Origin of the sequence: Streptomyces qinglanensis, assembly GCF_900111245.1 — a bacterium.
Lineage (GTDB): Bacteria > Actinomycetota > Actinomycetes > Streptomycetales > Streptomycetaceae > Streptomyces > Streptomyces qinglanensis.
Map to the genome: position 1 here is coordinate 170,725 of NZ_FOGO01000011.1, position 57,199 is coordinate 227,923.

Consider the following 57,199-nt stretch of genomic DNA (forward strand, 5'->3'; position numbering starts at 1 on the left):
GGGCGAGCGCCTGCGGGAACGTGATCTTCTCGCGCAGCGCCAGCGCCTCGATCATGGCCTCGGCGCGCTCACCGATACCGCGCTTGGGCACGTTGAGGATGCGGCGCAGCGGCACCGCGTCCTCCGGGTTGGCCAGCACCCGCAGATACGCCAGTATGTCGCGGACCTCGCGGCGCTCGTAGAACCGGACTCCGCCGACGACCTTGTAGGGCAGGCCCACCCGGATGAAGACTTCTTCGAAGACGCGGGACTGGGCGTTGGTGCGGTAGAAGACGGCGATGTCGCCGGGACGGACCCGGGGCGCGCCGTCGTCGCCACCGCCGTCGCCACCGTCGGTGCTGTCGGCACCGGGGCGTCCCGCCGTGCCGGGGCCGTCGGTCTCCCCGTCGCTGAGCCGGTCGATCTCCTCGGCGACGAACTGGGCCTCGTCGTGCTCGGTGTCGGCGACATAGCCGGTGATGCGCGGGCCGGAGCCCGCCCGGGTCCAGAGATTCTTGGGGCGGCGGTCCGCGTTGCGCTCGATGACCGCGTTGGCGGCGCTGAGGATCGTCTGCGTGGAGCGGTAGTTCTGCTCCAGCAGGATCGTGGTCGCGTCCGGGTAGTCCTCCTCGAACTGGAGGATGTTGCGGATGGTGGCCCCGCGGAAGGCGTAGATGGACTGGTCGGCGTCGCCCACGACGCACAGCTCGGCCTGCTCCTCGGCCGGGCCGACCAGCTCGCGCACCAGTTGGTACTGCGCGTGGTTGGTGTCCTGGTACTCGTCGACCAGGACGTGCCGGAAGCGGCGCCGGTAGTGCTCGGCCACGTCGGGGAACGCCTGGAGCAGATGGACCGTGGTCATGATCAGGTCGTCGAAGTCCAGCGCGTTGGCCTCGCGCAGCCGCGCCTGGTACATCGTGTACGCCTCGGCGAGGGTCTTCTCGAATCCGTCGGCGGCCCGGCCCGCGAAGTCCTCCTCGTCGACCAGTTCGTTCTTGAGGTTGGAGACCTTGGCGCTGAACGCCTTGGGCGGGAAGCGCTTGGGATCCAGGTCCAGATCGCGGCAGACCAGGGCCATCAGGCGCTTGGAGTCGGCCGCGTCGTAGATCGAGAACGAGGAGGTGAAGCCGAGCTTCTTGCTCTCGCGGCGCAGGATGCGCACACACGCGCTGTGGAAGGTGGAGACCCACATGGACTGCGCGCGCGGCCCCACCAGCTCGGCGACGCGCTCCTTCATCTCGCCGGCCGCCTTGTTGGTGAAGGTGATGGCGAGGATCTGCCCGGGGTGCACATTGCGGGCGCCCAGCAGGTGGGCGATGCGGTGGGTGAGCACCCGCGTCTTGCCCGATCCCGCTCCGGCGACGATGAGCAGCGGGGAGCCCGCGTGCAGCACGGCCTCGCGCTGCTGCTCGTTCATCCCCTCCAGCAGCGCGGCGGGGTCGATGACCGACCGGGGAGCGCCGTCGCGGTGGTAGGCGTCACGCGCGGCGGCTCCGCGGGCGCCGCCCGCGAAGGTGCCCGCGAAGAGATCGTCCGGGATCTCCTCGGCGGGGCCCGGGGCCCCGTTCTCCTCGGGGTCGGGCGGCGGCGCCGCGTCCGCCTCGGGTGCCGCGCCGTCGAGGTCCGCCAGGAAGCTGTCGTCGAAAAGGCTGCTCATCGTCGTCCGAGTCTAGGCCGCCGCGCCGACACTCCGGAGCCCTGTGGAAAACCAGGGCCCTCCGCACTCTCCGCTGGCCTTCTTGCCGCCGGGGGGTGCCCGCTCAGACCCAGAGCACGGCGATGAAGATGTTCGCCGTCGTCAGCAGGCCGACCGAGCCGAAGAGCGGGGCACTCAGCCGCTCCTCGTCGCGCTTGACGTAGGTGACTCCGAGGATCACCACGAGCAGCGCCAGCTTGAGTCCGATCTTGACGTTGTTCACCGCGCCGCCGTCCGCCTGATGGAGTCCGACCAGCGCCACGCCGGTGATCAGCATGGTCAGCGCCCCGTGCAGCATGCTGGGGCTGATCCGGGCCCCGCCGCTGCCGATCGCCTTCATCTGGGCGAGGAAGCCGCCCAGGAGCGCGGCTATGCCGATGATGTGCAGGCCGACGAAGATATTGATCAGTACGTCCATGGCCGCGAGCGTATCCGGGTGTTTTCGGGCCCTTTAGCACGCCCCCGGCTTCCTCGCGGGCACTCGCACCCGGACGGTCAGGACCGCGCATATGCCCCCGGCTTCGAGTCGACAGTCGACGCGATCAGGGCAGTATGTGGACGAAACGGCTCACTTGCGGTCATCCCCGTGCCTCTTCGATCCCCTTCCGCATAGCGTCCTCGTCACGTGGCCGCGCCCCGCCGGTCGGCGCGGCCACTCCAGAAGCAGGAGCAGGTGCGATGCGCCCGGCGCCGCCCGCGGGGAACGTGCCCGGCACCGCCGCACGCCCCGCGGACGTGCGCAGCCCGCGCCCGCAGGACACGTCAGCACCAGTGAGGAAGTGACGGCCGCCATGGCCTCGCACCGCAAGCCCGCCCGCCGCTCCTTCGCCGTGTTCGCCGCGCCCGCGGTCCGGACCGCCCTCACCCTCGTCCTCGCGGGCGCCGCGGGGGCCACCTCCTTCCAGGGCTCCGGCTCGGCGCAGCCGCGGACCCCGCAGCCGGACACGACCCGCGTGAAGGCGAGGGTCGACCGGCTGCACCGGGAGGCCGAGCGGGCGACCGAGGCGTACAACGGCGCCCGGGAGAAAGCGGGGAGCGCGCGGACCCGGCTGGAGACCCTGCGGGACGAGGCGGCCCGCCGGCAGCAGAAGCTGAACGCCTCCCGGCGGACACTCGGCTCCTACGCGGCGGCGCAGTACCGCGACGGCAGCGGCGTCGATCCCGCGCTGCGCCTCGTGCTCACCTCCGCCCCCGAGGACTATCTGGAGCGCGCGGCGGCCACCGAGCGCGCCGGGGACCGGCAGGCAGCGGCCGTGCAGCGCGCCGCGCACCGCAGTCAGCGGCTCGCGCAACTGCGGGAGGAGGCGGCAGGCGTCTCCGCGGAGCTGGCGGAGGCGGCCGAGCGGACCAGCCGCCACAAGCGCACGGTCCGCACCAAGCTCCAGCAGGCGCAGCGGCTGCTCGGAGAGCTCACCGCCGAGCAGCGCGCAGCCGTGCTCGACGAGCCGGCCCCCGCGGCCCGCACCCGGCCGCACCGGCCGTCCCGGAAGGCGGAAGCGGCCCGCGGCGGCGGCCCGGCAGCGCACCCGGTTCCGGAGGAGACGCCCGGACCGGCGCCGGTCGGCCGCGCCGCGCGAGCGGTCGGCTTCGCCCGCAGCGCGCTGGGCAAGCCGTACGTGTGGGGCGGCACGGGCCCGGCCGGATACGACTGCTCCGGTCTGACGCAGGCCGCCTGGCGGGCCGCAGGCGTCTCGCTGCCGCGCACCACCTACAGTCAGATCCACGCTGGCAGGCGGGTGCCACGCGGCGACCTCACCCCCGGTGACCTGGTGTTCTTCTACGACAGCGTCAGCCACGTCGGGCTGTATGTCGGCGGCGGCCGCATGATCCACGCGCCGCGGCCCGGCACCGCGGTGCGCGTCGCTCCGATCGATCAGATGCCCTACGCCGGAGCGGTGCGCCCCGCGTGACCGCTCCGGCAGCGCGCGCTCAGTCCCCCTCCGCTTCCCCGGACCCGACCCCGGACCCGACCCGGGACCCGACCCCGGCCCCGGACCCGACCCCGGACCCGGCTTCCGGCCCCCGCGGCGCCGGGCTGTTCCGGTGGGGTGCGGGAACGGGAGCGGCACGGGTCTGGCCAGTTCCGGCGCGGGGGGCTAGCTTCCGTGGCTGCCCGGGTGTGCACGCAGCCGCAACGCAGCCGAACGGAGGGACCCATGTCCGAGTCCGCCGTCCCAGCCCCTCACCCACCGCCTCCGGTACCGGTCGGACAACTGCACCTGGCCGTGCCGCCCGAGCACGCGTCGACCGCGGAAGCACGCTCCTACCGCAAGCAGCGGTTGGCGGCGGCGCTGCGGCTGTTCGGCAGGATGGGGTTCGAGGACGGGGTCTCCGGCCACATCACGGTGCGGGACCCGGAGTTCACCGACTGCTGCTGGGTGAACCCCTTCGGTGTCCCGTTCGGCCATGTGACGGCCGGCGATCTGCTCCTCGTCGACCAGGAGGGCCGGGTGCGGGAGGGCGGCCGCCACGTCAACCAGGCGGCATTCGCGGTTCACTCTCAGGTGCAAGACGCGCGACCGGATGTGGTGGCCGTCGTCCACAGCCATACGACGTACGGGCGGGCGTTCGCAGCGCTCGGGGAGCCGCTCGAACCACTCACCCAGGAGGCGTGCGCGTTCTACGAGGACCACGCGCTCCTGGACGGGTGGACCGGTGTAGGTGTGGACGCCGGGGACGGAGCGCGGATCGCCGCGGCTCTGGGCCCGCACAAGGCCGTCATCCTGCGCAGTCACGGCTTGTTGACGGTCGGGGACTCGGTGGACGCGGCGGCCTGGTGGTTCCTCCAACTGGAGCGCGCCTGCGAGATACAGCTCGCCGCGAAAGCGGCCGGGAAGCCCGTGCCCGTCGAGCACCGGAACGCCGTGGCGGCCCGCGAACAGCTCGGCAGCGACCTGGCCGCATGGCACAACTATCAACCTCTCTACGCGAGGATCACCCGGGACGAACCGGACCTGCTGAGCTGACATCGGCTCATGTAAGGCACAATCCCCTTCCAACCCACGGAAGTTGAGAGGCGGGGTTGCACAGTGGCCGTGGACACGGCGCAGGACGGTCCGGAGGGCCCGGGCGACGAGGACGGGCACGACGGCGGCGACGGCGGTGCACCGGGCACGAGTGCCGCCCGCGGCACAGGTCGGGCCTCCGACACGGGCTCCGCCCCGGGCGCCACCGGCTCCGCCGCGAGTACCGCTCCCGCGGCAGGCACCGGCCCGGCCACGGGCACCGGCCCGAGCACGAGGAAGAGCTCCGCGGCAGCACGGGACGCCGCAGCACGGGACCCCGCAGCACGGGACTCCGCCGCGGGCAGGGGCAGCACCGGCAGGGCCGGCGCCGCGGCACAGGGGACCGCGCCGGACCGGGGTACCTCGACCGGGCCGGGCGGCGCCACCGGCAGGGGCTCCCCCACCACGACCGGCCCCGCGGCAGCTTCAGGCGCCGCACCCGGAGCAGTCGGGACGACCGGTAGCACCGGGACGCCAGGCAGGGCCGGGGCGCCAGGCACGGCCAGAGCGCCAGGCAGCACGGCCAGGACAGCGGCGACAACAGGCACAGCAGGCACAGCAGGCACAACAGGAGCAGCCGGGACGACGGGGACGACCGGGACGACCGGAGGAGCCACGGGTACGGCCGGGGCCACGGGGAGGACCGGGACCACAGGTACGACCGGCGGGACCACAGGTACGACCGGCGGAGCCACAGGCACGACCCGAGCCACAGGCACGGCCGGGGCCACAGGCACGCCCCGAGCCACAGGCACGGCCGGGGCCACAGGCACGACCCGAGCCACAGGCACGGCCGGGGCCACAGGCACGACCCGAGCCACAGGCGCGGCCGGGTCCACGGGAAGGGCCGGGTCGACGGGGGCGGCCAGCGCGGCCTCCGCCCCCGGCGCGGGCCGCGTGCCCGGCGCACGCTCCGCCACGCCCTCTTCCCAGCGCGCCCCGCGCTCTCCGGAGGAAACGACCGCACGGATTCCACCGATGCCGACCCCGTCTCCGTCCTCGCCTCCATCGCCGCCCTCGCCTCCGCCGCTTCCCTCGACCCCACCGTTCACCCCCTCCCGTCCCGCCGACGGCGACAGCGGTAGCACCGGCGGCAGCGTCGGCAGCGGAAACGGCGGAAACGGCAGCGGCGGCGACAGCGGCGGCCGGGCGACCTGCCAGTGCGACAACTGCCCGCACAGCGCCCGCCAGAGTTACCGCAAGGCGCTGGCCGCCTTTCGGCAGCGCCGGGACGAGCTGGCGGCGGGCCTGGGCGTCCCGGTGGGGCTGGCGCACTCGGCGGGGGCCTCACGCCAGTGGGTGTCCGACGAGTTGACCGGAGCGGCGCGGGCGCTGGCCGACCGGAGCCGCGAGGAGGGCGAGGCGTGGGTGGCGCGGCTGTGGCGGCGCACCGTGGGCACCGTCTGGGCCGCCGCCGGGTTGCTGCTGCTGGTGCAGTTGCTGACCGCGCTGGCGGGCGGCTGGTCGACGGGCCGCACCGCGGGGCTGGTGGCGGCCGGTGTCTCGGCGGTGGGGCTGTCCGTCGCCGCCTGGCTGCACCGGTCGCGGGGCGGGGTGCTGGCGCCGGTCATCGGCGAGGACAACCGGCTGTCCACGTCCCGCACGGTGGCCGCCTGCTGGGTGCTGCTGTCCGTCTTCGCCGTGCTGGTGCTGGCCGTCGAGCTGGCTGCGGCGCCCACCCCGGAGGCCCGCCGCGCACTGCTCACCGGGCTGGATCTCTCCCGCGGCGCGGGGGTGGTCACCGTACTCGCGCTCACCTGTGCGGTCGCGGTCGTCGTGCGCCGCACGGTGGCGGTGCGGGTGCAGGGCAGGCGGCTGCAGAAGGTGCGCGCCGACCGTCCGCACGCCGCCGATCTGCTGACCGACGACGCGGGCCGGGGCGCCTTCTCGGACGTGCAGTACATGCTCATCAACGGGGTCGCGGTGGTCTTCGCCGCGGTCCGGCTGTCCCGCCAGCCCGAACGGCTGCCCGACCTGCCCTGGGGGCTGGCGCTGCTGGTCGTCGTCTCGGCTGCGACGTATCTGGCCGGGAAGTACGCGGAGGGCGGCCGCCCCGTGGTGCTCTCGGTGGTGCGGGCCCGGGAGATGGGCGACCTGCACTCGCCCATCCGCACCGGCGACGACATCGAGATCCGGGGTGCGGGCTTCGTCCCGCCGGGCGCCACCGCTGCCGACCGGCTGGCCCGGGTGGTGGTCCGGATCGGCGCCGTCCATGTGCACGCTCCGCTGATCCCGGTGCCCGGCGGTTTCGCGGGCCCTGCGGACACCGTGCTGAACGTCCCGGTACCGGCCGAGGTCGAACCGGGCCGGGTGGAGGTCCAAGTGGTCACGGCTGCGGGCGCGGAGACCAACCGCTACCCGATCGACGTCGTCGAGTGACCGGCCCGGCGGCGCCGCACGGCAGGTCTCCCGGAGGGGTCGCCGGGCACTTGCCAGCCGGGTAGGCCCTGGGTGAAGAATCGCCTCCGCACGCGAACACGGCTGCGAGAGGCGGGAGGGACGCATGTCTGTGACGGGGCCGACGGGTGGCCAGGGGCCAACGGGTGGCCGTGGGACGGCGGGTGGCAGTGGGGCGGCGAGTGGCCGCGGGGCAGCGGGTGGCCGCGGGGCAGCGGGTGGCCGGGCGGACGAGGGACCCAGGGCCGTCAGCGGCTACCCGGGGCCGGTCGCGGGAGGACCGGTGGGCGCGCGCGGTCTCGCCGCCCGCCACGCGCTGCTCCCGCTGCGGCTCTTCCTCGGCATCACGTTCCTCTACGCGGGCGTCGACAAGCTGACCGACCCCGACTTCCTCACCGGTTCCGGTCCCGGTTCGTTCGCCGCCACACTGACGGCCGTGCACGACTCCGCGGCGGCCACCTGGATGGTCGAGCTGGCGCAGCAGAGCCCGCAGGGGTTCGGTACGGCCATCGGCGCCGGGGAGGTGGCCATCGGGCTGGGCACCCTGTGCGGACTGTGGGCCCGTGTGGCGGCCGCGGGCGGGGCGCTGCTCTCCTTCTGCCTGTGGATGACGGTGAGCTGGTCCAGCGAGCCGTACTACTACGGCAACGACCTGCCGTATCTGATGGCATGGCTGCCGCTGCTGATGGCGGGGGCACCGATGTTCTCGCTCGACTCGCTGCTGGCGGTACGCAAGCGCCGCAAGGGGCAGCAGATCTTCGGCTGACAGTTCCGCGGCCGACAACGGCTGACAGTTCCTCGGCCGACAGCTCTTCCGCTGACGGCAGCGGGCCGCCTCGGCCCGCGGTGGCCGGGACGCAGCGGCCGGAAGTGGCCGGGACGCAGTGGCAGGAGCGGAGCCGGAAGAGGTGGCGTGACGGGTGCTGCCCCGTCGTCCCCCGCCGGTCCGTCCCGTCACGCCCCCCGTGCGCCGTATCCGCCGGGCTCACGTCCGCCGGGACCGAGCCCACCAGGACCGGGCCCACCGGGACCAGGCCCACCAGGACCAGGCCCACCGGGACCGGGCCCGCCGCGCTCGGGCCCGCCGTGTTCGCGGTGCTCCCTGCGGCGGGCGACCGAGCGGCGGGCCAGGAACGTCGCCAGCGCGGTCAGTCCCGCCAGCACCAGTGCGCCGGGCACGACCACCAGCAGCAGCCAGAACGGGATGTCCACCTCTCCCGCGGAGTCCAGCAGGTAGAGCACCGCGACAGCGATCATGGCCAACCCGAGCAGCAGCCGGGACGGTTCGAAGCGGTGCCTCATCGGATCCCTCCCGTCATGGACGTGTCCGCGCCGCGGAGCTGCCGTGCCCCGCCGGAATCCGGGCCGGGACCGTCCCCGGTGCGGGGCCCGGCGCCGAGTGCGGCGCTCTGCCGGGTACCGCCGCCCGACGACGGCCCGGTGTCGGACCGCTCGCCCGAGGGCAGCGCCCGGACGACCTCGACGCGCCCCGCGCCGGCGCTCAGCTTCACCACGATGGTGCCCCCCGGCTTCGCGCCGTCGAACGGGCGCAGGGTCAGCTTCCGGTTCGTCCCCAGACCGCCGGCCCGGTCGTGGACGACGTCTCCGTCGGCGTTCAGCGCGCGGGGGAAGCTCATCTCCCCCATACCGACGTCCGCGCGCACCTCGACCACCGCGTTCGCCGGTACGACGACCTTGATCTCGCCCGCGCCGACCCGCGCACCGGTGCGCAGCGTCTGGCCCGCCTTCAGGCCCGTGCCGCTCAGGTCCAGTTCGCCGGTGCCGGAGCCGAGTTCGTATCGCGGCCGGACTTCCGCAACGGAGGTGGGCATCCAGTGCGTCTCGCGGACGTGCGTCGCGATGTCGTCGGGCAGCGCCGAAGCGCCCGCCAGCAGCCCCGCCGTCAGCACGACGCAGACGAGGGTGCCCGGTCCGGTGCGGCCGACGAACGCGCTGAGCGCCAGGCCGAGGCCGAAGACCGCCAACGCGCAGCTCAGACCGACGACGAGGGTCGTGCCGAGCGGATGGGTCTCCCACGCCGCTGCGGTGCCGATCCCGCCCGCCAGCAGTGCGAGGAGCAGGGTGAACCCGCCCAGCGAACCCCGCGCGCCCCGGCGTGCGGGCGGCATCCCGCCGGTGCCGGCGCCCCGCGCCGGGACCCTGGGCGGTCCCCAGGGGTTTCCGTAGGAGGCGGACGATGTCGCGGCGGGGAGGGCGCCCTCCGGCCCCCACAGATAGCCGGTCGCCCCGCCCGGCTGCCACGGTGCGGGACCGGCGCCCTTGGTGGCTCCGGCCTCCTTGGTGAGCGGCTCCCGCCACCAGGAGGCGGGCCCCGCGACCGGCGGTGCCTGCGCCTCCGGCGGCGCGTCGGCGACAGCGTGCGCCGTCGCCGGATCGATCTGCGCCCCCTCGGCTCCGGCGGCCTCGGCCTGCCTGCGGTGCTGCGACCAGTACGCCGCACCGGCCACGGCCCCCACCAGCAGCAGTGAGAAGGGCACACTGCGGTTGCCGATCGAGGCGAGAAAGAGGCCGCAGCCGACGAGCGCGACCAGGACCGCCGAGAGCGAACTGCCCTCCACCCGGCCGGACAGCAGCCGCCGCCCCTCGTTCTGGGTCTCCCCCTCGGCGGGGATCAGCAGCCAGGCGAACCCGTAGAAGACGAATCCCAGTCCCCCGACGACGGACAGCACCACCAGCGGCACCCGGAAGATCACCGGATCGAGGTCGAAGTACCGGCCGAGCCCGCCGCACACGCCGCCCGCGACCTTGTGCGTACGGCTGCGCCGCGGCCTGCCGGAGCGCGGCTCGGGCACCGGATTGTGCGCCCCCCAGGAGGCGCCGCCCGCCTTCGCGGTCCCGGGGGCCGCACCCTTCCCCGCGGTCCCGTGGCCCGCACCCGCGCCCGAGCCTCCGCCCGCACCCGAGCCTTCGCCCGCACCAGCACCAGCGCCCGCACCCGAGCCTCCGCCCGCCGCGCGCCCCTGCTGCCCGGCGTCTGTCCGGTCCGCACCTTCCCGCCCGGCACCCCCGCCGGAAGCGGACGCAGGCCCCTCCCGGTCCGCGCCGGAAGCGGAGGCACGGCCCTCCCGGTCGGCACCGGCGGCGGGCTCCGCCGGGTGCTGCTCCTCCTCGCTCATGGCCCTATGGTCGCGCCCCGCGCACCGGCGGGCATCGGGGGCCTACCCGGACACCTCCCTGAGATCCGGAACCGGAACCCGGGACGGTGTCCGGGACGGCTCAGGGCGAAACCCTGATGTCCGGCCGCGCGGCCCGTGTGACGATCGGTGCATGACAGCGCCCGCCTCGCCCGCCTCCGAGGCGGCCCCGCAGGGACCCCGACCCGCGTCCTCGGAGCCGCCGACCGAAGATCCGCCGCTGCGCAAGCTCTACCGCAGCGCGGAGGGCCGGATGCTGGGCGGGGTGGCCCGCGGCCTCGCGGGGCACCTGGGGCTGCCCGTCTCCTGGGTGCGCATCGTCTTCGTGGCGCTCAGCGTGGCCAACGGCCTCGGGGTGCTGCTGTACGCGGCGTTCTGGTTCGTGGTGCCGCTCGGTACCGGCGGAGTCGGCAGCGGGCACCGGATCGGCGCGGGCGGACTGTCGGAGGTCGTCACCGACCGGGACGGGCTGCGCCGCCGCTTCCTCCGCAAGCCGGAGAAGGGGCAGATCGTCGCCGTGCTGGCGCTGATCACCACCGTGGTCGTCATGGCGGACAACCTCCAGTTCGGCGCCGCCAACACCTATCTGTGGCCGGTCGTACTGATCGGTGCGGGCGTTGCCCTGGTGTGGCGGCAGGCCGACAACTCCCGCCGGGCGCACTGGGCGGAGGTCGGCCGCCGCACCCGGCTGCTGCCGGTCGCCCGCAGTGCGGCGGGGGTCGCGCTGGTGGCCGTCGGCGTGACCGGCATCGTCGTCGTACAGGGTTCGGTCAGCCATCTGGGGGCTGTGCTCCAGGCCGCGCTCGCGGTACTGGTCGGCATCGCCCTGATGGCGGGCCCCTACCTGGTACGGATGATGCAGGACCTGTCCGAGGAACGGCTGATGCGCATTCGCGCGCAGGAGCGGGCCGAGGTGGCCGCGCACGTCCACGACTCGGTGCTGCACACCCTGACCCTGATCCAGCGCAACGCCGAGAAGCCGCGCGAGGTGGCCCGGCTCGCCCGCGCCCAGGAGCGGGAGCTGCGCGCCTGGCTGTACCGGTCGGCCGACGGGTCGGGCGCCGCGGCCGAGGAGGAGGACGAGCCCGTGACCCTCGCCGAGGGGGTCAAGGCCGCGGCCGCCGAGGTCGAGGATCACCACGGGGTGCCCGTGGAGGTGGTCTGCGTCGGCGACTGCCCCCTGGACGAGGCGCTGGGTGCCCAGCTCCAAGCCGCGCGCGAGGCGATGGTCAACGCCGCCAAGTACGGTGGCGAGGGCGGGGCCGTACAGGTCTTCGCCGAGGTGGAGGGGCGTACCGTCTTCATCTCCGTGCGGGACCGCGGGCCGGGCTTCGACCCGGACGCCGTGCCGGAGGACAGGATGGGCGTACGCGAGTCCATCATCGGCCGGATGCGGCGCAACGGCGGCACGGCGCGGCTGCGGACCGCACCGGGCGAGGGGACAGAGGTCGAACTGGAGATGGAGAGGGCGGCGGAGTCGTGACGGACGGACCAGGCGAGGCGGCAGTGCCCGAGACGGCGGCACCGGAGACGGCGGCCCAGAGCGGGCAACAGGCCGGGCAGCCGAGCGGTGGCGCGGACGAGGGCCGCCGGGTGCGGGTCGTCCTGGTGGACGACCACCGGATGTTCCGCGCGGGCGTGCAGGCGGAGATCGGCCGCACCGACGAGACGGGGGTGGACGTGGTCGGCGAGGCCGGCGACGTCGACCAGGCGATGACCGTCATCGAGGCGACCCGCCCCGACGTCGTCCTCCTCGACGTCCACCTCCCGGGCGGCGGCGGGGTCGAGGTGCTGCGCCGCAGTGCCCCGCTGATGGGCGACACCGAGCAGCCGGTGCGTTTCCTGGCGCTGTCGGTCTCGGACGCCGCCGAGGACGTCATCGGCGTCATCCGCGGCGGCGCGCGCGGCTACGTCACCAAGACGATCACCGGCGACGACCTGGTCGGCGCGATCTTCCGCGTCTCGGACGGCGACGCGGTCTTCTCCCCGCGCCTGGCCGGCTTCGTCCTGGACGCCTTCGCCTCCACCGACGCGCCGCCGGTCGACGAGGACATGGACCGGCTCACCCAGCGCGAACGCGAGGTCCTGCGCCTCATCGCACGCGGCTACGCCTACAAGGAAGTCGCCAAGCAGCTCTTCATCTCCGTCAAGACAGTCGAGTCCCACGTCTCGGCAGTGCTGCGCAAGCTCCAGCTCTCCAACCGCCACGAACTGACCCGCTGGGCGACGGCACGACGGCTGGTGTGAACCCCGGGGCGCCGTTGCGGAGCGCCAGACCAGGCCGCGGACCCGCGCGCGGGCGTCCGCCTCGCGGGACCTTGATCGCGCCGTGGGTCTGTGCGCGGAGAGGGGCCCATACTGCTGGGGTTCCGCGTGACCGCCTTCCGGTCGTCGCTGCGTGACGGGCAGGAGCCGGCCTTCGTTCGATGCAGCCGGCCCCTCGGAGTCCACAGTGGCCGTATGAGCCGCACCTCCCGCGGCACCGTCACCGCGCGAGAAGCGAGCTCGCGAGAGCGGGGAGCCCGCGCGCTCGTGTGCGGCACGCGGGCTCCCGTCGCGGTGCTGGTGCCTCGGTCAGCCGGTGGCCTCGGAGACGGTGAGCAGCACAGGTGTGCGCACCTGGACCTGCCGTAGCGACTCCAGGACGATCTCGGCGATCCAGGCTGCGGCGTCGACAGACCACTCCGGGGCCCGGCACTGAAAGGCCAGGGCCGGGCACATGCCACTGGTGAACACGTTCTCCGACAGTGCTGCCAGGGCCACGCCTGGAGCGTCCACAGCGTGCCGGCTGGGGGCGGCCTCGAAGAACATCCTGTGCTGTGCGTTCTGGGCTGCGGCGGACAAGACGGCATCGGCCGCCGCCGTCAGGTCGCCGGGCCCTCTCGCGGAGACGGTCACGGTGACCTGTTCGCGCGCGTCCGGGTCGGAGAGCGCGAACCAGTCCGCCGCGTTCACCAGGTCGAATCGGCTGTCGGTGGCCAGGTGCATGGGAGCGACCAGATGAACGCCCGTCAGTTGCAGTCGGCCGACGCGGTCCAACCCGTCCTTCAGAACGGTCAGGGCAGGCTGGAGGGGCAGGCGCTGTCCGCGTAGCTGCTCGACCTGGGCCTGCAACCAGGCGACCTCACGCACCTGCTCGTCCTGGGTCCAGTCACCGCCCGCATCGTTGTGCCACCAGCGCAGCCCGTCCATCTCCTGGCCCTCGCCGAGGCTCATCGAGGTCCACCCGTAGGTCTCGGCCCGCTTGAAGGCGAGGCTGAAGGTGTCCTCGACCTGGTCGCCGTCCTCGTCGACGTTGACGGCGTCGATCCACGGATGCTTGCGCAGGATGCCATGGACACCGACGAACATCGTCGGGTCACGGTCGCTCATGCCGTACTCCTCCTCCGCCTACAGCCCACAGCGGATGCGCTTGGTCTTGGTGATCAGCTTCTCCGGAGTGTCACCCACACCGAGGATGTCGACGTCCACCAGGCTGCGGAATGAGTGCCGCTTGCTGGGCTTATGGCACCTCTTGCGCGCGACCGCCACCTTTCCGCTTCCCCCACCGGACTTGACGATCTTGGGATTCTTCTTCTGCCCGGAGCCGCCCGGCCGGGCAATCGTCTTCCATCCCTTCTTGGTGTGAACCTGGATCCACACCTTCACCTTGGCCCTGGTGCCCGAACCGCTGTACTTCTTCCAGCCGCCGTGAGCGGACAGCTCCCTGGGAGGTGTCTTCGAGACGTGTACGGGGTCTCCGAGAGTGCGGAACCGTCCGACCCCGACGGTCCCTGCCGGGGAGTTGGTATCGGTGGTTGAGCTCGTGCCAGTGGTGTCGGCTGCTGCCGGAGCAGCCGAGCCCCCGAGGATCAGAAGTGCCGCAGCGACCGATGTGCCTATCACGCGTCGCAAGTTCCCCCCTGCGAATGTGTTCGAACGGTGAACATCGGCAACTGTGCTGCAGTCAGCTTAGGCACGTCAAGTGAATAAATCAGCACCGAAAGTAACCATCATCGGTAGGGCACCCCCTGCCATCCCTCGTCGCGCACCGCCTGCCTCAGCGACCCCTACTCGTCGCCCCGGACACCCGGCATGCACCGGTCGCAGGAATCGGAGTGGTACTCACAGGCCCTCCTCCCGGAGATTCCACCGGCATCGACCGTCGTTCTTCACCCGTCCCGCCGCCCAGTGGAAACTCCTGCAGCGCCTCACAGCGATGCGAACAAGCCCCATGGAGAAGGATGTTGTGGTGGCAGGAGCTGCAGGTGGCACCTCCCGGAACGCCGCACACCTCGTCGGAGCGTTCGCGAAAGCGGCGGAGCCACAGGGGAAACGCCTTCAGAAAGGCGAGATCGTCCCGCCTTCCCTTGAAAGCCGCGCACTCGCTCCATGATGACTGTGTCAATCCAGAAAGATCTGCGGCCACAGCCAAATGCGCTTACCAAGCAGCTCCATACCTCTGGCAGGGCGGAGCTTGACCGGAAGCGTCAGTTCAGCCGATGACCACAAGCGCATTGTGCAGCAGACCGCCGCACGCCTACTGGTATTTCGCCAGCGCCTTGTTCAAACTGGCGAACTCCTTCGACGGAGTAAGCTTAGGAATCTGCATCAACCCTGAGACGAATTTCGCATTCCGCTTCATACACCCAGGGATATCCTCCTCTTCAATTCGCCAAGACTCCTCCTCCAGGTCAAACTGGAAGTAATCGTTCGTTCCATGATCAACGACTGCGAGTGGGCCGATCTTCAACTTCTTCCCTTTGTCGTGCTCCAGGGTGATATCCAGAATCCCGATCCATGGATTCAGAGGGAGATCTGGACCTGTAGTGATGGTGAATTTTTCGTACTTATTGGGAGGGACCTCGTGTGTCAATTCTCTTGAAATACTGGAAGGGGTCTTGTAGAAGCGCCCTCCAGGATATTCCAGTGGCTGATCGATTGTGAAGTCATAGGTTGCTTCGGTAGATAGCTCCCCCCCCCCCCGATTTGATGACACCCCTCCAAGTGGCCAGACTTCCGAAATGTCACAATCCCCTTGGAGATGAATGACGGGGCCTTGCCAAGATTGCTGGCCGTGATGTCAATGTGGACGCCTGCAATTTTGACCTTCTCGCCGGGCCCCTCGGCGGGCTTTTCCACAGCCTCAATTCCAGGCCGGATCTCTGCCGTAACCTTGGCAAGCTCCAGTTCGGCACGGGGTTTCGACTCCACGGCGCGGTTGTTCCCGTCGCCGCACTGGGACGCGCCGTTGCAGTTGTTGGTCTTCTGCGACGAGCACCCCGAGAGCGTTGCCAGGATGGATGCCATCACAACGACTGATACCTTGAGTGGCCTAGTCTCCATCGGGACGCGATCCATTCTCGCTTCGGTTGTTGCCGTCGCCACACTGGGAAGAACCGGAGCAGTTGTTGTTGGTCTCCTCCCTCGCTCCGGCGAGAAAGGTGGCGAGTGCGGTAATAACTGCAGCTACGATCGGTACAACGATCCATGCGATGACTTGCTTCCTGGTAAAACGGGCCACGGTGCCCCCTCGTATCCATCCGGTGGCAGGACTGCAGGGCACACTAAGCGCCTGTCCGAATTCGTTTTCATGAACTACCAGTTGAGGGCAAGAGATCGTTCAATCACTCGGCTTCCGCCCCGACCTGCGCGTACTGCGCCTTGACCTCTGCCGGTCCGCTTCGCGCTGCGCCTCTCGGGCGATCTCATCGACAGCATCCCGGACCAACGCTTCCAGGAATTCCACCTGCTCGCCAGGGATGTCATTTTCCCCACCCCCCTGCACCTCACGGTCCGAGAACAGATCGCTGTAATCCACAAACCGGGCTTCACTCAGCCATCCCTGCGTCAAACCGGAAACGGCATCCGCATGTCCGGCCCTACGCGCACCATCCGCCAGAGCCTCCAGCCAGGTGCGGCGCTCCCGCTCCGCATCCCGTAAGCCGCCGATACCATGAACAAAAAGCAGTTGAGTTCTTCCTGAGCTGCTCACCAAGCGCCCTTTGCTGCTTCCCTCGACCCGACACCACGAATCCCGGCGCTCGCGGGAAGGCAACTGCTGCACCCCCGTGCCGCGTTAGGACACCTCCCACGGTACTGCCGTACCCGCCGGTAGGCAGGGGCTTTGCAGTGAACCTCGCCCTTCCCCTGCATGGCTGGGTCAGGCCGCGCATTGCCAGGTCAAGAAAGTGCGTACGGCCGCGAGGGTCCGTCCGATACGACGGGGCGAGCGGCGCACTCGTCGTGCCGGCTACCAGGGGTCAGGCCGGTCCGGCGGTGCCGCACCCGCCGCCGGTGCCCCTGGGCTGCGGGCCGCTCCGGTGATCCGCCGGGGTCAGTGGCAGGTTCGGGCGAGGAAGGCCGACCAGGCGGCGGGCGGGACGGCGAGCTGGGGGCCGGTGGGGTTCTTGGAGTCCCGGACGTGGACGGTGTGCGGGCAGGCGGCCACCTCGACGCAGTTGCCGCCGTCGGTGTTGCTGTAGCTCGACTTGCGCCAGGAGACGGCGACCTCGACGCAGGCACCGCCGTCGTCGTTGCTGTAGCTGGACTTGAACCATGCCAGTTCAGTGCTCATAGCTCCTCCGCCAACTTGCTGATGAACCGCGCTGACTCGTCCGGGTTGAGAGCCTGCCGCAGGATCATTTCATGCCGCTGGATGAAGTTGCCTACCTTCTCCGGCTGTGAATAGAGCACGCCCATCTCCTGGCCCTCCTCGTAGGCAAGGTACTCGTGGTCCGGGGTCTTCAGGAGTGTGAAGGGACCTCGGAGTCCAGCGTGAACGCCTCGGTCAGTTGGCAGGACCTGAATGTTCACATGACGCGGCCGTCCTGTCTCGACCAGGCGCAGAAGCTGGTCACGCCATGAGTCGATGTCACCAACCTGCCGGCGCAGCGCAGCCTCTTCCATCACGAAGCTGAACGCCTTGGTCTGTCGTGACAGCAGGGCCTGTCGCTCCAATCGCCCCTTGATCCGTTCCTCGATCGTCTCGTCGTCCAGTGGAGGACAGTGGGCGGCCAGCAGAGCGCGGACGTACCCCGTGGTTTGCAGTAGCCCGGGTACGAACTGAGTCTCATAGCAGCAGAGCGCCACCGCGTCGCTCTCCGCGTGCATGAAGTCATGCGAGTACGACGGGAACGGCTCGGGTCGGAGGAACTCCACCGCAGCGGCCAGCTTCCCCTGTGCCCCGGACATCTCGTCGGCGATCCGCAGCACATGGGCCTGGGCCTTGCGTACGCCGCGTTCCATGCCCTTGATGGCGTCGTAGCCGTAGCCGGCCTCGTCCGCGAGGGCCTGTCGGGAGATGCCGGCTGCCTCGCGCCAGCGTTTCATCTGGTCTCCGGCGTAGCGCCACGCCATGGGGCGGTCGTCGCCGTTGCCGTTCCTGTTGCCGCCGTTGCCCGCCAACCGGCTCACCTCCTGAGCCAGTACGCCCGATGGCCGAGGAACACCTCGGGCACACTCACCGTCCGTACCTGTTCCGTTACTTCGCACCGTAGCCCGTGGCCAGCAGGCTTTGCCCCATGGAGAGCGAGATTCCCCCGGCGGGGGCCTTCGCGGTCGATGTGCGGACGGGCCGGGTCGGCCAAGTGATGGGCCGCGAGGGGCCTTACGTGCAGTTGCGGCCGCCCGGCGGCGGATGCGAGTGGGACGTGCCGCCGTACGCGGTGCGCCCGGCGCGGGTCAGTGAGGAGCTGCGCGCCCGGGTGACCGATCTCAACTGGCAGAGCAGGCTGCCGTGAGCGGCGGTCACCGGCCCCGGTCCGTCATCCGGTACGAGAACTGGGTGTTCGTGCCCGACCAGGAGCCGGACGCCGAGCCGATCATGTACGCGATGCAGTGTGCAGTCTGCGACGAGCAGTCCGCCGCGAGCATCGACTACACCGAGGGGCACGCATGGGCGCTGCGCCACTCCGGGCGCAACCCTTCCCATCACACGTACCGGGAACTGGTCACCCGGCCCTGGCGGTGCTGGATGCGCGGCTGGTGAGTCGGGCGGCCGAAGCGGCCCAACGGACAGCTCAGGGACGGGATTTACACTCCGCAACCGTCCGTCGCCAACTACCCACAGTCCGTGTACTCTGCCGCGTGTCAGCTCACCTCATGTGCCACACATGAGGCGGCCCCCGACGGTGTTAGCGCACCGGCCGAGGGCCTTCACCACCAAGGTCTCGGAGGGACCCTGGGATGCACAGGCATGTTAGCGCGCCCGCGCGCTTCTTCTCCCAGTTGCCGAACGACATCATCCGCCACCCCCGCCTGTCCGCGCCTGCGGTACGGCTCCTGGCCTGGCAGCTCTCGCTTCCCGAAGGCGCCGACGAACCGCTGTGGCGGACGGCCGAGCGCGCCGGGATCGGGAAGGTCGCCTTCCAGCACGCCAAGCGTCAACTACGGGCGGAGCGGTACCTGTTCGAGTGGCGTCGGCAGAGCGCGGACGGCCGCTGGCAGACCGTGCAGCTCCTCACCAACGTGCCGCTCTCCCCGGACGAGGCGCGGGAGCACGCCGCAACTGCGAGGGCTCTTCCTGCCGTCGCCCGACCAGCCTCCCGGTCTGCCGTCCGACCGGCGGGCACCGCACCGGCCGCCGGTGGGCCGACCCGTCGGTCCGCCGCCCCTCAACCCCTTGAAACACCCGTGGGGAACACCTCCCACCCACCGGCACCCACCTCATCTCACGCCGAGCACCGGATCGGCTCCGCGTCCCACCACCACGCGGCCGAAGCGCTGCTGCTGTCCCTCGCCCGCTCGGGGCCGCACCTCGCGCTGCCGCCGCGCAAGGCACGACAGTGGGCGCCCCTCGCGGCGCGCTGGCTGGAGCGCGGAATCGGTGCGGACGACATCCGTACCGCGCTGACAGCGGGACTGGAACACGCCCGCTCCCCGCTCGGCGCGCTCCGCTGGCGGCTGGAGCACGCGCTCCCCGAACCGGCCCCGGCTGTCGCGGCAGGCCCGCCGGACCCGGGTTCGACGCCGCTCCCCCGCGTGTCCCGTATGCGGGAGTGCACGGGCCCGCACACCCAGCCGCTGCTGTTCGTCCCGGTCGGCGACGAGGAGCGGTGCCCCGCCTGCCGAACCGACGGAGCAGCGGCGGCGGCAGCGGCACCTTCGTCCGGATCGGGCCTGACGGCGTTCCGCGCCGCCCGCAGGGCCCTCGCCGTACCGCCGACGAGCACCTGAAGGCGACCGGCTGCCTGACCGGACCTCACGCCTCGGGCCGTACGCACGTGTAGCCGCGTTCCTGGAGGACGGGCAGGTAGCGGTCGACGGCGGCGACGGTCTGCTGCCGGGGGCCGCCGCCGTCGTGCTGGAGGACGATGACGCCGGGGGCCGCGTCCCGGGTGACGGCGCGGACGATGTGCGCCACGCCCGGCCGGGCCCAGTCCTGGGTGTCCACGGACCAGCCCATCGGCTCCATGCCCAGATCGGAGCAGACGCGCAGTGAGGGAGGGTGCCAGTCGCCGTAGGGGGCGCGGCACCAGCGGGGCGGAGCGCCCAGAACGCGGTCGATGAGGTCGCTGGTGCGGCCCAGTTCGTCGCGGACGTGGCCGGTGTCGAGCCGGGTGAGCTGCTTGTGGTTCCAGGAGTGGTTGCCCACCACGTGGCCGTCGGCGGTGATGGCGTGCAGCAGGTCGGGGAAGGCGGCGGCGTTCTCGCCGACGACGAAGAAGGTGGCCTGCACCCCGTGCCGCCGCAGCACCTCCAGCAGCGCCGGGGTGTGGACGGGGTGCGGGCCGTCGTCGAACGTCAGCGCGATGACGCGCTGTCCCTGCCCGGCGGGCAGGAACATCTCGGCGTGAGTGCGGACGGGGGCGTGGGGCTTCGGTTCGCCCATCGAGGTCTCACCGGCGAGGGGACGCAGCCGGTAGCTGTCGTGGGCCGCGGGACTCGGCTGTGCGCCTGCGCCGCCGCGCGCGGGCGGGGCCGGACCGCCGGGAGCGGGGTCGGAGCCCTTCGGGGATCCGGCTCCCGTCTGCGCGTGCCCGCCTCCGGTGTCCTCGTGGGTGAGTACACCCGCACCGACACCCGCGAGCGCCGCGGTTCCGACACCGACGCCGACGCAGAGCAGAGTCCTGCGCGAAACAATATGACTATCGGATCGCATGATATTTGGGTAGCAGCGTCGGACGCCGCCGCGCGGGAGCCGCGCGCGGCCGCCCCCGGAGTTCACGCGAACAGCGCACCGCTCCCGCGATACGAGCCCCGCCTTCCGCCCAGCGGAACACAATCGGGCCGACAATACGCGGCCAGGCCGCCCCTTCGCAGTCAGGCCGACACCGGCGCCGGCCACTCCTCCTCGTCGTCCTGCGGCTCGTCCCGCACCCGCAGCGCGGCGATCCACAGCGGCAGCAGCCGGTGCACCGCGTAGGCGACCAGCCCGGTGGCGGCGAGCGGACCCGCGAGGTCGGCCATCGACGTGCCCGCGACCCACAGGACGTAGAAGCCCAGCAAGGCGGCCGTGAGCAGCCAGGAGTTGATCCGGTACGCCCACAGGTGCGCCGTGCCGCGCTCGGCCACCTGCCGCTCGTCCAGGAACCGGACGCGCAGCTCCAGCAGCCCGCGGGTCATCGAGTTCAGCAGACCGGTGAGCGGAACCCAGACCAGCAGCGCCACCAGCAGCGACGCCACCGGCCACAGGGCCGCCGACGCGAAGCAGCCCACCATCCCCGTCAACCCCAGGGCCGTCGTGCCGACATGGGCCGCCACGATGCGATGCCGCGCCCCTCGGGAGGCGTGGAAGCGCTTGGTGCGCGCGTCGTTCATCGTCCGCAGCAACCACCTGTCGTAGCGCGTGCCGTCCGTGCCGGTGGCCATCCGGCGCTCCTCCCCGTGTGTACCGGTGGTCATCCGGTGCTCCTCCCCGTGTGTGCGGTCGCGTCGGCTCCGTCCCGGCCGCTGCCCGTGCCGTACACCTCGTCCGTGAGCGGACGGAACGGCTCCAGGGAGAACAGGGCCTCCACCGGCAGCCGGAAGTACGCCGCGATGCGCAGCGCCAGATCGAGACTGGGGTTGTACTGACCCCGCTCGATGTAGCCGATCGTCTGGTAGTGCGCGCCCACTGCTTCGGCCAGCGCCGCCCGGGACACCTTCCGTTCCGCCCGCACGACCGCCAGCCTGTTGTGCACGTGCTCGCTCATGTATAAGAAGTACTACATCTGACAGCACAAGCACAACACAGCGGAGGCACAGGCGACTGCTTCGCGGCCCCGCGATGCTCTACCCGCACGCGCCGCACCCACCCGCGGCGCCGCCCGGTACCCTCGCCCGATGTCCTTCCTCGGCCGCATACGTGGCGCCGCGTCCCGACGCACGTTGCTGCTCGCCGGCGCGGGCGTGCTCACGCTCGCACTGCTCGCCGTGCTCGTCCCCGCGCTGCTGCTCGGCGAGGACGGTTCGGACGAGTGCCGCCAGGCACCGGACTCCGCACGTGCACAGGCCAACGACCCGAAACGCGCCGCGAAGGAACTGGACCCGGGTGAGGACGTCAACCGCACCGGACCGCTCAAACGGCTGCTGCGCACCACCGGTTCCCCGCTGTGCGAGGGTACGGACGGCACTCAGCTCGCCGGACGCGCGCTCGTCGCGGCGACGACCGGCCGCACCACCGCCGACCAGCACGAGCTCGCCCGCCCGCACACCGAGCGGGCGGCCCGCGTCACCCACGCCGCCGTACTGCTGCTGAGTGAGAAGGACAGGAGCTCCCCGCCGGACTTCCCCCTCGGACTGAACCCCTACCTGGCCCGGATGTTCGCCTCGTACATCCAGGACACCAGCAGGGGGGTGACTCTCGGGGAGATCCGCGACTGGGAACAACCCACCGCCACCGACGAGGAGGCCGAGTACGAGGACCGCAGCGGCAGCGGAAACTGGGCCACGCCCTTCCCTTCGGGCCATGACGTCCACGTCGTGTTCCCCCTGCCCGACGGGGCGAAGAGGGTCGTGCGCCGCGTGGCCGCCTCACCCCGCGCGTTCGCCACGCTGTACGACGCCGAACGCGCCCGCTTCGCCTGGTATCTGGAACGGCTGACCCACACCGGGCAGAAACCTGGTGAGGAGCTTGAGAAGAAGACGCTGTCCGCGAGCCTGAAGCTGGGGCTGGGGCAGAGCGCGACCTTCGTCGCCGAGCTCATGGCTGCCCGTACGGTCGCCGTCGAGGACGGACTCGCACCCTCCCTGGCGCAGTTCGACCGTGCAGTGCTGCGGCACACCCGCGGTCTCTACCACCCTGCCGAGCACCAGATACACACCCGGCCCTCGGCCGCCACCCTGGCGCAGCGCCGCCCCGACGCCTCCGCGGGGCAGGGGAAGCGGGCCGTCGAGCGGCTGATGGACGGCAGGGTGCAGCTCTACGCAGTGCTCGATGCGTGGGCGCGGCAGCGGGACATCCCCGCCGCGCGAACCGAGCGGCTCCGCACCGAGATGGACACGTGGTACGCCCGAGGGCTCAACCTGCGGTAGCCCGCGGGCAGCGACTCCCGAAACCGGCCGCAACGGACCGGGCGAGCAACCCGTCGGACCGTCGCAGGCTGCTCGCCCGGCCCCCTCGCAGGCTTCGGCTCGCCGACTCAGCCGGCAGCGGGCAGCCGCAGATCCGTGCAGCCCCTTCTTGCGCTCTCCTTCTTGGCGAAGGAGGCGAGCATCGCGCGCATCCGCCCCCGGCTCAGCGTTTCGGTGCTGACGGCCTGCGGTTCGTCCGACTCTCCATCCGGGCGGTCGACGCCGAGCAGGAATCCCGCCGGTCGGCCCCCGCAGCGAGCTGTGGCCCCCGCACTGTCGTCAGTGAGCCACTTCCGGGGCAGTGCCTCGGCCGTGGGGACTCCGCTGTGGTTCGCCGCTTCGAGCATCATCTGCCGCGACCACTGGCCGTACACACCGTAGAGCCAGGCCACCGGGGCGTGCCCCCTTCCCCTCTCGTCCCCGCCGGAGGGCCGGACCAGGCACGTGCTCACGGGACCGGATCTCTTGGGGATGCGGAGGTCGAACGACCAGTCACCGCTCCGGAACGGGCCCTGTGCCAGGGCTCCGCACGCCGTGTCCGCCGCGCGTGCGGCGGACACGGCCCCGGGCTCGTGTTTCTCGCTGCCCTTGGCCGGAAGCGGCAGCGGCTCGGTGTCGCAACCGAGTCTCTCCGAAACCTTGTTGACCATCGCCCCGCCCGTCCGGGCCAACTGATACCACTTGACGGGCAGCGCACCCCGCACGTCCACCAGGAGCTGCCGCTGCTGCCCGGCGGCGTCCTTGCCCCGCCCGGGGCATGCGGTCATCAGCGCCAGGCTGGAGACTCCCGACCGGAATCCCGGCAGTCCACCGGAGAGCGCGTCGCCCGGAATCCCACCCCTGCCGGTCACCTCGCGTATCAGCCTGCGGTCGATGTCGTCGCGGCGGGTCCAGCCCTGGACCGACAGGACCTGCCTCCCCTCCTCGTTCACCACCTCGCAGGTGTAGCGCCCGAGTTCGTCGTCCGACTCGGCCTCCGCCTCGGTGAGGCGCGGCTCCGCGTCACCCGCACCGCCCCGCAGCGTGTCCATGCTGCCGTCCGGCACCGCGCCGTCACAGGCGTCCGAGGTGATCATCCGGTCCTGTACGAACGGCTTGGCTATCCACCCCCCACCGCCGAGGAGCAGCACGCCCACGCCGCACCACGCCGCGATCCTGTTGCGGCGGCGCCGCCGGTCGTCGGTCTCCCGGGCCAGGCGCCACCGTTCACGCCGCTCGTCCTCGGTCTCAGAATCGGTCTCGCGCTCGGGCGGTGGCCCGTTCTCGGAGGCGGGCCGCTCCGCGGCTTCTGATCCCCCCGCGGCCTCGGATCCCCCCTCGGGCTCGGATCCCCCCGCGGCCTCGGGCCTCCCCTCGGGCTCGGCTTCCGCCACAGGCTCGGGCCTCTCCTCGGGTTCGTGCCCGCCCTCCCGCTGCTCCTCCTCCGACATCCCGGCACCGTATCCCACCCCGCCACCGCCGCCCGAACACACGTGTGCCCCGGACTCCGCGAGGGGAGCACGGGGCACAGGGCCTGGCGCCGCGAGGGGAGTTCAGCCGGGGCTCACTCCCACTCGATGGTCCCCGGGGGCTTGCTGGTGACGTCCAGCGTGACCCGGTTGACCTCGGAGACCTCGTTGGTGATCCGCGTCGAGATGCGGGCCAGCACGTCGTAGGGCAGCCGGGACCAGTCGGCGGTCATCGCGTCCTCCGAGGAGACCGGGCGCAGCACCACCGGGTGGCCGTAGGTGCGCGCGTCGCCCTGCACGCCGACGCTGCGGACGTCCGCGAGCAGCACCACCGGGCACTGCCAGATGTCGCGGTCCAGCCCCGCGGCGGTCAGCTCCTCGCGGGCGATGGCGTCCGCCTCGCGCAGCAGGTCGAGCCGCTCGCGGGTGACCTCGCCGACGATCCGGATGCCCAGCCCCGGGCCCGGGAACGGCTGGCGCTGGACGATCTCGTCCGGCAGCCCGAGCTCCTGCCCGACCATCCGCACCTCGTCCTTGAACAGCTTGCGCAGCGGCTCCACCAGCTCGAACTCGAGGTCCTCGGGGAGACCGCCCACGTTGTGGTGCGACTTGATGTTGGCCGCGCCGGTGCCGCCACCGGACTCCACCACGTCCGGGTAGAGGGTGCCCTGCACCAGGAACGCCACCGGCTCGTCGCTCGGCGCCTCGGCGACGATCTCCGCCTGCGCCTGCTCGAAGACCCGGATGAACTCCCGGCCGATGATCTTGCGCTTCTGCTCCGGGTCGGAGACGCCCGCCAGCGCGTCGATGAAGCGGTCGGCCGCGTCCACGACCTTGAGCTGGACCCCGGTCGCCGCCACGAAGTCCTTCTCGACCTGCTCCGTCTCACCCTTGCGCATCAGGCCGTGGTCGACGTACACGCAGGTGAGCTGGTCGCCGACGGCACGCTGCACGAGCGCCGCGGCCACCGCCGAGTCGACCCCGCCGGACAGCCCGCAGATGGCGCGCTTGCCGCCGACCTGCTCCCGGATCGCGGCGACCTGCTCGTCGACGATGCTCTCCGTCGTCCAGGACGGGGACAGGCCCGCACCCCGGTAGAGGAAGTGCTCCAGCTCCTGCTGGCCGAACGTGGAGTGCATCACCTCCGGGTGGTGCTGGAGGCCGTACAGCTTCCGCTCGTCGTCCTCGAACGCCGCCACCGGCACCAGGTCCGTGGACGCCGTGACGGTGAAGCCCTCCGGCGCCGCCGAGCAGGCGTCACCGTGCGACATCCACACCTGCTGCTCTTCCGGGGTGCCCTCGAACAGCGTCGAGGACGCCTTGGCGACGGAGAGCTGGGTGCGGCCGTACTCGCGGCTGCCGGTGTTGTCGACCGTGCCGCCCAGCGTCGTCGCCATGAGCTGGAAGCCGTAGCAGATCCCCAGGACCGGGACGCCCGCCTCGAAGATCTCGCGGTCGATGGCGGGCGCGCCCTCCGCGTACACCGACGACGGGCCGCCGGACAGGATGATCGCCTTCGGGTTCTTGGCGAGCATCTCGGCGGCCGGCATGGTCGACGGCACGATCTCGCTGTAGACCCGCGCCTCGCGCACCCGGCGCGCGATGAGCTGGGCGTACTGCGCGCCGAAGTCGACGACGAGGACGGTGTCCGGAGTGCTCTCGGACGGGTTGGAAGCCACGAAGCTGATGCCTTTCGGCGTGAAGCGGGGGTTCGGTTCCGATGATAGCGGTGCCCCCGGGTGCCCGGACCCGCCGCCGGGTGTCCCGGAACCGGTGGCATACTGGCCGTATGCAGAACGCGCAGTGGTTTACCTATGGCACCGGCCCGGCCGGCTGCCATGGCCGTTCTGTGTGAGAGAAGCGACACACGAACTTCCCCAGGCGCCCCGGGCCGGTCAGGCCCGGGGCGCCGGTGTGTGTGCCCGCTTCCCCCCGGGCCGCCGTCCGCGGGCTCCGCGACCCGAGGAGCGAACAGCACATGAGCGCCACCACCAGCACCACCCGCACCAGCACCACCACCAGCGCGCAGTCCGATCCGGCGCCGGAAGCGGTCATCGATGCCGAGCGGGCCCGCATCGACGCACTCGACGCCCGTATCGTCGCGCTCGTCCGCGACCGCATGGAGGTCTCCGAGAACATCCAGCGGGTGCGGATCGACTCGGGCGGGCGCCGGGTGCACCTGGCCCGCGAGATGCAGATCCTCGACCACTACAGCACCGAGCTCGGGGGGCCGGGCCGGGAGCTGGCCCGGACCCTGCTGCGGCTGTGCCGGGGCCACTGAGGGGCGCGCGTCCGGCCCTCACCCGTACGGCGCGTGACCGCCCCGGGCGGCCTTCGTTGGACCCGGTGTCCCTGATCTCCGCCGGGCCCGGCGGCGAGCGGGGCGGCGTCACCGGAGCGATGAGACGCCCGTCCTCCCCGCGAGGGGAGACGCCGGGTGTCGTGGGACCTCGCTCCGGTGCTGTGACCGGACGGCAGGGGACAGCAGCCCGGTCACGACAGCGGCCGGTCCCGGGGACGCTCTGGACCGGCCGCTCCGCGGCTTCCTGCCGGACCCCGCGGGCCGGCCGCCGGGGCGCCGGTCCCTGCGGACCGCCTCGCCCTGCCGGTGCCCGCGGGACCCGTCACAGGTCGTCGGAACCGTCGTACCGGGCCCGGCCGGGCCCGCCTCCGGCCCTCGTGGGGCCCCGCCGCACCGGATCTTCGCGAGAACCCTGGAATCCCTCACTGTCGCAACGGTTGCGCGGGGTGCGGCGGATCCAGCACGATGCAGACGTCCGGTGTGCAGAACGACCTGACCACACGGCCGATTGGTGAACCGTGGCGGGATTCCGCCATTGGTTCGACCAATATGGCGGCGCCTTCCCCCCGCGCCGCCGTCAGCACGGGCGCTGCCCTGACGCCGGTGCTGACCCGAGGGCCCCGCGGCTGCCGCCACCCACCCGGCCGGCGCCCGGGGCCCTCCGCCGTGCCCTGCACCGCGTCCCGCACCGCGTCCTGCGCCGTCGCCTCGCCGTTCGACCGCCTCGCCGCCCCGACCGCCTCGCCGCCGGGCCGCCTCGCCGCCCCGGACCGCCTCGCCGTTCCGCCCGGCCGCGGGCGGAACGGCAGCGACGCGACCGGGCCCCGCGGGTGCCGCTTCAGTCCTGCTCCGTACCGGAGGCGGACCCGTCCCGGGCGGGGACCGGAGGCACCGCGAGTACCGGCAGCCGCAGCGCCCCGAACGCGGTCTCCGGTACCGCGGGCCGGGCCGGGGCCACCGGCGCCAGCCGCCGATATCCGGTGTCCTGCCCGGGACGCGGGTCCTCCTCGCCGCTGTTCGGCCAGAACGACATGGCGCGCTCGGCCTGCGCGGTGATGGTCAGGGACGGATTGACCCCGAGGTTGGCGGAGACCGCGGAGCCGTCCACGACCGAGATGCCCGGATGCCCGTAGAGCCGGTGGTAGGGGTCGATGACACCGTGCTCGGCACTGTCGCCGATGGGGCAGCCGCCCAGGAAGTGCGCGGTCAGCGGCGTCCCCATCAGCTCACCGACGTTGGTCCCGGCGAAGCCGTTGATCTCCTCGGCGAGCGCGGTCGCCGCCTCGGCGCCCTCCGGGATGTGCACGGGGTTGGGCGCCCCGTGCCCCTGCCGCGCGGTCAGCATGCCTTTGCCCAGGCCCTTGTCCTTGCGGTAGGTGGTCAGCGAGTTGTCGAGCGTCTGCATGACCAGCCCGATGATGATCCGCTCGGACCACTTGCGCGCCGAGAGCGAGCGCAGGAAGAGGACCGGGTGCCGCAGACAGGTCAGCACGTGGGCGAGCGCGCCCGGCAGCATCGTGTTCTGCCGCATCTGGAGGGTGGTCAGGGCGCTCATGGAGTTGGAACCCCTGCCGTAGCGCACCGGCTCGATGTGGGTGTGGGCGTCCGGGTGCACGGAAGAGGTGATGGCGACGCCCTTGGTGAAGTCGGGTGCGGCGTCCCGGCCCCACTTCTTGCGGTACCGGCGGGGCAGCGTCTGGGCACCCACCAGGGCCTCGGAGTTGGTGCGGGTCAGCTCGCCCAGCCGGGGCGAGAGCCGGGGCAGGGTTCCGGCGCTCTTCACCTGGTGCAGCAGCTTCTGGGTGCCGTACGTACCGGCTGCCAGCACCACCCGCCGGGCGCGGAGGATGCGGGGCTTGCCGCCGCGCCGCTTGTCGGTGCGGACGGTCAGCACCTCGTAGCCGTCCGCGTCGGTGCCCGGAGTGCGCTCGCGGAGGCCGACGACGGTCGTCAGCGGGCGGATCTCGGCTCCGGCCCGCTCGGCGAGGTGCAGATAGTTCTCGTTGAGGGTGTTCTTGGCGCCGCGGCGGCAGCCGGTCATGCACTCCCCGCACTCCACGCAGGCGTTGCGGTCCGGTCCGGCACCGCCGAAGTAGGGGTCGGGGACGGTCCCGCCCGCGGTGGTGCGGGCCGTGCCGTCGGCGTCCCGGCCGTCGCCGAAGAAGACGCCGACGGGCGCGAGATGGAAGGTGTCGCCGTAGCCGAGGCGGTCCGCTGCGGCCTTCAGATGGACGTCGGAGGGGGTGGTGGTCGGGTTGAGGCGGACGCCGAGCATCCGCTTGGCCTGGTCGTAGTAGGGCGCCAGCTCGTCCTGCCAGTCGGTGATGTGGCCCCACTGGCGGTCCTCGAAGAACTGCGCGGGCGGCACATAGAGGGTGTTGGCGTAGTTCAGGGAGCCGCCGCCCACCCCGGCGCCTGCCAGGATCATGACATTGGCGAGCAGATGGATGCGCTGGATGCCGTAGAGGCCGAGCGAGGGCGCCCACAGAAAGTTCTTCAGATCCCAGGAGTTCTTCGGCAGCTCGTCGCGGGTGAAACGCCGACCGGCCTCCAGGACGCCGACCCGGTAGCCCTTCTCGGTCAGCCGCAGCGCGGAGACCGCGCCGCCGAAGCCGGATCCGACGACCAGGACGTCGTAGTCGAACGGGTCTGCGCCCGCCCGCTGCTGGGCACGTGGGGGCAGGGACACGGGTACCTCCGGTTCAGCGGTGGCGGTGCGGACGGAGCGGACGGAAGGACGGAAGGACGGAAGGGGCGGGCGGCGGCGAGGGGCGGGCGGCGAGGGGCGGGGCCCGGCCGACGGCCGGCGGCCCCCGCCCGCACGAGCCGACGGTGCGGGGGCCACGGGACCTCAGCGGAAGCGGAGCGTCTTGAGGGCCTTGAGGGAACGGGACATGAACGCGGCGTACGCCTCGTCGCTCATACCGAGGGACGGCGCCATGGGCAGCACCCGCTGGTGCGCCACCGTCTGCGACTCGGTGTACTTCAGGATGCCCTCCGAGCCGTGCCGGCGGCCGAGACCGGAGTCGCCCATCCCGCCCATCGGGGCCTGCGCGCTGCCGTAGGCGGAGGCATAGCCCTCGTTGACGTTGACGGTGCCGGTGCGCAGCCGGGCTGCGACCTCACGCCCCCGGCGACCGTTGCCCGACCACACGCTGGAGTTGAGGCCGTAGGGAGTGGCGTTGGCGAGGCCGACCGCCTCGTCGGTGTCGGAGAAGCGGTAGACGGACACGACGGGGCCGAAGGTCTCCTCGCCGCAGACCGCCATCTGCGGCTCCACGCCGTCCAGCACGGTGGGCTCGTAGAACAGCGGGCCGATGTCCGGGCGCGCCCGGCCTCCCGCCAGTACCGCGGCGCCCTTCTCGACGGCGTCCGCCACGTGCTGCTGCACGTTCTGCAACTGCCGTTCGGAGACGAGCGAGCCCATGTCGGCTCCGTAGGCAAGGGACGCACCCAGCCGCATGGCGCGGACGCGGGCCACGAAGCGCTCCAGGAAGGCGTCGGCCACCGACTCGTGGACGTACAGGCGCTCGATGGAGATGCAGAGCTGCCCGGCCGAGGAGAAGGCGCCGCGCACCGCGCCCTCGGCGGCCTTGTCCAGGTCGGCGTCGTCCAGGACCAGCATCGCGTTCTTGCCGCCCAGCTCCAGCGAGCAGCCCACCAGGCGCGCGGCGGCACGGCCGGCCACCTCGCGTCCGGTACGGGTGGAGCCGGTGAACGAGACGTAGTCGCCGCGGTCGACGACCTCGGGCCCGACGACCGGGCCCTCGCCCAGGACGATCTGCCAGACGTCGGCGGGCAGCCCTGCCTCGACGAGCAGATCGCGCGCCCACAGTGCGGTCAGCGCGGTCTGGGTGTCGGGCTTGGTCACCACCGCGTTGCCCGCCGCGAAGGCGGGGAGCACGTCGCCGACGGAGAGCTCGAAGGGGTAGTTCCACGGGGCGATCTGGCCGACCACTCCGCGGGGGTGGCGCAGCTCGGTGACCTTGGTCAGCGCAGGGATCGCACCGGTGTGCCGCTTGGGCCGCAGGTAGGCGGGGGCCTTGCGCCCGTAGTGCCGGGCCGCGACGGCGACGGCCTGGACCTCCTCGTGGGCGTGCAGCCGCGCCTTGCCGGTCTCCAGTTGGACGAGGTCCAGCACCTCCGACTGGCGGGCCAGTACGAGGTCGTGGAAGCGCAGCAGCACCGCGGCGCGCTGCCGCACCGGGGTGGCCGCCCAGGCGCGCTGCGCCGCACGGGCCGTCTCGAAGGCGGCCGCGACGTCCTCGGGGGTGGACTCGGGCAGCTCGGCCAGCACCTCACCGGTGAAGGGGGAGCGGCTGCGGGTCCTGCCGCTGCCCACCACGCCGCGGGCCAGCGCAGCGACGAGGCCGGGGGTGACGACATCGGCGGCCGTCCGGGCCCGCGCGGGTGCCGGGGCCACCGGGTTGCCGGAGGAGTGCTCGGTGCGGGGCGCGGTGCGGGTGCTGTCCTGCGAGTCCGTCATGCGAGTGAGCGTACGACCACGGGCGCGGCCACGTATACCCAGCGGTAACCCCTTTTCACGGAATCTGCCAGCGATTGCTGGCAGAGCCGACGGGAGCGGCCTGGTCCCGGGCCGGGGCGGGCCCGGCTCGGGGCCGGCGCGGCTCGGGGGCCGGCGCGGCTCGGGGGCCGGCGCGGCTCGGCTCGGGGGCGAAACCGGCTCCGCTCACGGCCGGGGCGGCCCGGCGCCGGAGCCGAGCGGCCCGATTCCGGCGCCGAGCGGCCGACGCGGCCCGATTCCGGCGCCGAGCGGCCGACGCGGCCCGATTCCGGCCCGGGAACGGAACCGGAACCGGAACCGGGAAAGGTGCCCCGCGCAGCCGTCCGCCGTGCAAGAGTCCACCGGGGCGGCGTACGGAACGGACCGCGCGCCATCGAAGCCCCTGGCCACCGGGGCTTCGCACGCCCCGGTCCGGACAACTACACGGGGAGCACGGCGTGAGCACAGTACGAGGGGTCGAGGCCCGCGGAACGCAGCACTGCGAGACGACCGCACTGGGCGTGCTGCTGCGGCACCAGGGGATCGACCTGTCCGAACCCATGCTCTTCGGGCTCGGCTCCGGGCTGTCCTTCATCTACTGGGACAGCAAGAACATGGACTTCCCCTTCCTCGGCGGACGGGTCAAGCCGTTCGAACTCACCCGGAACCTGGCCGCCACCCTCGGCCTCGAACTGCTGGTCCGCGAGACCACCTCACCCCGCAAGGCGTGGGCGGACGCGGCGGCCGGCATCGACGCCGGACACCCCGTGGGACTGCAGCTCGACAGCTACCACCTGGACTACTTCACCTCGAAGGTGCACTTCGGCGGGCATGTCGTCGCCCTGTACGGCTACGACGACGAGAACGCCCACCTGGTGGACACCGACCAGCAGGGCGGCGCGGTGTCCACCAGCCTCACCAGCCTCGCCGAGGCCCGCGCCGCCCGCGGCCCGATGGCCGCCAAGCACCGCTCCTTCACCCTCACCGCCGCGCAGGACCCGCCCTCCCCCCGCAGCCGGATCGTGCCCGCCGTCACCGCCTGCGCCGACGCCTTCCTCGAACCGCCCATCGCCAACCTGGGCCACCGCGGCATCGAGAAGGCCGGGAAGCTGATCGGCACCTGGCTGCGGCGCACCGACGACCCGCAGCGCGACCTGCCGCTGGCAGCCCGCCTGATGGAGCAGGCCGGAACCGGCGGCGCTCTGTTCCGCAACCTCTACCGGGACTTCCTCGCCGAATGCGACGCACTCCTCGACAGCGAGCACCTGCGCACCGGGCACCGGCTGTACGCCGAGGCGGCCACCGGATGGACGGAGGCCGCGGAGCTGATCACCAAGGCCGGTACGTCAGGCGACGAACAGCACCTGCTCCAGGCAGGTGCACTCCTGCACGAACTCGCCCGCGTCGAGCGCGAGGCCATGGAGGCGCTGCGCCGCCTGCGGAGGTGACTCCGCGGGACCGCGGACGTGCGACGTGGCGGCTCACAGGTCGCTGATCTTGAGGGACTTCTTCGCCTCCTGGAAGACGGCCTCGCCGTGCTTGCGCGACTTGCCCTCGGCGGGCATGGTCACGGTCAGCAGCCAGCGGATGCCCTTGTCGTTGACGTAGACCAGCTCGTGCCGGAACTTCTTCGCCTCTTTGGACTCCTCGGACTCGGGGCGGGGCTGGAAGGTGGTGAAGACCTCGGCCGCCTCCTGCCCCTGTTGCTTCGCCTCGGTGACCCGGCAGCGCACCTCCTCCATCGTGTCCAGGTAGCCCTCCTCGGCGCCGTCCTCGTAGAAGCTCTTCCAGGAGTTGGCCTCCTTGAGGGAGTTCTCCTCGATGTCCTTGCCGCTGCGGGTCAGCTTCATGGAGACGACGTCGCCGGGATCGGTGTAGGTCACGGCGCCGTCGTCCGCGCTGCGCTCGTACTCCTCGGGCACCGCCAGCCGGGCGCCCACCCGCGCTTCCTCGTTCCGCGTCTGCCAGCCGTCCGGCGCCTGGTCGGCGGTGAGGACGAAGAACAGGGTGAGCGCGGCAGCAGCCGCGACGACCACACCACCGGTGCCGAACTGCCACGGCCGACTGGTGCGCAGCTTGCCGCCGAACCCGCGCAGCGCCCGGCCGAGGCCGCCGCCGGAGGCGTCGGCCTGCGCACCCGGGGCCTGCTGGGGCGGACGGGCCACGTCCACGAGGGTCTGCCGGATCTCCGCGGCGTCCGGGCGCAGCCCCGGCTCCCGGCTCAGCAGCCGGGTGAGCAGCATCCCGAAAGCACCGGAATCGCTCAACGCGCGGGCCGGGCGCTGCGGTTCGGCGGAGAGCACGGCCTGCAGGGTCGCCGGGCTGTTGGAGCGGCGGAAGGGCGAGACCCCCTCGACCGCCGCGTACAGCACGACCCCGAGCGACCACAGGTCCGACTCCGGCCCCGGCCGCTGCCCCAGTACCCGCTCGGGCGCCACGAACTCCGGCGAGCCGACGAAGGCGCCGGTCTCGGTGAGCCCCTGCTCCCCCTGGACCGCGGCGATCCCGAAGTCGGTCAGCACGACCCGGTCGTACCGGCCCAGCAGCACGTTGTCCGGCTTCACGTCGCGGTGCAGCACGCCCGTCGCGTGCGCCGCCTCCAGCGCCCCGGCGACGGCGAGCCCGATCCGGGCGGCCTCCCGCACCCCGATGGTGCCCTCGTTCAGCACGTCGGCCAGCGAGCGCCCCTGGACCAGTTCCATGACGATCCACGGCTGCTCGTTCTCCACCGCGACGTCGTGGATCGTCACCACGGACGGATGGTCGATCCGCGCGGCCGTCCGCGCCTCCCGGCGCATCCGGGCGTACATCGTCTCGCGCTCCTGCGCGGAGAGGTGGTCGGGCAGCCGCGGCTCCTTGACCGCCACGTCCCGGTCCACCACCTCGTCGTGCGCCCGCCACACCGTGCCCATGCCGCCGTGCCCCAGCCGGGCCGTCAGCCGGTACCGGCCGCCGATCAGCCGCCCCGTCCCCGGCTCCGCGCCGGGCTCGGACGACGGGGCCGCGGCGACCTCCGTGGGCTCGTAGGCACCGGGCGCGGGACGGTGCTGCCCGGCCTGCGGAACGCCCGGGGGCGAGCCGGGCGCGGACGGCCCGGACGGCACACCGGATGCCGGGGACGGCGGGAACGGGGCGGACGACGCCGACTGTGCGGGCATCCCCGGGTGCTGCCCCGCCGGTGCCCCCGCGGGCGGCTGCAGCCCGTAACTGGTCGACTCGTCCAACCCGTCCCCCTCGTTCGTCATGCTTCACCATTACCCTGCTGGGCAGCGCGATCGCCACTTTGTTCACAGACCTGTGACCTGGGCTTCCCAGCGGACCGAGGCCCGAGGGCTCAGCGCGCGGCGGTCGGGCGGTAGGTGTCGGCGACGGCCTCGAAGTGCCGGTCGATCTCCGCCTTGTGGCCCTTGGAACCGAGCACGAGCAGCAGACGGTAGCGGCCGTCCACGATCATCGCACGGTTGCGCGCGTACACCTGGCGCCCTCCGGGCTCCCGCCAGGAGAAGGTGCCCTCGGCCATCGCCCGGTCCCCGACGTCGATGCGCCGCAGCCCTCCGGTGCTCGCCCAGTCCGCGGCCCGGTACGCGGACAGCTCCGGCTCGTCCTCGCTCTGGTAGGCCATCGGGTCCTTGCCGAACTTCCCGGTGGTGTCCCGGCCGTTGACGACGACCATCTCGACCTCGCCGCCGTTGTAGCGCACCTGGCCGCGCCCGTTCGCGGACCGGCGGTCCCACTCCTGGGGGACGGCGATCCGGAACCCGGCCGGATCGCGGCTGATCCGGTACCCGTCGGGCGCCTCGGGGCCGGTGGCGGGCGCGGACCTCCCGGCGTCCCCGTCGCCCTTGCCGTCCTTGCTGTCCTTGCTGTCCTTGTCGCTCTTGTCGCTCTTGTCGCTCTGGTCGCCCTTGCCGGCTCCGTCGTCGGACCCGCCGTCCCGCTTCCCCTCCGGTGAGGGGCCCGGGTCGCGCTCCTCCGGCACCACGACGGAGCCCCGCTGGTTGTCCTCCCCCTTCTCGCCACCGGGCAGGAACCATGCGACGAACGCCACCGCCGCCGCCATGCCCAGCAGTATCAGCGCCAGGACGAGCCCCCCGAGCCGCCGCGGGCCGCCGCCGCGCCTCCGGTCCGGATCCGGGGCCCGGTCCGGGCTCCGGCCCGGGTCGCTTTCCAGACTGCGGTCCGGGGTCCGCCCGCGCCGCGGCCGCCGGTGCCCCACCGGCTCCGCGCGATCGGCACCGGGCGGTTCCGGCTCACGGAGCGGTGCCGGTTCCGACTCGCGGAACAGCGCCGGTTCCGGCTCGTGGAACAGTGCCGGTTCCGGCTCGTGGGGCGCCGGCGGTTCCGGCTCGCGCCCGCGCCGCGGCGCTCCCGCAGCCCGCTTCCGCCACCGCCTGCGCACCAGTTCGCCGCGGCGCCGCACGATCGGCAGCCGGTGCGGATCGGCGGGCGCCCCCGGGTCCAGCGTGAGCGGCGCCGTGACGGTCCGCAGGCCCACATCCGGCTCGGGGGCCGAACGGATGAGGGAGCGCAGCCAACCCCGCAGCTCCTCGAAGTCCGGCCGCTCGGTGGGGTCCTGGCGCATCAGCGACTCGACCACCGGACGCAGCGGTCCGCAGTCCTCCGCGAACGCCGGCGGCTCCGCGCACACCATCTGCACCAACTCGGCCGCGCTGTCCTCCGGATAGGGCGCATGGCCCTGCACGCAGCGGAAGAGCAGCACCCCCAACGCCCACAGGTCGACGGCCGGGCCCACCGGCGGTGCCAGCCGCCAGTTCTCGTACACCGGCCCCGCCTGCTCCGGTGCCCAGCGCTCGGTGACCGGCCCGACCACCGTCGTACGGGCGTGCCGGGCCCGTTCCGCCGCCAGCGCGGTCGCCGGCCCGCGGTACCGGCCGTCGGCCGCCTCCGCACCGCCCCACGGCGCCTCGTCCGGGTCCGGGTACCCCTCGTCGCCGTCCCAGGGCAGCTCTTCCGGGTCCGGGTGTCCCTCCCCACCGTCCCAGGGCGCCTCGTCCGGGGCGGCGGATCCCTCCCCCACCGGGCCGGGCCCGGCCTCGCCGGGGGCGTACCGGCCGGGGGCCGCGCCCCGGTCCCGCGCCGCCGGTCCGGCCGTCCACGGCGCCGGGACGCTGCGGATACCGGCGGGCCGGGGACCGGGCAGCGCCGTGGGACCGGTAGCGCCGTCGGTGCTGCGACGGCCGTGCGGGCCGGTGCCCGGGCGCTCGTCCGGGCCGGTGCCCGGGCGGCCGTCCGGAGTGACGCCGTTGCCGGTTCCGCCGTCCGGCGCGGGGGCGGCGTCCGGCGCGGGGGCGGCGTCCGGCGCCTGCCGACCGGGGGCGAGGCGGCCGTACGGCGGAGGCGCACCGTAGGGACCCACCGCCTGCGGGCCGTAGATCTCGTCGCGCTCGACCTGGCGCACCACCCCGCCGCCGGACAGTTCGTCCGGGTGCACCTCGTCCTCGGCGGACGGCAGCCAGCGCACGTCGTCGTCGAGCGTGTGCGCGGGACCGTCGTCCGCCGGGCCGCCGTCCGGGCGGGTGGACCACCAGTCGGTGCCCGGCGGCGGCCGGTCGGCTCCGCCCTCGGCGCGGGCACGCAGCGCCGCGTCCCGGGTGTCGGCCACCGCGCGCTGCGCCCCCGCGCGATACGCCGCGATCGCACCCCGCCGCACCGCCCGCGCGGAGACCTCGTCGGCGGGGCCCTCCCGATCCGGCAGCCCCCCGCCGCGCGGACCGCCCAAGTCCCGCGGACCGCCCAAGTCCCGCGGACCGCGCCCGTCCTCCTCCGGCTCGATCCCCTCCAGACCGAAGATGCCCCGGCGCCGCTCCTCGGTGTGGGGCGCCTCCGCCGCGGGGTCGCCGTCCCGTGCGACGAAGCCCTCGGGCAGCCGCTCCCCGGTCCAGGTCGCGGGTCCGGGCGCCGGGACCGTCCCCGGGACCGGGTCCGGGGCGGATTCCTCTCGGACGCCGGGCGCCGAGGGGCCGCCGCGTTCCCCGCGCGGGTGGCGCTCGTCCCGTTCACCGCGCCCACCGCGTGCCGCGGCGGACGCGGAGCCGGCGTCCGCCCCGGCCGCCCGCCCGTGCCGGGCACCGGCGGGCACGGGCGCACCCGGCATGTCCCCGGCATCGCGCGGGGAACCGGACACCGCGGGACCGTCCGGTGATCCGGACTGCGGGCCTGCCTCGGGGTCGTTCGGCGGCGGCAGCGGGTCGTAGCCGCACAGCGCTTCCTCGGCGGCCCCCACCGCGAGCCCGGTGAGCACGGCGCGCCCATCCTCGCAGACGAGCACCGTGCGGGCCGTGATGTTGCGGTGCACCCAGCCGTGCGCATGCACGATCCGCAGCGCCGCCAGCAGGTCGGCGGCGATCTCGGCGGCGCGGTGCGCCCCCAGCGGGCGTTCGGCCAGCAGAGCGGCCAGAGACCGGGCGGGCACCGACTCGCTCACTATCCACAGCCCGTCGTCCTCGACGAAGACGTCGAAGATCTGGTCGAGCCTGGGATGGTCCGGAAGCTGCGCCGCGGCGACGGCGGCCTCCATCGCCCTGCGGACCGCGGGGTCCGCAGGCGTCCGGATCACCTGCGGGCCGCTGCCGCGCGCCGCGCCGTTCCGGCCCGGGACGCCGTAGCCCTCGTCCACCACCTCGGCCTCGACGACCTCGGGCAACGGGACCTGGCGGACGAGGACTTCCTGGCCACTGGCGACGTCCCAGGCCAGGGACTCGGCGAGTTCGTACGCGTCGGCAGGCGGCAGGGGCAGCCGGTAGCGGTCGGCGAGCAGCCGACCCGTGTACTCCCCGTGCTCCTCCACGACGCCCTCCCCACCGCGCGCGAGACCGTCAATTGCGTTCGGTTCCGGCCTTCTTGCGGATAGCTACGGTCCGCGTCCTTCACAATACGTCCGGGAACCGGCTACGTCACCGCGCGACGGAGGTCCGGTCCACCGTCCGGCCGGTTCCCCGGGCCGCTCCGGTACGGCGTCCGCACCGCCCGCGCACGGCGGGCGCGTGCCCCGGACTTGTGCGCCGGGCGGATGCTCCGGGCGTGCCCGCATCCGTGCGGGGGCTGGTCAGACGTCAGGGGCGCGGCGTCACACCGGGTCAGGCAACCGGACCGAGGCGTCACACGGTCGTCAGAGGCCCGGACCGAGGCGGCGAACCGTCGTCAGAGAACCGGACCGAGGCGGCGAACGGCGGTCGGGCACCCCGTCCGCAGCACCGTGCGCTCGTCAGGCGCTCGGCTCGAACGTCTGGAACGCGGCCTTCCGGAGCGTCGTGCACGCCTTGTCGTCCCAGGCGTCGGCCTCGCAGGTGATGAGGATCGCGTAGCCGTTCTTGCCGTCGACCTTGAAGCCGCGGTCGAGCGCGTGCACCTTCTTGCCGTTCTCCTTGCGCAGGAACTGCCAGTCGGCCACGGTCGGGTAGTCGCGCCACTCGACCTTCTTGATCCCGAGCGACTCGTAGCCGGAACTGGAACCCTTGACCGCGGACTCCAGATCGCGCCAAGCCCCCGCCGCGTCGCCGCCGGGGCTGCTGGTGTGGTCGATCTGGATCCGCGGATAGCCGCCACCGGGCGGGGCGTACTTGCGGCCCGAGTTCTTGCCCGCTATCCCGGCGGGCTTCCAGCCCTCGGGCAGAGCGACGGAGAAGTGGAACCTGCTGTCCTTGACCTGGGCGTACCCGTCGGGCAGCGCGGAACCGTCCTCCTCGCCCTTCTTGTCGCCCTTCTCCTTCTTCCCGCCCTTGTCGTCCTGGTCGCCGTCGCCCTTGTCGTCGCCGCTGCCCTGCCCGTCGTCGCCGGACGTGTCCCCGTCCTGTCCCGCCTTCCCGGCGGTGGCCTGCTCGCCCTCGCGGGTGCCGCCTCCGCCGTTCCCGGCGCTGCTGCCGGCCGCGCCGGACGCCTTGCCGCCGCTGTCGCCGTCCCCGCCGCTGTTCACCACGATCAGCACGATGAGCAGGACGAGGGCCAGCACGGCAGCCGCCGCGATCGCCAGCGTCCGAGTCGAGAGGCCCTTGCGCAGCTCGGGCAGCTCCCGCAGATCACGCAGCGAGGTGATCGCGCCACTGCCCCCGCTCTCCGGCGGCAGCGCCCTGCTGCCGCTGCCCGGACCCGGCAGCGGACCACCACCGGAGCCGGAGCCAGAAGCGGAACCGGTGCCGGTGCCAGTTCCAGTGCCGGTGCCGGCCGCACCGGACGTCCCGGTCCCCTGGCCGTCACCCGCGCCGCCGTCCGACGCGGACGCACCGCTCTTCCCGCTCCGGGCCCCGCCCGGCGCCGAGGACGGCGGTGCCGAGGGGCGCGGCGGTGCCGCGGGCGGTGTCGCGGAGGCCGCACCGGAGGAGGCGCCGCGCGCGGAATCCGTGCGGGCGGGACGGGCGGGATCGGTGGACGCGCCGCCCGTGCCGCCGCCCCGGTGCGGAGAGCCCGAGCCGGTGCGCTCCGGGGAACCGGCGGTGCCCGCGGCGGCCGAGCCGACACCCACGGCGCCCGCCGCGTTGCGGACCGACTTCAGGGCGCCCCGCAGCCTCTCGCCCGAACCGGTGCTCTCCGAGCGGCGCTTGCGCCTGCCGCCGGTCGTCCCGGCGCTGTAGGCGGGGCCGTCCGCGCCGGGGCCGCCGGCCGCTGCGGCAGAGCCCTTGGCGCCCGGTGCGGCCGCGGGCGGCACCGGGGGCAGGACCGAGGTGCGCTCGGCGCGGCTCTCCGCGTCCCGCCCGCCGGACGGGTCGAGGGGGCTGCGCTGCCCGGAGGCGACCGGCTCCAGCAGCAGCCGTGCCCCGTTCACATCGAGCCGCTTCTCCGGCTCCTTGACCAGCAACCCGGCGATGACCTCGCGCAGCTCGCCCGCGTGTTCGGGATAGGGCACGGGTTCGGTCATCACGGCCGTCAGGGTCGAGATGGCCGAGCCCTTGTCGTAGGGGGGATGGCCCTCGACGGCCGCGAACAGCAGGCCGCCCAGCGACCACAGGTCGGCGGGCGGGCCCGGGGGCTTGCCGCGCGCCCGCTCGGGAGAGATGTAGGAGGGGGCGCCGACGAGCATGCCGGTGGAGGTGACGGACGGGTCGCCCTCGACCTTGGCGATGCCGAAGTCGGTGAGGACCACGCGGCCGGTGCCGTCCTCCAGCAGCACGTTGGAGGGCTTCACGTCGCGGTGCAGAATGCCCTCGCGATGGGCCGCGCGGAGCACGTCGAGGATGGCGAGGCCGACCTCGGCCGCACGCTGGGGATCCAGCGGACCGTCGTTCTTGATCTTGTCGGCGAGGGAGCGGCCCTCCACGAGCTCCATCACGATCCAGGGCCGGCTGTCCTCGTTGACGACGTCGAAGACGGTGACGGCGCTGCCGCTGCGGATCCTCGCGATGGCCTTGGCCTCACGCAAGGTGCGGGTGATGAGCCGCTGCTTCTCCTCCTCGTCGACGCTGGAGGGAAAGCGGAGTTCCTTCACGGCGACCCGGCGGCCCAGGACTTCGTCCTCGCCGCGCCAGACAGTGCCCATACCGCCGCGCCCGAGGACCTCCCCGAGCCGATAGCGCCCGCCTACCAGCCGTCCCGCGTCCTCGCTCATGAATCCCCTTGTGTCCCCTCTGCGTGAGAGCCCGCCCCCGGCAGAGCCTTCATTGTGAACCATCACCCCGACAAGACGTGTACGGGGGCAGCACAGTTACACCACAGCCCCACCACTCCTCACCGGGGTTCACACGCCCAACAGCCGCCGCGGGGACGACCAGTCCAACGGGGGACCCGCGTCCGGATCCCCCGGGAACCGCACTCCCGCGGAACCGGCTACACGGGCACGATGTCGGGCGCACCCAACCGCGCAGCGTCCGCCGTCTGGTCGTCCGGCTGCAACTGCGACTCGCGCTCTGCCTCGACCCGCTTCTGATAGTGCTCGACCTCCCGGTCCACCTGGTCGGAGTCCCATCCCAGCACCGGGGCCATCAACTCGGCGCACTCCCGTGCGCTCCGTGCGCCCCGGTCGAAGGTCTCGATGGAGATGCGCGTGCGGCGGGTCAGCACATCGTCCAGATGACGGGCGCCCTCGTGCGTGCAGGCGTAGACGACCTCCGCCTTGAGGTAGTCGTCGGCGGCCGGCAACGGCTCGCGCAGTGCCGGTTCCTTCGCGATCAGGTCGAGCACCTCCTCGGTCATCGAGCCGTAGCGGCCCAGCAGATGCTCCACCCGGGCCACATGCAGTCCGGCGCGCTGCGCCAGGCGCGCGCGTCCGTTCCACAGCGCGGCGTACCCCTCGGCCCCGGCCAGCCGCACCTCCTCCGTGACGCACTCGGCGACCCGGTGGTCGAGCCCGTGCACCGCCTCGTCCACCGCGTCCTTGGCCATCACCCGGTAGGTCGTGTACTTGCCGCCCGCGACGACGACGAGCCCCGGCACCGGATGGGCCACCGTGTGCTCGCGGGACAGCTTGCTCGTCGCCTCCGACTCGCCCGCCAGCAGGGGCCGCAGACCCGCGTAGACGCCCTCCACGTCGTCCCGGGTCAGCGGCACGGCCAGCACCTCGTTGACGTGGTCGAGCAGGTAGTCGATGTCGGCGCTGGAAGCGGCCGGGTGCGCCTTGTCCAGGTCCCAGCCGGTGTCCGTGGTGCCGATGATCCAGTGCCGGCCCCAGGGAATGACGAACAGCACGCTCTTCTCCGTACGGAGGATGAGCCCGGTCGTGGAGTTGATGCGGTCCTTGGGGACGACGAGATGGATGCCCTTGGAGGCGCGGACGTGGAACTGCCCCCGCTCGGCGATCAGCCCCTGGGTGTCGTCCGTCCACACCCCGGTCGCGTTCACGACCTGACGGGCCCGCACCTCGTACTCGCCACCCTGCTCCAGGTCCTCGATCCGCGCCCCGACGACGCGTTCACCCTCCCGCAGGAAGCCGACCACCCGCGCACGGTTGGCCGCGCGCGCCCCGTACTCCGCCGCCGTGCGCACCAGCGTGGCGACGAAGCGGGCATCGTCCACCTGCGCGTCGTAGTACTGCAGCGCACCGACCAGCGCCCCCTTCTTCAACGCCGGAGCCACCTGGAGCGCATGACGGCGCGAGAGATGACGGTGCCTCGGCAGGCCGCGACCGTGTCCGGAGGAGACCGACATGACGTCGTACATCGCCACCCCGGTGCCCGCGTACAGCCGCTCCCAGCCGCGGTGCTGCAACGGATAGAGGAACGGAACCGGCTTGACCAGGTGCGGTGCCAGCCGCTCCAGCAGCAGGCCGCGCTCCTTGAGCGCCTCGCGTACCAGTGCGAAATCCAGCATCTCCAGATAGCGCAACCCGCCGTGGATGAGCTTGCTGGAACGGCTGGAAGTCCCCGAGGCCCAGTCACGGGCCTCCACGATCCCGGTGGACAAGCCGCGGGTGACCGCGTCCAGCGCCGTACCCGCGCCGACGATGCCGCCACCGACCACCAGCACGTCGAGTTCGGTCTCGGCCATCCTCGCCAGCGCGTCCGCACGCTGCTCCGGTCCCAGTGCCGCTGTCCTCACCGCTGCCTCCCAAGCTGCTCGACTGGTGCTCGCCAGTACTCGGACACCGCCCCCGTGGTCCCCCTGACGATGGTCCCCCATTCCCGCGACTTTGGCCGAGCACCGGCCCTGCTGAGTGCGCAATCCGACTTGTCTGTCATATGGGCTCTTAACCTTAATTTGCGCCGCTCGCCACTCCCGGTGCTGCCCGGGGACAGAACCGGGACGATAAGGGGAAGGGAAGACCGCTGTCATGCCCGCAGATCTCGCCGTGCTGGGACTCGCCCATTCGGGGCTGCCGCTCGCCCAGGCAGCGACGGCGAACGGAATCAGCACCATCGGGTACGACCCCGACCGCGGCGTCGTCGCCGACATCGGCGCCGGCCGCCCCCCGGGTGACGCGCCACTCGCCGCCGCCGAGGTACGGCGGATGCTCGCCAAAGGCTTCGGCGCCAGCAGCGACCCGGCCGTCCTCGGGCGGGTGCGCACCGCCGTCATCTGCGCGGCCACCGCACTCGGCCCCAACCGGGCCCCCGACCTGAGCGCCGTCCGCACCGCCGCCCGGACCCTGGCCGCCCGGCTGCGCCCGCGCACCCTCGTCGTCGTCGAATCCAGCGTCCACCCCGGCTGCACGGAGGACGTCGTACGACCACTGCTGGAAGACGGCTCCGGACTGCGGGCCGGGCGCGACTTCCACCTCGCCTGCTCACCCTCCCGGGTCGACCCCGGCAACCGCACCCACGACTACACCGCCATCCCCAAAGTCATCGGCGGGCTCACCCCCGCCTGCACGGAAGCCGCCGCCGCGTTCTACGGGCGGCTCACCAAAGTCGTCCGCGCCCGCGGGCCGCGCGAGGCCGAGACCGCCAAGCTGCTGGAGACCAACTACCGGCACATCAACATCGCCCTCATGAACGAAATGGCCGTCTTCTGCCACGACCTCGGCATCGACCTGTGGGACGTCGTGCGGTGCGCGGAGACCAAACCCTTCGGCTTCCAGTCCTTCCGGCCCGGCCCCGGAGTCGGCGGCCCCAGCGTGCCCGTCGACCCCAACTACCTCTCCTACCACAGCCGCTCGCTGGGCTACCCGCTGCGCATGGTGGAACTCGCCCAAGAAGTCAACGAACGCATGCCCCGCTACGTCGCCCAACGCGCCGCCGTCCTGCTGAACGAACACGGAAAATCCGCCCGCGGCGCACGCATCCTGCTGCTCGGCGTCACCTACAAACCCGACCTCGCCAGCCAGGAAGGCGCCCCCGCGCGCGAAGTCGCCGGCCGCCTCAAGGAACTCGGCGCCCAGTTGAGTTACCACGACCCGTACGTGCCGCAATGGCGCGTCGCGGGCCAGCCCGTACCGCGGGCCGACGCGCTGTACGAAGCCGCGGCGGATGCGGACCTCACGCTGTTGTTGCAGCACCATCGCCGCTATGACCTGCAGGGGCTCGCCGCGAAGGCGCAGCTCCTCCTTGACACTCGCGGAGCGAGTCCTACCGGTGCGGCGCACCGGCTCTGACGGCCTCTCTTTCGCGGCGGTGCGGTCCCCTTCGCGGGGTGCGGTCCCCTTCGCGGGGTGCGTTTCCCTTGCGGAGTGCGTTTCCCTTCGCGGGGTGCGTTTCCCCGTCTGTTGTTCGCCGGGTGCGGCTTCGTTGTCGGGGGCTTCGCCCCCGAGCCCCCGTTGTCCTCGCCGGACGGGCGTTGGGGCGGCTCCGCCCCCCAACAGCCCCCCGCTAGTGGGCTCCGCCCCCTAGGACCCCCAGCCGCACCCACGCAAGCCCTTGCGTACGTGTGTTCCGCGCCTTTCCTTTGGTCCGTCGGGTGCGGGAAGTTTCCTGATGCCGTCCCTCACAGCACAAGAGCGCTCCCGCAGTCGAAAGGCCCCCGGCGGTTGCCGGATACGGGAGGGGGAGGGAGAAGTTGTGGTGCCTGGGGGTTTCTAAGGGGGCGGAGCCCACTTAGCGGGGGGCCGTTGGGGGGCGGAGCCCCCCGACACGACCGCTCGGCGGCAGCCGAAGGACGACGGGGGCGTGCCCCCACAACGCAACGCACCCCGCGAAGGGGCTAGCCGAAGGGGCCAGGGGGCGTGCCCCCACGAAGCCAGGCCACCCGCGGAGGGGAACGGACCCCGCGAAGACGCCCCCCGCGAGGGGTTAGCGGGAGCGGGCTACCGTTACTTCGACGCGCTGGAACTCCTTGAGGTCGGAGTAGCCCGTGGTGGCCATGGCTCGGCGGAGTGCGCCGAAGAAGTTCATCGAACCGTCGGGAGTGTGCGAGGGGCCGAGCAGGACCTCTTCCATGGTGCCGACCGCGCCCAGGTCGACCCGGCGGCCGCGGGGGACGTCCTCGTGCACGGCCTCCATGCCCCAGTGGTGGCCCTTGCCGGGTGCGTCGGAGGCGCGGGCCAGCGGGGAGCCCATCATCACGGCGTCGGCGCCGCAGGCGACCGCCTTGGGCAGGTCGCCGGACCAGCCGACACCGCCGTCCGCGATGACATGCACATAGCGCCCGCCGGACTCGTCCAGGTAGTCGCGCCGGGCCGCGGCGACGTCGGCGACGGCGCTCGCCATCGGCACCTGGATGCCCAGCACGTTCCGCGTGGTGTGCGCGGCGCCTCCGCCGAAGCCGACGAGGACACCCGCGGCGCCGGTGCGCATCAGGTGCAGCGCTGCGGTGTAGGTGGCGCAGCCGCCGACGATGACCGGCACGTCCAGCTCGTAGATGAACTGCTTGAGGTTCAGTGGCTCGGCGGCGCCGGAGACGTGCTCGGCGGAGACCGTGGTGCCGCGGATGACGAACAGGTCCACGCCCGCGTCCACAACGGCCTTGGAGAACTGCGCCGTGCGCTGCGGCGACAGCGCGGCGGCGGTCACCACACCCGAGTCGCGGACCTCCTTGATCCGCTGCCCGATCAGCTCCTCCTTGATCGGCTCGGCGTAGATCTCCTGCATCCGCCGGTTGGCTGTCGCCTCGTCGAGTTCCCCGATCTCCTGCAGCAGCGGCTCCGGGTCCTCGTAGCGGGTCCACAGGCCCTCGAGGTTGAGTACGCCGAGGCCGCCCAGTTCTCCGATGCGGATGGCGGTACGCGGCGAGACGACCGAGTCCATGGGGGCGGCGAGGAACGGCAGCTCGAAGCGGTAGGCGTCGATCTGCCAGGCGATGGAGACCTCCTTCGGGTCGCGGGTGCGCCTGCTGGGCACCACCGCGATGTCGTCGAAGGCGTACGCCTGCCGCCCGCGCTTGCCGCGCCCGATCTCGATCTCAGTCACGTCTGCTGCCTCTCACTCTGGTGTGCCGCGGTCCAGTATCGCCGACACGCCGGAGCCCGCGGCTCCGGGAGGGCCGCGGGCTCGGGGACGGGGTCAGCTCCGGGAGTAGTTCGGAGCCTCGGTCGTCATCTGCACGTCGTGCGGGTGGCTCTCCTTGAGCCCGGCCGCGGTGATGCGGACGAAGCGCCCGCGGTCCTGCAGCTCGGGGACGGTGCGGCCGCCGACGTAGAACATGGACTGCTTCAGACCGCCGACGAGCTGGTGCACCACGGCGGCGAGCGGGCCGCGGTAGGCGACCTGGCCCTCGACGCCCTCGGGGATCAGCTTGTCGTCGCCGCTGACGCCCTCCTGGAAGTAGCGGTCCTTGGAGTAGGACTTGCTGTCGCCGCGGGTCTGCATCGCGCCGAGCGAGCCCATGCCGCGGTAGGACTTGAACTGCTTGCCGTTGATGAACAGCAGCTCGCCGGGCGACTCCTCGCAGCCCGCGAGCAGGCTGCCGAGCATCACCGTGTCGGCGCCCGCGACCAGGGCCTTGGCGATGTCGCCGCTGTACTGCAGGCCGCCGTCGCCGATGACCGGGACACCGGCCTCCCGCGCGGCCAGCGACGCCTCGTGGATGGCGGTGACCTGGGGGACGCCGATTCCGGCGACGACGCGGGTGGTGCAGATGGAGCCGGGGCCCACCCCGACCTTCACACCGTCGGCACCGGCGTCGATCAGCGCCTTGGCGCCGTCGCGGGTGGCGATGTTGCCGCCGACGACGTCGACGCGGGGATGGTTCGACTTGATCTTGGCGATCATGTCGGCGACGAGCCGCGAGTGGCCGTGCGCGGTGTCGACGACGACGAAGTCGACGCCCGCCTCGATCAGCGCCTGGGCCCGGTCGTAGGCGTCGCCCGCGACACCGACGGCGGCGCCGACGACCAGCCGGCCCTCGGCGTCCTTGGCGGCGTTCGGGTACTGCTCCGCCTTGACGAAGTCCTTGACGGTGATCAGGCCCTTGAGCGTGCCTCCGCCGTCCACCAGCGGCAGCTTCTCGATCTTGTGGCGGCGCAGCAGCTCCATCGCGGCGTCCCGCGAGATCCCGACCTCGCCGGTGACCAGCGGCATCGGCGTCATGACATCCCGCACCTGGCGGCTGCGGTCCAGCTCGAAGGCCATGTCCCGGTTGGTGACGATGCCCAGGAGCTTGCCCGCGGCGTCGGTGACCGGGACGCCGCTGATGCGGAACCGGCCGCACAGCGCGTCGGCCTCCTGGAGGGTGGCGTCGGGGCGGATGGTGATGGGGTCGGTGACCATCCCGGACTCGGACCGCTTGACCTGGTCGACCTGGTTGGCCTGGTCCTCGATCGAGAGGTTGCGGTGCAGCACGCCCACGCCGCCCTGCCGGGCCATCGCGATGGCCATCCGGCCTTCGGTGACCTTGTCCATGGCGGCGGACAACAGCGGCACGTTGACCCGTACGTTGCGCGAGACGTACGACGCGGTGTCGATGTCCTGCGGTGCCATGTCCGACTCGCCTGGCAGCAGCAGTACGTCGTCGTATGTCAGGCCCAGAGTGGCGAACTTTGCGGGCACTCCGTCGACGTTCTCAGTCATGACACCTTTCCCATGCTTGCCCCGGCCGGATGTCCATGCTAACGGGCCCGGACGGGTGAGCGGACCGCCTGTGGACAAGCTCCGGCCCTCGGGCGCCCGTGGGCGCGAGAGCCCCCGCGCACGTCGCTCACGTGCGGCGGAACTACTGCTCGGCCAGCGCCCGCAGCCGGCTGAGGGCCCGGTGCTGGGCGACGCGGACGGCTCCGGGTGACATTCCCAGCATCTGCCCGGTCTCCTCGGCCGTCAGCCCCACGGCGACCCGCAGCAGCACCAGCTCACGCTGGTGTTCGGGCAGGTTCGCCAGCAGCTTCTTGGCCCACTCCGCGTCGCTGCTGAGCAGCGCCCGCTCCTCGGGGCCGAGGGAGTCGTCGGGCCGCTCGGGCATCTCGTCCGAAGGCACGGCGGTGGAGCCGGGCCCGCGCATCGCGGCCCGCTGCAGATCGGCGACCTTGTGCTGGGCGATGGCCACGACGAATGCCTCGAACGGCTTGCCGGTGTCCCGGTAGCGCGGCAGCGCGCAGAGCACCGCGATGCAGACCTCCTGGGCGAGGTCGTCGACGAAGTGACGCGCGTCACCGGGCAGTCGGGTCAGCCGCGTGCGGCAGTACCGCACGGCCAGCGGGTGCACATGGGCGAGCAGATCGTGCGTGGCCTGGCTGTCGCCCTCGACAGCGCGCTGGACGAGCTTGCCGACCTTGGCGACCTCGGCCGCGTCCGCGGCCCCGGTCGGCGGCGGCCCGCTCTCGTCGTCGCGCATCGGTCCATGGTGCACCGACGCCGCGCGGTTCGCCGCACCGCGCTCGTAGAAGTGAGCCGAAGCGTTATGAGCAGGCGCACTGGCCCTCATGTCCACGCCCTCCCCTCACGCCTGACCGACAGGTCCCCGAGGAACTCCATACAACAAGCATGCGGCACGCGCGAGATTTCTTGGCAGCCGCGGGGGAAATCCGCGGGAACACCGGCCCGGCCGGGGCCGCCGTCCCACTCGCCGGCGACCGGTTCCGGGCGCGGACGAGCGGGCGGACGGGCGGCTGCTGTGCGCGGCGGGACGCGCTCGGACCTGCGGCCGGGAGGTGCCCCCGGCGGACACCCGGCACCAGGTCAGCGGACGAGGCCCCAGCGGAATCCGAGCGCCACCGCGTGCGCGCGGTCCGAGGCGCCGAGCTTCTTGAAGAGCCGCCTGGCGTGCGTCTTGACGGTGTCCTCCGAGAGGAAGAGCTCACGCCCGATCTCCGCGTTGGAGCGGCCGTGGCTCATGCCCTCCAGCACCTGGATCTCCCGCGCGGTGAGGGTCGGCGCCGCACCCATCTCGGCCGACCGCAGCCGTCGGGGGGCGAGCCGCCAGGTGGGGTCGGCCAGCGCCTGGGTGACGGTCGCGCGCAGCTCGGCGCGGGAGGCGTCCTTGTGCAGGTACCCGCGGGCGCCGGCCGCGACGGCCAGGGCGACGCCGTCGAGGTCCTCGGCCACCGTCAGCATGATGATGCGGGCGCCGGGGTCGGCGGAGAGCAGCCGCCGCACGGTCTCCACTCCGCCCAGGCCGGGCATCCGGACGTCCATCAGGATCAGGTCGGACCGGTCGGCGCCCCAGCGGCGGAGGACTTCCTCGCCGTTGGCCGCCGTCGTCACACGCTCGACGCCGGGCACGGTCGCGACCGCGCGGCGCAGGGCCTCTCGGGCGAGCGGGGAGTCGTCGCATACGAGGACGGATGTCATGGCCGCCCTCCGCTGCTGATGCGCATCACCTTGAGCCTCCAGGCTGCTTGAGAATCGTCACCTGCGCGATTGACGGCCGTGGAGGACTGCGCCCCGGGCCGGTTCCGAACCAATCGCTTTCGCTCTCTCAACGACGGTCACCCGAAAGAGTTACGGCTTCCAGCCGCCGTCCTCAGCACTCTACGTGAGCGTCCGTACACAGAGCAGCAACATCCCGGCTTTGCGGTGACCGACGCACCATTAATCCTGAAGTGCCCTATTCAGATGCATTACTTCCGTTTTGCGAGTTCGATCGCTAGATTCGCGAAAGAGTCATATTTACGCACGAGTGTCAGATCACCTCCAGCAGCACTCAGGAGAGACGCGATGGCAGACTTCTCCCGCCTTCCTGGACCCAACGCGGATCTGTGGGACTGGCAGCTTCTGGCCGCCTGCCGGGGGGTGGACAGTTCGCTGTTCTTCCACCCCGAGGGGGAGCGCGGCGCCGCCCGCAGTGCGCGGGAGGCGTCCGCCAAGGAGGTGTGCATGCGCTGCCCCGTGCGCGCCGAGTGCGCGGCGCACGCTCTCCAGGTGCGCGAGCCCTACGGGGTGTGGGGCGGGCTCACCGAGGACGAGCGCGAGGAGCTGCTGGGCCGGGCCCGGAACCGGCTGGTGACCACGCACGGCCCCGCGCAGGACGAGCGGCCGTCGGCGCCGGGAGGTGGGGCCGCTGGTCCGGGCGGTGCGGAGGCTCCGGACCGTACGGCCGCTCCCGGCGGTGCGGCCGAGCACGCCGCGGAACCGGTCGGCGAGATGTGAACGGAACCCCGCCCGGCCGACCGCCGACCGGGCACCGTGCGGTACCGAGGAACCCCGGACGCCGCGCGGAAACGTTCCCTCACGCGTCGCACACACCGTCCGGCCCGCCGCCCTCGCCGCCCCCGCCGCCCCCGCCGGGCGGGCCGGGCGGGCCGGGGGGGCCGGGCGGCGGTCAGCCGCGGGCCGCCGCGAGCCGGTCCAGCATCGCGGCGACGGCGGGCACCCGCGCGAGGTCGGGGAGCGTGAGCGCGACCACCTCGCGCTGCACGGCGGGCGCCACCCGGACCGCACGCGTCCCCCGCGGACGCACCGACTCCACAGCCAGCTCCGGCAGCACCGCGACCCCCAGCCCCGCACCGACCAGGCCCACCACCGCCGGGTAGTCGTCGGTCGCGAAGTCGATCCGGGGCGTGAACCCCGCCGCCTCGCACACCTGGACGAGGTGCCGGCGGCAGCGGGGGCAGCCCGCGATCCACGGCTCCTCGGCGAGGGTGCCGATACCGACCTCCTCCGCGTCCGCGAAGGGGTGGCCCTCCGGCACCAGCCCGACCAGCCGGTCGGTCAGCAGCGGCCGGACCACCAGGTCGTCCGCCTCCCAGTCCTCGGCCGCGACGTGCTCCCCCGGCACCGGGTCGTAGCGGAAGGCCAGCGCGATCTCGCAGTCCCCCGCCCGCAGCATCTCCACCGAGCGCGGCGGCTCCGCCTCCACCAGCGAGACCCGGGTGCCCGGGTGCGCGGCCCGCATCGCCGCGACGGCGGTGGGCACCAGCGTGGAGCTGCCGCTGGGGAAGGAGACCAGCCGCACCCGCCCGGCCCGCAGCCCGGCCAGCGCCGCCACCTCCTCCTCGGCTGCCGTCAGCCCCGCCAGGATCCCGGTGGCGTGCCGCACCAGCGCCTCACCCGCCTCGGTCGGCCGCATCTCGCGCCCCGTGCGCACCAGCAGCGGGGTGCCCGCGGCCGCCTCCAGCGCCTTCATCTGCTGGCTGACGGCGGGCTGCGTACAGCCCAGCTCGCGCGCCGCGGCGGAGAAGGAACCGGTTCGGGTGACCGCGCGCAGAACGCGCAGATGACGGGCCTCGATCATGCGCCCGAGCATAGGTGAGCATAAGCCTGCCTTGGGGATTGCCACCTGAACCGGCTCGCGGCTTGGGGTGCTCCTCGGTAGCCTCGGCCCATGGAGCTGCTTTCCGTGAACCTCGCCAAGCCCCACCGCTCGGAGCACACCGCCGCCGAAGGCGGTCTGACCGGCATCGACAAACGGCCCGTCGAGGGCGCCGTCAGCGTCACCGGCCCCGGCCCGCGCGGCACCGGGGGCAGCGGACTGGCCGGCGACACCATCGGCGATCTGCGCCACCACGGCGGCGAGGAGCAGGCGGTCTACGCCTTCGCCCGCGAAGAGCTGGACTTCTGGGAGGGCGAGCTGGGCCGCGCCCTGCCCAACGGCGTCTTCGGCGAGAACCTCACCACCCGCGGCGTCCCGGTGGACGACGCGCGCATCGGGGAGCGCTGGCAGCTCGGCGCGCCCGGCACCGGACCGCTGCTGGAGGTGTGCTCCATGCGGGTGCCCTGCCGCACCTTCGCCGGCTGGCTGAGCGAACAGGGCTGGGTCAAGCGGTTCACGAACCGGCGGATGCCCGGCGCCTACCTGCGGGTCGTCGAACCGGGCGAGGTGCGCGCGGGCGATCCCGTCACCGTCGTCCACCGCCCCGACCACGAGGTCTCGGTCAGCTTCGTGTTCCGCGCCCTGACCCGGGAACCCGAGCTGCTGCCGCGCGTGCTGGCGGCCGGCGAGGCGCTGGACCCGCAGGCGCGGGAGCACGCGCTGCGCCGCATCCCCGGCTGACGGACCGCCATCCCCCCGCTGACGGACCGCCATCCCCCGCTGACGGACCGCCATCCTCGGCTGACGGACCGCCACGACGCGGCGGCCGAACCGCGGTCGAGCCGAACCGCGGTCGAGTGGAGCCACCGTCCCGGCGGTGGCGCCGGGGTCCGGGCCGGCGGACCCCGTCCCGTCCTGGCGGCACGGCGCGTTCGTACGGGTGCCCTACCGTCGCCGAGGCGGCCGGACGGCGAACCCGCAGCAGTGCGGGGCCGATAGCGTGGCCGCATGACGACTGCACTGATTACGGGAGCCACCGCCGGTATCGGCGCCGCCTTCGCCCGGCGGCTCGCCGGCCGCGGCTACCACCTCGTGCTCGCCGCGCGGAACACCGACCGGCTCTGGCGGGAGGCGACCGAACTGCACGACCGGCACGGAGTGGAGGCCGACGTCGTCACCGCCGACCTGGCGACCGAGGAAGGCATCTCCGCGGTCGAGGACCGGCTGAACTCCCGGGAGCACCCCGTCGACCTGCTGGTCAACAACGCGGGGTTCGGCAACAAGGGCCGCTACCTGGAGGTGTCCGTCGCCGACGAGCTGACGATGCTCAAGGTGCACTGCGAAGCCGTGCTGCGGCTGACGTCGGCGGCGACCGCCTCCATGTGCGAACGGGGGCGCGGCGGGGTGATCAACGTCGCCTCCGTGGCAGCCTTCTTCCCCCGCGGCACCTACGGCGCCTCCAAGGCGTGGGTCACCCAGTTCACGCAGGGGGCCGCCAAGGATCTGGCCGGTCAGGGCGTGCGGCTGATGGCCCTGTGCCCCGGATTCGTCCGTACCGAGTTCCACGACCGGGCCGGGATGGACTCCACCGGCATTCCGCGGTGGATGTGGCTGGACGCGGACCAGGTGGTCGAGACGGCGCTGCAGGACCTCGCGCGCGGCAAGGTGCTGTCGGTCCCCGACCCCCGGTACAAGGCCCTGCTGGGCGCCTCCCGGCTCATCCCGCGCGGCGTGCTGGCCAAGGCGTCCTCGACCACGGGACGCAAGTACGGCCCGAAGTAGGGGCGGGCAGGACCCGCCGGGGGCCGCGAAAAGCAGCGAGGGCGCACCCCGCGACGGGGTGCGCCCTCACCGGACGGGGCGGGGTGCCTCAGTGGGCGTGCCCGTGGCCGTGGCCCGCGCCCGCGGCCTCGTCCTCCTCGGCCGGCTTCTCGACGACCAGCGTCTCGGTCGTCAGCAGCAGCGAGGCGATCGAGGCGGCGTTCTCCAGCGCGGAGCGCGTCACCTTCACCGGGTCGATGACACCGGCCTTGACCAGGTCGCCGTACTCGCTGGTGGCGGCGTTGAAGCCCTGGCCGGCCTCCAGCTCCGCGACCTTGGAGGTGATGACGTAGCCCTCCAGGCCCGCGTTCTCGGCGATCCAGCGCAGCGGCTCGACCGCGGCGCGGCGGACGGTGGCGACACCGGTCGCCTCGTCGCCCTCCTTGCCGAGGTTGCCCTCCAGCACCTTGACCGCGTGCACGAGCGAGGAGCCGCCGCCGGAGACGATGCCTTCCTCGACCGCCGCACGGGTCGCGGAGATCGCGTCCTCCAGGCGGTGCTTCTTCTCCTTCAGCTCGACCTCGGTGGCCGCGCCGACGCGGATCACGCAGACGCCGCCGGCCAGCTTGGCGAGGCGCTCCTGGAGCTTCTCGCGGTCCCAGTCGGAGTCGGTCGCCTCGATCTCGCCCTTGATCTGGGCGACGCGGCCCTGCACGTCCTCGGCCTTGCCCGCACCGTCGACGATCGTGGTGTCGTCCTTGGTGACGGTGACGCGGCGCGCGGAACCGAGCACGTCGAGACCGGCCTGGTCGAGCTTGAGGCCGACCTCCTCGGCGATGACGGTGGCGCCGGTGAGCGTCGCCATGTCGCCGAGCATCGCCTTGCGGCGGTCACCGAAGCCGGGCGCCTTGACGGCGACGGCGTTGAAGGTGCCGCGGATCTTGTTGACGACGAGGGTGGAGAGGGCCTCGCCCTCCACGTCCTCGGCGATGATCAGCAGCGGCTTGCTGGAGCCGGCCTGCATGACCTTCTCCAGCAGCGGCAGCAGGTCCTGGATGGAGCTGATCTTGCCCTGGTGGATCAGGATGTACGGGTCGTCGAGGACGGCCTCCATACGCTCCTGGTCGGTGACGAAGTACGGCGAGAGGTAGCCCTTGTCGAAGGCCATGCCCTCGGTGAAGTCCAGCTCCAGGCCGAAGGTCTGGGACTCCTCGACGGTGATGACGCCGTCCTTGCCGACCTTGTCCATCGCCTCGGCGATCAGCTCGCCGACCTGCTTGTCCTGCGCGGACAGAGCGGCGACGGAGGCGATGTCCTCCTTGGAGTCGATCGGGCGCGCGGTCTTGACCAGCTCGTCCGAGACGGCGGCGACCGCGGCGTCGATGCCCTTCTTCAGGGCGGCCGGGGAGGCACCTGCGGCGACGTTGCGCAGGCCCTCGCGGACCAGCGCCTGGGCCAGCACGGTGGCGGTGGTGGTGCCGTCACCCGCGATGTCGTTGGTCTTGGTCGCCACCTCCTTGAGGAGCTGGGCGCCCAGGTTCTCGTACGGGTCCTCGACCTCGACCTCACGGGCGATGGTGACGCCGTCGTTGGTGATGGTGGGGGCGCCGAACTTCTTGTCGATGACGACGTTGCGGCCCCGGGGGCCGATGGTCACCTTCACGGTGTCGGCGAGGTTGTTGACGCCCCGCTCAAGGGCGCGACGGGCGTCCTCGTCGAACTTCAGGATCTTCGCCATGGAAGCTGTTGTGTCCTCTCACACGTCTCGCACGTCTCGTACGCGCCCGTGTCGGCCCGTACGAGCCGCGCCCTGGTCCCTGCTACCTCGCACGAGGAGCGGGCACCAGGGCGCGTATCGACTGCACGCTGCGGCTTCGGGAAGCTGCCGCGTCCGTAGTCCGTACTGCTTCTCGCCGTACTACTTCTCGACGATCGCGAGAACGTCGCGGGCCGAGAGGACGAGGTAGTCCTCGCCGCTGTACTTCACCTCGGTGCCGCCGTACTTGCTGTAGAGCACGATGTCGCCGACGGACACGTCGAGCGGCAGGCGGTTGCCGTCCTCGAAGCGGCCCGGACCGACGGCCAGGACGGTGCCCTCCTGGGGCTTCTCCTTGGCGGTGTCCGGGATGACCAGGCCCGAGGCCGTGGTCTCTTCGGCGTCGAGCGGCTGGACCACGATGCGGTCCTCGAGCGGCTTGATGGCAACCTTGGAGCTGGCGGTCGTCACGATCCGACCTCCCCCTTCGGAGATCTCAATACGTCAAACTGAGGGCTTATGTCTGGAGTGGCGACCTGGTAGATCCGTCGTCGCGGGTGCCGGATCTGCCCGTCGCGTACTGCTGGCACTCACACGGGGAGAGTGCCAGGGTCGAGATTATGCCTGGCTTAGCACTCGGTCAAGCGGAGTGCTAGCCGCACCGGCTCGTGCCGAATCGGACGGGCGCTCCTCCCGCCCCCGCTCGGCGGCCCGCGCCCCCTTCCGCGCCCGTCAGCCCGCGGCTTCCAGCAGCGCCTCGGCTCGCCCGACGGCCTGCACGAGAGCCTCCGGCTCCGGCTCCAGGCCGCCGATCAACGCGTCGAAGCCGCGGAGCCCGGCCCGGGTGAGCAGCCGCTTCTCGTTGGTGATCCACTCGCCGCGCGCGGCGAGCACGGCGCGGCCCGCACCACCTGCGCCGCCGCGGTCGCCTGTCGCGCGGAGGCACCCTGCGCGCCCGCACGGAGAGGATGCGCCCGCACGGAGAGGAACGGGGAGGAGCGGTGTCAGGGCTCGGGGCCCGGGCGCCGGGCACGGCGTGTCGTCAGTTCACGCCGTACTTCACGCCGTACTTCACGCCGCCGACCCTACGCCTGCGCGGCCCGGCGCACAGGGTGCGGGAGCGGCGCGGGACAATGGCCGGGTGGATCGTGAGGTGTTCGCGGAGCTGCTCTCCGACGAGGGGCAGGCGCTGCTGCGGGAGGTACAGGGGGTCGAGCCCGCACAGGAGCTCGCCGTGGCGACGCGGCTGCGGCAACGGCACGAACCCGCGCTGGTGTCGGCGGCCCTGGCGCAGAGCCGGTTGCGCGCCCGCGCCGAGGCGAAGTTCGGCCCCGCCGACGCGCACGCCCTCTACTTCACCGCGGACGGACTCGAACAGGCCACCCGCACCCCGGTCGCCGGGCACCGTGCCCGCCGGATGCGCAGCCTCGGCGTCCGCAGCGCCGTGGACCTGTGCTGCGGTATCGGCGCCGACGCGCTGGCGCTGGCCCGGGAGGGCATCCGGGTGCTGGCCGTCGACCGCTCGCCGCTCACCTGCGCGGTGGCCCGCGCCAACGCCGCGGCCCTGGGGCTCGCGGACCTGGTCGAGGTGCGGTGCGCCGACGTCACCGAGGTGGACACCGGCGGCTGGGACGCGCTCTTCGCCGACCCGGCCCGCCGCACCGGGCGGGGCCGGGTCTTCGATCCGGAGGGCTACTCGCCGCCGCTGAGCTGGGCCGTGCGGACGGCGCTGGCCGCGCCCCTGGCCGCGCTGAAGGTGGCGCCCGGCATCCCGCACGAGGCGGTACCCGCGGAGGCGGAGGCGGAGTGGGTCTCCTGCGGCGGCGACGTCAAGGAGGCGGTGCTGTGGTTCGGCGGCGGCCGGACGGGCACCGGCGGGGTGCGGGCCACGCTGCTGCCCGCCGGGGAGACCCTGGCCGGTGAGGGGCTGCCCGACCCGGAGGTGGGGCCGGTGGGCCGGTATCTCTACGAGCCGGACGGCGCGGTGGTCCGCGCCCACCTGGTCGCCGAGCTGGCCCAGCGGGTGGCGGGGCGGCTGATCGACCCGACGATCGCGTACGTGACCACCGACGCGGTGCACCCGACGCCGTTCGCGACCGGGTACGAGATCACCGACGCGCTGCCGTTCAACGTCAAGAAGCTGCGCGCCCTGCTGCGGGAGCGCGGCGTGGGTGTCGTCACCGTCAAGAAGCGCGGCTCGGCGGTCGAACCGGAGGAGCTGCGCCGGAAGCTGAAACTGGACCCGAAGGCGGCGCCCGGCTCCTGCACCGTCTTCCTCACCCGGATCGCGGGCGCACCCAGCATGCTGCTCGGGCATCCGCTGGCCTGATCCGCGGGGCCTCAGCGCCCGCGGCGGGTGCGGGTGCGGGTGGTACGGGTGCGGGTGCGGGTGGTACGGGTGCGGATGCGGGTGAAGTCGCCGCGCAGGACGCGCCCGGTGAGCGTCTCCTCGGTCAGCGAGCCGTAGCCGGTGGCGGCCCACAGGCTGTGCTCGGGCGGGACCTCGAAGTACGGAACCCGGCGGCCGTCGTGCTGGTGGGTGAGGACCTCCGGCGCGCGGCGCGCGGACACCGCCGCGGAGCAGTCCCGGCACGCGGCGACGCGCAGGGCCTCGCGGCGGCCCAGCGGGCGCCAGCGGATCCGCTCGGCGGCGGCACCGTGCAGCGGGTCGAAGAAGCACAGCGGCAGTGTCGGTGCCGCGGCCCGGGCCTTGCGGCGGCTGCGGGAAGCCGGTTCGGAGCGCACCAGCGCGTCCCGGCCCTCGTGCAGGAGCGCGAGAACGCC

Annotated in this window: 47 protein-coding genes and 1 pseudogene (2 of these 48 running past the window's edge); 17 read left to right on the plus strand and 31 right to left on the minus strand. The window is 72.7% G+C overall.

Translation table 11 applies throughout. The annotated features are described in order from the left end of the window. Together BMX65_RS22345 and BMX65_RS22350 are read right to left on the minus strand one after the other, a co-directional pair. On the minus strand, positions 1 to 1,636 hold the 5' portion of the coding sequence (locus tag BMX65_RS22345) for an ATP-dependent DNA helicase (RefSeq protein WP_075002141.1). It extends 938 nt beyond the left edge of the window; the window shows 1,636 of its 2,574 coding nt (coding positions 1-1,636); it begins with the start codon at positions 1,634 to 1,636; its stop codon lies beyond the left edge, outside the window. Positions 1,637 to 1,739: 103 nt separating this feature from the next. After that, on the minus strand, positions 1,740 to 2,093 hold the full coding sequence (locus BMX65_RS22350) for a hypothetical protein (RefSeq protein WP_075002142.1): 354 nt from the start codon (positions 2,091 to 2,093) through the stop codon (positions 1,740 to 1,742). A 373-nt stretch (positions 2,094 to 2,466) separates the two neighbouring features. Here BMX65_RS22350 and BMX65_RS22355 point away from each other — a divergent pair, with 373 nt between their 5' ends. From BMX65_RS22355 to BMX65_RS22370, 4 genes are all read left to right on the plus strand, one after another. Next, entirely contained in the window at positions 2,467 to 3,585 is a 1,119-nt protein-coding gene (locus BMX65_RS22355) for a C40 family peptidase (protein WP_075002143.1), read from the plus strand. Between the two features lie 246 nt (positions 3,586 to 3,831). Further along, positions 3,832 to 4,641, plus strand: coding sequence for a class II aldolase/adducin family protein (locus BMX65_RS22360; protein WP_075002144.1), 810 nt, complete (start codon positions 3,832 to 3,834; stop codon positions 4,639 to 4,641). Positions 4,642 to 5,658: 1,017 nt separating this feature from the next. Beyond that, positions 5,659 to 7,059: a hypothetical protein gene (locus BMX65_RS22365; RefSeq protein ID WP_239502081.1), complete on the plus strand. Its 1,401-nt coding sequence runs from the start codon at positions 5,659 to 5,661 to the stop codon at positions 7,057 to 7,059. A 301-nt stretch (positions 7,060 to 7,360) separates the two neighbouring features. Next, entirely contained in the window at positions 7,361 to 7,843 is a 483-nt protein-coding gene (locus BMX65_RS22370) for a DoxX family protein (RefSeq protein ID WP_075002145.1), read from the plus strand. Between the two features lie 188 nt (positions 7,844 to 8,031). Here BMX65_RS22370 and BMX65_RS33670 read toward each other — a convergent pair whose 3' ends face one another. After that, a complete protein-coding gene (locus BMX65_RS33670; protein ID WP_239502124.1) occupies positions 8,032 to 8,379 on the minus strand; it encodes a hypothetical protein in 348 nt (115 codons plus the stop codon). Next, positions 8,376 to 10,214: a PspC domain-containing protein gene (locus tag BMX65_RS22380; protein WP_075002146.1), complete on the minus strand. Its 1,839-nt coding sequence runs from the start codon at positions 10,212 to 10,214 to the stop codon at positions 8,376 to 8,378. The genes BMX65_RS33670 and BMX65_RS22380 overlap by 4 nt, the downstream gene beginning before the upstream one ends. Positions 10,215 to 10,365: 151 nt before the next feature. Between BMX65_RS22380 and BMX65_RS22385 the strand changes: the two genes are divergently transcribed. Further along, positions 10,366 to 11,715: a PspC domain-containing protein gene (locus tag BMX65_RS22385; RefSeq protein ID WP_075002147.1), complete on the plus strand. Its 1,350-nt coding sequence runs from the start codon at positions 10,366 to 10,368 to the stop codon at positions 11,713 to 11,715. Positions 11,716 to 11,738: 23 nt separating this feature from the next. Continuing rightward, positions 11,739 to 12,479, plus strand: a complete 741-nt coding sequence (locus tag BMX65_RS22390; RefSeq protein ID WP_075002228.1) for a LuxR C-terminal-related transcriptional regulator — start codon at positions 11,739 to 11,741, stop codon at positions 12,477 to 12,479. A 327-nt stretch (positions 12,480 to 12,806) separates the two neighbouring features. On the opposite strand, the gene BMX65_RS22395 is transcribed toward BMX65_RS22390, so the two are convergent. The 7 genes from BMX65_RS22395 to BMX65_RS22415 form a co-directional block, all read right to left on the minus strand. After that, complete coding sequence (locus BMX65_RS22395; RefSeq protein ID WP_075002148.1) at positions 12,807 to 13,604, minus strand: hypothetical protein; 798 nt, start codon at positions 13,602 to 13,604, stop codon at positions 12,807 to 12,809. Between the two features lie 18 nt (positions 13,605 to 13,622). Next, positions 13,623 to 13,874 carry a hypothetical protein gene (locus tag BMX65_RS33675; protein ID WP_239502080.1) on the minus strand — a complete coding sequence of 84 codons (252 nt, stop codon included), beginning with the start codon at positions 13,872 to 13,874 and terminating at the stop codon, positions 13,623 to 13,625. 877 nt (positions 13,875 to 14,751) lie between these two features. After that, positions 14,752 to 15,087, minus strand: a complete 336-nt coding sequence (locus BMX65_RS32565; RefSeq protein ID WP_143081879.1) for a hypothetical protein — start codon at positions 15,085 to 15,087, stop codon at positions 14,752 to 14,754. Then, on the minus strand, positions 15,084 to 15,557 hold the full coding sequence (locus tag BMX65_RS32570) for a hypothetical protein (RefSeq protein WP_143081880.1): 474 nt from the start codon (positions 15,555 to 15,557) through the stop codon (positions 15,084 to 15,086). The genes BMX65_RS32565 and BMX65_RS32570 overlap by 4 nt, the downstream gene beginning before the upstream one ends. 277 nt (positions 15,558 to 15,834) lie before the next feature. After that, positions 15,835 to 16,206, minus strand: coding sequence for a hypothetical protein (locus BMX65_RS33005; protein ID WP_177214318.1), 372 nt, complete (start codon positions 16,204 to 16,206; stop codon positions 15,835 to 15,837). A gap of 342 nt (positions 16,207 to 16,548) precedes the next feature. Then, positions 16,549 to 16,788, minus strand: a complete 240-nt coding sequence (locus BMX65_RS22410) for a DUF397 domain-containing protein (protein ID WP_075002150.1) — start codon at positions 16,786 to 16,788, stop codon at positions 16,549 to 16,551. Then, positions 16,785 to 17,570, minus strand: a complete 786-nt coding sequence (locus BMX65_RS22415) for a helix-turn-helix domain-containing protein (protein ID WP_075002151.1) — start codon at positions 17,568 to 17,570, stop codon at positions 16,785 to 16,787. Before BMX65_RS22415 ends, BMX65_RS22410 begins: the two co-directional genes overlap by 4 nt. Positions 17,571 to 17,734: 164 nt before the next feature. On the opposite strand from BMX65_RS22415, the gene BMX65_RS22420 reads away from it, so the two are divergent. From BMX65_RS22420 to BMX65_RS32575, 3 genes are all read left to right on the plus strand, one after another. Continuing rightward, the gene (locus BMX65_RS22420) at positions 17,735 to 17,953 is read left to right on the plus strand and encodes a hypothetical protein (RefSeq protein ID WP_177214325.1); all 219 of its coding nucleotides are present in this window, start codon (positions 17,735 to 17,737) and stop codon (positions 17,951 to 17,953) included. After that, positions 17,950 to 18,201 carry a DUF7848 domain-containing protein gene (locus BMX65_RS22425; protein ID WP_019354868.1) on the plus strand — a complete coding sequence of 84 codons (252 nt, stop codon included), beginning with the start codon at positions 17,950 to 17,952 and terminating at the stop codon, positions 18,199 to 18,201. The genes BMX65_RS22420 and BMX65_RS22425 overlap by 4 nt, the downstream gene beginning before the upstream one ends. 197 nt (positions 18,202 to 18,398) lie before the next feature. Continuing rightward, positions 18,399 to 19,388, plus strand: coding sequence for a hypothetical protein (locus BMX65_RS32575; protein ID WP_143081881.1), 990 nt, complete (start codon positions 18,399 to 18,401; stop codon positions 19,386 to 19,388). Between the two features lie 25 nt (positions 19,389 to 19,413). On the opposite strand, the gene BMX65_RS22435 is transcribed toward BMX65_RS32575, so the two are convergent. The 3 genes from BMX65_RS22435 to BMX65_RS22445 form a co-directional block, all read right to left on the minus strand. Further along, a complete protein-coding gene (locus BMX65_RS22435; RefSeq protein WP_075002153.1) occupies positions 19,414 to 20,313 on the minus strand; it encodes a polysaccharide deacetylase family protein in 900 nt (299 codons plus the stop codon). Positions 20,314 to 20,474: 161 nt separating this feature from the next. Next, positions 20,475 to 21,056 (minus strand): hypothetical protein, encoded by a 582-nt coding sequence (locus BMX65_RS22440; RefSeq protein WP_239502079.1) that lies wholly within the window; start codon positions 21,054 to 21,056, stop codon positions 20,475 to 20,477. After that, positions 21,053 to 21,346: a helix-turn-helix transcriptional regulator gene (locus BMX65_RS22445; protein ID WP_075002154.1), complete on the minus strand. Its 294-nt coding sequence runs from the start codon at positions 21,344 to 21,346 to the stop codon at positions 21,053 to 21,055. The genes BMX65_RS22440 and BMX65_RS22445 overlap by 4 nt, the downstream gene beginning before the upstream one ends. Positions 21,347 to 21,476: 130 nt before the next feature. On the opposite strand from BMX65_RS22445, the gene BMX65_RS22450 reads away from it, so the two are divergent. Further along, a complete protein-coding gene (locus BMX65_RS22450; RefSeq protein WP_075002155.1) occupies positions 21,477 to 22,667 on the plus strand; it encodes a hypothetical protein in 1,191 nt (396 codons plus the stop codon). A gap of 107 nt (positions 22,668 to 22,774) precedes the next feature. On the opposite strand, the gene BMX65_RS22455 is transcribed toward BMX65_RS22450, so the two are convergent. Both BMX65_RS22455 and guaA read right to left on the minus strand, forming a co-directional pair. Beyond that, positions 22,775 to 24,136: a hypothetical protein gene (locus BMX65_RS22455; RefSeq protein WP_075002156.1), complete on the minus strand. Its 1,362-nt coding sequence runs from the start codon at positions 24,134 to 24,136 to the stop codon at positions 22,775 to 22,777. A gap of 113 nt (positions 24,137 to 24,249) precedes the next feature. Further along, positions 24,250 to 25,833, minus strand: a complete 1,584-nt coding sequence (guaA, locus tag BMX65_RS22460; protein WP_075002157.1) for a glutamine-hydrolyzing GMP synthase — start codon at positions 25,831 to 25,833, stop codon at positions 24,250 to 24,252. 299 nt (positions 25,834 to 26,132) lie between these two features. Here guaA and BMX65_RS22465 point away from each other — a divergent pair, with 299 nt between their 5' ends. Beyond that, a complete protein-coding gene (locus BMX65_RS22465; RefSeq protein ID WP_075002158.1) occupies positions 26,133 to 26,435 on the plus strand; it encodes a chorismate mutase in 303 nt (100 codons plus the stop codon). Positions 26,436 to 27,294: 859 nt separating this feature from the next. Here the strand turns inward: BMX65_RS22465 and BMX65_RS22470 are convergent. Both BMX65_RS22470 and BMX65_RS22475 read right to left on the minus strand, forming a co-directional pair. Continuing rightward, positions 27,295 to 29,145, minus strand: a complete 1,851-nt coding sequence (locus BMX65_RS22470; protein WP_075002159.1) for a GMC oxidoreductase — start codon at positions 29,143 to 29,145, stop codon at positions 27,295 to 27,297. A 162-nt stretch (positions 29,146 to 29,307) separates the two neighbouring features. Further along, positions 29,308 to 30,942, minus strand: a complete 1,635-nt coding sequence (locus BMX65_RS22475) for a succinic semialdehyde dehydrogenase (protein ID WP_075002160.1) — start codon at positions 30,940 to 30,942, stop codon at positions 29,308 to 29,310. Positions 30,943 to 31,418: 476 nt separating this feature from the next. Between BMX65_RS22475 and BMX65_RS22480 the strand changes: the two genes are divergently transcribed. Continuing rightward, positions 31,419 to 32,408: a BtrH N-terminal domain-containing protein gene (locus tag BMX65_RS22480; RefSeq protein ID WP_075002161.1), complete on the plus strand. Its 990-nt coding sequence runs from the start codon at positions 31,419 to 31,421 to the stop codon at positions 32,406 to 32,408. Positions 32,409 to 32,441: 33 nt separating this feature from the next. Here the strand turns inward: BMX65_RS22480 and BMX65_RS22485 are convergent, their stop codons facing one another. The 4 genes from BMX65_RS22485 to BMX65_RS22500 form a co-directional block, all read right to left on the minus strand. Next, entirely contained in the window at positions 32,442 to 34,118 is a 1,677-nt protein-coding gene (locus BMX65_RS22485) for a serine/threonine-protein kinase (RefSeq protein WP_079172039.1), read from the minus strand. A 176-nt stretch (positions 34,119 to 34,294) separates the two neighbouring features. After that, on the minus strand, positions 34,295 to 37,768 hold the full coding sequence (locus BMX65_RS33990; RefSeq protein ID WP_075002162.1) for a protein kinase: 3,474 nt from the start codon (positions 37,766 to 37,768) through the stop codon (positions 34,295 to 34,297). Between the two features lie 417 nt (positions 37,769 to 38,185). Continuing rightward, a complete protein-coding gene (locus BMX65_RS22495) occupies positions 38,186 to 40,519 on the minus strand; it encodes a serine/threonine-protein kinase (protein ID WP_075002163.1) in 2,334 nt (777 codons plus the stop codon). A 218-nt stretch (positions 40,520 to 40,737) separates the two neighbouring features. Beyond that, positions 40,738 to 42,444 (minus strand): glycerol-3-phosphate dehydrogenase/oxidase, encoded by a 1,707-nt coding sequence (locus tag BMX65_RS22500; RefSeq protein WP_075002164.1) that lies wholly within the window; start codon positions 42,442 to 42,444, stop codon positions 40,738 to 40,740. Positions 42,445 to 42,676: 232 nt separating this feature from the next. Here BMX65_RS22500 and BMX65_RS22505 point away from each other — a divergent pair, with 232 nt between their 5' ends. Further along, the gene (locus BMX65_RS22505) at positions 42,677 to 43,936 is read left to right on the plus strand and encodes a nucleotide sugar dehydrogenase (protein WP_075002165.1); all 1,260 of its coding nucleotides are present in this window, start codon (positions 42,677 to 42,679) and stop codon (positions 43,934 to 43,936) included. Positions 43,937 to 44,570: 634 nt separating this feature from the next. On the opposite strand, the gene BMX65_RS22510 is transcribed toward BMX65_RS22505, so the two are convergent. From BMX65_RS22510 to BMX65_RS22525, 4 genes are all read right to left on the minus strand, one after another. After that, the gene (locus tag BMX65_RS22510; RefSeq protein ID WP_075002166.1) at positions 44,571 to 45,686 is read right to left on the minus strand and encodes a GuaB3 family IMP dehydrogenase-related protein; all 1,116 of its coding nucleotides are present in this window, start codon (positions 45,684 to 45,686) and stop codon (positions 44,571 to 44,573) included. Positions 45,687 to 45,779: 93 nt separating this feature from the next. Then, positions 45,780 to 47,285, minus strand: a complete 1,506-nt coding sequence (gene guaB, locus BMX65_RS22515) for an IMP dehydrogenase (RefSeq protein ID WP_075002167.1) — start codon at positions 47,283 to 47,285, stop codon at positions 45,780 to 45,782. A 142-nt stretch (positions 47,286 to 47,427) separates the two neighbouring features. After that, positions 47,428 to 48,042, minus strand: coding sequence for a sigma-70 family RNA polymerase sigma factor (locus tag BMX65_RS22520; RefSeq protein WP_239502078.1), 615 nt, complete (start codon positions 48,040 to 48,042; stop codon positions 47,428 to 47,430). A gap of 344 nt (positions 48,043 to 48,386) precedes the next feature. Continuing rightward, positions 48,387 to 48,998, minus strand: coding sequence for a response regulator transcription factor (locus tag BMX65_RS22525; RefSeq protein ID WP_003948568.1), 612 nt, complete (start codon positions 48,996 to 48,998; stop codon positions 48,387 to 48,389). 366 nt (positions 48,999 to 49,364) lie between these two features. On the opposite strand from BMX65_RS22525, the gene BMX65_RS33995 reads away from it, so the two are divergent. Next, complete coding sequence (locus tag BMX65_RS33995) at positions 49,365 to 49,796, plus strand: WhiB family transcriptional regulator (protein ID WP_075002169.1); 432 nt, start codon at positions 49,365 to 49,367, stop codon at positions 49,794 to 49,796. A 172-nt stretch (positions 49,797 to 49,968) separates the two neighbouring features. On the opposite strand, the gene BMX65_RS22535 is transcribed toward BMX65_RS33995, so the two are convergent. Then, positions 49,969 to 50,880 (minus strand): LysR family transcriptional regulator, encoded by a 912-nt coding sequence (locus BMX65_RS22535; RefSeq protein ID WP_075002232.1) that lies wholly within the window; start codon positions 50,878 to 50,880, stop codon positions 49,969 to 49,971. Positions 50,881 to 50,970: 90 nt separating this feature from the next. On the opposite strand from BMX65_RS22535, the gene BMX65_RS22540 reads away from it, so the two are divergent. Continuing rightward, complete coding sequence (locus tag BMX65_RS22540) at positions 50,971 to 51,639, plus strand: MOSC domain-containing protein (RefSeq protein WP_075002170.1); 669 nt, start codon at positions 50,971 to 50,973, stop codon at positions 51,637 to 51,639. A 267-nt stretch (positions 51,640 to 51,906) separates the two neighbouring features. Next, positions 51,907 to 52,680, plus strand: coding sequence for an SDR family NAD(P)-dependent oxidoreductase (locus tag BMX65_RS22545; RefSeq protein WP_075002171.1), 774 nt, complete (start codon positions 51,907 to 51,909; stop codon positions 52,678 to 52,680). Between the two features lie 88 nt (positions 52,681 to 52,768). Here the strand turns inward: BMX65_RS22545 and groL are convergent, their stop codons facing one another. The 3 genes and pseudogenes from groL to BMX65_RS22560 form a co-directional block, all read right to left on the minus strand. After that, positions 52,769 to 54,397, minus strand: a complete 1,629-nt coding sequence (gene groL / locus BMX65_RS22550) for a chaperonin GroEL (protein WP_075002172.1) — start codon at positions 54,395 to 54,397, stop codon at positions 52,769 to 52,771. Between the two features lie 180 nt (positions 54,398 to 54,577). Further along, on the minus strand, positions 54,578 to 54,886 hold the full coding sequence (gene groES, locus BMX65_RS22555; RefSeq protein ID WP_019354894.1) for a co-chaperone GroES: 309 nt from the start codon (positions 54,884 to 54,886) through the stop codon (positions 54,578 to 54,580). Positions 54,887 to 55,147: 261 nt separating this feature from the next. Continuing rightward, a pseudogene (locus tag BMX65_RS22560) lies at positions 55,148 to 55,315 on the minus strand (nucleotidyltransferase domain-containing protein); the annotation flags it as partial. Positions 55,316 to 55,556: 241 nt separating this feature from the next. On the opposite strand from BMX65_RS22560, the gene BMX65_RS22565 reads away from it, so the two are divergent. Next, entirely contained in the window at positions 55,557 to 56,744 is a 1,188-nt protein-coding gene (locus BMX65_RS22565) for a class I SAM-dependent methyltransferase (RefSeq protein WP_075002173.1), read from the plus strand. An 11-nt stretch (positions 56,745 to 56,755) separates the two neighbouring features. Here the strand turns inward: BMX65_RS22565 and BMX65_RS22570 are convergent, their stop codons facing one another. After that, a protein-coding gene (locus tag BMX65_RS22570) for a hypothetical protein (RefSeq protein ID WP_075002174.1) crosses the window boundary here: on the minus strand, positions 56,756 to 57,199 show its final stretch. It continues 1,101 nt past the right edge of the window; the window shows 444 of its 1,545 coding nt (coding positions 1,102-1,545); its start codon lies beyond the right edge, outside the window; it ends in the stop codon at positions 56,756 to 56,758.

Excerpts from the sequence above, each read along its gene's own strand:
- BMX65_RS22435 (WP_075002153.1), bottom strand. The coding sequence starts at position 20,313 with ATGCGATCCGATAGTCATATTGTTTCGCGCAGGACTCTGCTCTGCGTC.
- BMX65_RS33995 (WP_075002169.1), top strand. The coding sequence starts at position 49,365 with ATGGCAGACTTCTCCCGCCTTCCTGGACCCAACGCGGATCTGTGGGAC.
- BMX65_RS32575 (WP_143081881.1), top strand. The coding sequence starts at position 18,399 with ATGCACAGGCATGTTAGCGCGCCCGCGCGCTTCTTCTCCCAGTTGCCG.
- BMX65_RS22415 (WP_075002151.1), bottom strand. The coding sequence starts at position 17,570 with ATGGCGTGGCGCTACGCCGGAGACCAGATGAAACGCTGGCGCGAGGCA.
- BMX65_RS22450 (WP_075002155.1), top strand. The coding sequence starts at position 21,477 with ATGTCCTTCCTCGGCCGCATACGTGGCGCCGCGTCCCGACGCACGTTG.
- BMX65_RS22355 (WP_075002143.1), top strand. The coding sequence starts at position 2,467 with ATGGCCTCGCACCGCAAGCCCGCCCGCCGCTCCTTCGCCGTGTTCGCC.
- BMX65_RS22380 (WP_075002146.1), bottom strand. The coding sequence starts at position 10,214 with ATGAGCGAGGAGGAGCAGCACCCGGCGGAGCCCGCCGCCGGTGCCGAC.
- groL (WP_075002172.1), bottom strand. The coding sequence starts at position 54,397 with ATGGCGAAGATCCTGAAGTTCGACGAGGACGCCCGTCGCGCCCTTGAG.
- BMX65_RS22445 (WP_075002154.1), bottom strand. The coding sequence starts at position 21,346 with ATGAGCGAGCACGTGCACAACAGGCTGGCGGTCGTGCGGGCGGAACGG.
- BMX65_RS33670 (WP_239502124.1), bottom strand. The coding sequence starts at position 8,379 with ATGAGGCACCGCTTCGAACCGTCCCGGCTGCTGCTCGGGTTGGCCATG.
- BMX65_RS22525 (WP_003948568.1), bottom strand. The coding sequence starts at position 48,998 with ATGACATCCGTCCTCGTATGCGACGACTCCCCGCTCGCCCGAGAGGCC.
- BMX65_RS22520 (WP_239502078.1), bottom strand. The coding sequence starts at position 48,042 with ATGCGCGACGACGAGAGCGGGCCGCCGCCGACCGGGGCCGCGGACGCG.
- BMX65_RS22495 (WP_075002163.1), bottom strand. The coding sequence starts at position 40,519 with ATGAGCGAGGACGCGGGACGGCTGGTAGGCGGGCGCTATCGGCTCGGG.
- BMX65_RS22350 (WP_075002142.1), bottom strand. The coding sequence starts at position 2,093 with ATGGACGTACTGATCAATATCTTCGTCGGCCTGCACATCATCGGCATA.
- BMX65_RS22440 (WP_239502079.1), bottom strand. The coding sequence starts at position 21,056 with ATGACCACCGGTACACACGGGGAGGAGCGCCGGATGGCCACCGGCACG.
- BMX65_RS22475 (WP_075002160.1), bottom strand. The coding sequence starts at position 30,942 with ATGACGGACTCGCAGGACAGCACCCGCACCGCGCCCCGCACCGAGCAC.
- BMX65_RS22505 (WP_075002165.1), top strand. The coding sequence starts at position 42,677 with ATGCCCGCAGATCTCGCCGTGCTGGGACTCGCCCATTCGGGGCTGCCG.
- BMX65_RS22365 (WP_239502081.1), top strand. The coding sequence starts at position 5,659 with ATGCCGACCCCGTCTCCGTCCTCGCCTCCATCGCCGCCCTCGCCTCCG.
- BMX65_RS22410 (WP_075002150.1), bottom strand. The coding sequence starts at position 16,788 with ATGAGCACTGAACTGGCATGGTTCAAGTCCAGCTACAGCAACGACGAC.
- BMX65_RS22465 (WP_075002158.1), top strand. The coding sequence starts at position 26,133 with ATGAGCGCCACCACCAGCACCACCCGCACCAGCACCACCACCAGCGCG.
- BMX65_RS22485 (WP_079172039.1), bottom strand. The coding sequence starts at position 34,118 with ATGCCCGCACAGTCGGCGTCGTCCGCCCCGTTCCCGCCGTCCCCGGCA.
- BMX65_RS22385 (WP_075002147.1), top strand. The coding sequence starts at position 10,366 with ATGACAGCGCCCGCCTCGCCCGCCTCCGAGGCGGCCCCGCAGGGACCC.
- BMX65_RS22395 (WP_075002148.1), bottom strand. The coding sequence starts at position 13,604 with ATGAGCGACCGTGACCCGACGATGTTCGTCGGTGTCCATGGCATCCTG.
- BMX65_RS22360 (WP_075002144.1), top strand. The coding sequence starts at position 3,832 with ATGTCCGAGTCCGCCGTCCCAGCCCCTCACCCACCGCCTCCGGTACCG.
- BMX65_RS22545 (WP_075002171.1), top strand. The coding sequence starts at position 51,907 with ATGACGACTGCACTGATTACGGGAGCCACCGCCGGTATCGGCGCCGCC.
- BMX65_RS22535 (WP_075002232.1), bottom strand. The coding sequence starts at position 50,880 with ATGATCGAGGCCCGTCATCTGCGCGTTCTGCGCGCGGTCACCCGAACC.
- BMX65_RS22455 (WP_075002156.1), bottom strand. The coding sequence starts at position 24,136 with ATGTCGGAGGAGGAGCAGCGGGAGGGCGGGCACGAACCCGAGGAGAGG.
- BMX65_RS22420 (WP_177214325.1), top strand. The coding sequence starts at position 17,735 with ATGGAGAGCGAGATTCCCCCGGCGGGGGCCTTCGCGGTCGATGTGCGG.
- guaB (WP_075002167.1), bottom strand. The coding sequence starts at position 47,285 with ATGACTGAGAACGTCGACGGAGTGCCCGCAAAGTTCGCCACTCTGGGC.
- BMX65_RS32570 (WP_143081880.1), bottom strand. The coding sequence starts at position 15,557 with ATGGAGACTAGGCCACTCAAGGTATCAGTCGTTGTGATGGCATCCATC.
- BMX65_RS22540 (WP_075002170.1), top strand. The coding sequence starts at position 50,971 with ATGGAGCTGCTTTCCGTGAACCTCGCCAAGCCCCACCGCTCGGAGCAC.